The organism is Evtepia sp., from assembly GCF_056797215.1.
The window spans coordinates 1-42,705 of sequence record NZ_JBQILM010000017.1; the positions used below are offsets into that span (position 1 = coordinate 1).

General features: G+C 59.9%; 37 protein-coding genes and 2 pseudogenes. 28 read left to right on the forward strand and 11 right to left on the reverse strand.

Features of this window, described 5'->3' with window-relative positions; genetic code table 11:
• The 4 genes and pseudogenes from ACTOZL_RS05200 to ACTOZL_RS05215 form a co-directional block, all read left to right on the forward strand.
• A pseudogene (locus tag ACTOZL_RS05200) lies at positions 1 to 330 on the forward strand (TetR/AcrR family transcriptional regulator); the annotation flags it as partial.
• Between the two features lie 77 nt (positions 331 to 407).
• Entirely contained in the window at positions 408 to 1,127 is a 720-nt protein-coding gene (locus ACTOZL_RS05205; RefSeq protein ID WP_482477085.1) for an ABC transporter ATP-binding protein, read from the forward strand.
• Positions 1,114 to 1,830 carry an ABC transporter permease gene (locus tag ACTOZL_RS05210; protein ID WP_482477086.1) on the forward strand — a complete coding sequence of 239 codons (717 nt, stop codon included), beginning with the start codon at positions 1,114 to 1,116 and terminating at the stop codon, positions 1,828 to 1,830. Before ACTOZL_RS05205 ends, ACTOZL_RS05210 begins: the two co-directional genes overlap by 14 nt.
• 2 nt (positions 1,831 to 1,832) lie before the next feature.
• Entirely contained in the window at positions 1,833 to 3,089 is a 1,257-nt protein-coding gene (locus ACTOZL_RS05215; protein ID WP_482477088.1) for an MFS transporter, read from the forward strand.
• Positions 3,090 to 3,131: 42 nt separating this feature from the next.
• On the opposite strand, the gene ACTOZL_RS05220 is transcribed toward ACTOZL_RS05215, so the two are convergent.
• Positions 3,132 to 3,641 carry a DUF4830 domain-containing protein gene (locus ACTOZL_RS05220; protein ID WP_482477089.1) on the reverse strand — a complete coding sequence of 170 codons (510 nt, stop codon included), beginning with the start codon at positions 3,639 to 3,641 and terminating at the stop codon, positions 3,132 to 3,134.
• A 125-nt stretch (positions 3,642 to 3,766) separates the two neighbouring features.
• On the opposite strand from ACTOZL_RS05220, the gene ACTOZL_RS05225 reads away from it, so the two are divergent.
• From ACTOZL_RS05225 to ACTOZL_RS05305, 17 genes are all read left to right on the forward strand, one after another.
• Entirely contained in the window at positions 3,767 to 4,477 is a 711-nt protein-coding gene (locus tag ACTOZL_RS05225) for a pseudouridine synthase (protein ID WP_482477091.1), read from the forward strand.
• Between the two features lie 306 nt (positions 4,478 to 4,783).
• Positions 4,784 to 5,875 carry a PucR family transcriptional regulator gene (locus tag ACTOZL_RS05230; RefSeq protein ID WP_482477127.1) on the forward strand — a complete coding sequence of 364 codons (1,092 nt, stop codon included), beginning with the start codon at positions 4,784 to 4,786 and terminating at the stop codon, positions 5,873 to 5,875.
• A gap of 29 nt (positions 5,876 to 5,904) precedes the next feature.
• A complete protein-coding gene (locus ACTOZL_RS05235; protein ID WP_482477092.1) occupies positions 5,905 to 6,591 on the forward strand; it encodes a cell division ATP-binding protein FtsE in 687 nt (228 codons plus the stop codon).
• Complete coding sequence (gene ftsX / locus ACTOZL_RS05240; RefSeq protein ID WP_482477093.1) at positions 6,581 to 7,471, forward strand: permease-like cell division protein FtsX; 891 nt, start codon at positions 6,581 to 6,583, stop codon at positions 7,469 to 7,471. The genes ACTOZL_RS05235 and ftsX overlap by 11 nt, the downstream gene beginning before the upstream one ends.
• A gap of 195 nt (positions 7,472 to 7,666) precedes the next feature.
• Positions 7,667 to 8,845: a S41 family peptidase gene (locus tag ACTOZL_RS05245; protein WP_482477094.1), complete on the forward strand. Its 1,179-nt coding sequence runs from the start codon at positions 7,667 to 7,669 to the stop codon at positions 8,843 to 8,845.
• 215 nt (positions 8,846 to 9,060) lie between these two features.
• The gene (greA, locus tag ACTOZL_RS05250) at positions 9,061 to 9,540 is read left to right on the forward strand and encodes a transcription elongation factor GreA (RefSeq protein WP_482477128.1); all 480 of its coding nucleotides are present in this window, start codon (positions 9,061 to 9,063) and stop codon (positions 9,538 to 9,540) included.
• A 20-nt stretch (positions 9,541 to 9,560) separates the two neighbouring features.
• Entirely contained in the window at positions 9,561 to 11,054 is a 1,494-nt protein-coding gene (gene lysS / locus ACTOZL_RS05255) for a lysine--tRNA ligase (protein ID WP_482477096.1), read from the forward strand.
• Positions 11,055 to 11,158: 104 nt separating this feature from the next.
• A complete protein-coding gene (locus tag ACTOZL_RS05260) occupies positions 11,159 to 12,502 on the forward strand; it encodes a TrkH family potassium uptake protein (protein WP_482477097.1) in 1,344 nt (447 codons plus the stop codon).
• A 23-nt stretch (positions 12,503 to 12,525) separates the two neighbouring features.
• Entirely contained in the window at positions 12,526 to 13,179 is a 654-nt protein-coding gene (locus tag ACTOZL_RS05265) for a potassium channel family protein (RefSeq protein ID WP_482477098.1), read from the forward strand.
• A 2-nt stretch (positions 13,180 to 13,181) separates the two neighbouring features.
• Positions 13,182 to 13,964 carry a TrmH family RNA methyltransferase gene (locus ACTOZL_RS05270; protein WP_482477099.1) on the forward strand — a complete coding sequence of 261 codons (783 nt, stop codon included), beginning with the start codon at positions 13,182 to 13,184 and terminating at the stop codon, positions 13,962 to 13,964.
• Entirely contained in the window at positions 13,957 to 15,204 is a 1,248-nt protein-coding gene (gene dprA / locus ACTOZL_RS05275; RefSeq protein WP_482477100.1) for a DNA-processing protein DprA, read from the forward strand. Before ACTOZL_RS05270 ends, dprA begins: the two co-directional genes overlap by 8 nt.
• A 77-nt stretch (positions 15,205 to 15,281) precedes the next feature.
• Complete coding sequence (gene topA, locus ACTOZL_RS05280; RefSeq protein WP_482477102.1) at positions 15,282 to 17,648, forward strand: type I DNA topoisomerase; 2,367 nt, start codon at positions 15,282 to 15,284, stop codon at positions 17,646 to 17,648.
• Positions 17,645 to 18,952 carry a methylenetetrahydrofolate--tRNA-(uracil(54)-C(5))-methyltransferase (FADH(2)-oxidizing) TrmFO gene (gene trmFO / locus ACTOZL_RS05285; RefSeq protein ID WP_482477103.1) on the forward strand — a complete coding sequence of 436 codons (1,308 nt, stop codon included), beginning with the start codon at positions 17,645 to 17,647 and terminating at the stop codon, positions 18,950 to 18,952. The genes topA and trmFO overlap by 4 nt, the downstream gene beginning before the upstream one ends.
• Before the next feature lie 15 nt (positions 18,953 to 18,967).
• On the forward strand, positions 18,968 to 20,002 hold the full coding sequence (gene plsX / locus ACTOZL_RS05290) for a phosphate acyltransferase PlsX (protein WP_482477104.1): 1,035 nt from the start codon (positions 18,968 to 18,970) through the stop codon (positions 20,000 to 20,002).
• 124 nt (positions 20,003 to 20,126) lie between these two features.
• Positions 20,127 to 20,360: an acyl carrier protein gene (gene acpP / locus ACTOZL_RS05295; protein WP_482477105.1), complete on the forward strand. Its 234-nt coding sequence runs from the start codon at positions 20,127 to 20,129 to the stop codon at positions 20,358 to 20,360.
• Between the two features lie 40 nt (positions 20,361 to 20,400).
• A complete protein-coding gene (rnc, locus tag ACTOZL_RS05300) occupies positions 20,401 to 21,081 on the forward strand; it encodes a ribonuclease III (protein WP_482477107.1) in 681 nt (226 codons plus the stop codon).
• Positions 21,078 to 21,239 (forward strand): hypothetical protein, encoded by a 162-nt coding sequence (locus tag ACTOZL_RS05305; RefSeq protein WP_482477108.1) that lies wholly within the window; start codon positions 21,078 to 21,080, stop codon positions 21,237 to 21,239. The genes rnc and ACTOZL_RS05305 overlap by 4 nt, the downstream gene beginning before the upstream one ends.
• A 103-nt stretch (positions 21,240 to 21,342) precedes the next feature.
• Here the strand turns inward: ACTOZL_RS05305 and ACTOZL_RS05310 are convergent, their stop codons facing one another.
• The 3 genes from ACTOZL_RS05310 to ACTOZL_RS05320 are packed head-to-tail and all read right to left on the reverse strand — an operon-like array spanning position 21,343 to position 24,265.
• Positions 21,343 to 22,494, reverse strand: coding sequence for a transglutaminase domain-containing protein (locus ACTOZL_RS05310; protein ID WP_482477110.1), 1,152 nt, complete (start codon positions 22,492 to 22,494; stop codon positions 21,343 to 21,345).
• Positions 22,495 to 22,498: 4 nt separating this feature from the next.
• Positions 22,499 to 23,446 carry a transketolase family protein gene (locus tag ACTOZL_RS05315; protein WP_482477111.1) on the reverse strand — a complete coding sequence of 316 codons (948 nt, stop codon included), beginning with the start codon at positions 23,444 to 23,446 and terminating at the stop codon, positions 22,499 to 22,501.
• Positions 23,447 to 23,458: 12 nt separating this feature from the next.
• Positions 23,459 to 24,265, reverse strand: a complete 807-nt coding sequence (locus ACTOZL_RS05320) for a transketolase (protein ID WP_482477113.1) — start codon at positions 24,263 to 24,265, stop codon at positions 23,459 to 23,461.
• A gap of 156 nt (positions 24,266 to 24,421) precedes the next feature.
• Here ACTOZL_RS05320 and ACTOZL_RS05325 point away from each other — a divergent pair, with 156 nt between their 5' ends.
• The 3 genes from ACTOZL_RS05325 to ACTOZL_RS05335 are packed head-to-tail and all read left to right on the forward strand — an operon-like array spanning position 24,422 to position 27,311.
• Positions 24,422 to 26,737, forward strand: a complete 2,316-nt coding sequence (locus ACTOZL_RS05325; RefSeq protein WP_482477114.1) for a cation:proton antiporter domain-containing protein — start codon at positions 24,422 to 24,424, stop codon at positions 26,735 to 26,737.
• Between the two features lie 53 nt (positions 26,738 to 26,790).
• Positions 26,791 to 27,117: a hypothetical protein gene (locus tag ACTOZL_RS05330; protein ID WP_482477115.1), complete on the forward strand. Its 327-nt coding sequence runs from the start codon at positions 26,791 to 26,793 to the stop codon at positions 27,115 to 27,117.
• The gene (locus ACTOZL_RS05335) at positions 27,114 to 27,311 is read left to right on the forward strand and encodes a hypothetical protein (RefSeq protein WP_482477117.1); all 198 of its coding nucleotides are present in this window, start codon (positions 27,114 to 27,116) and stop codon (positions 27,309 to 27,311) included. The genes ACTOZL_RS05330 and ACTOZL_RS05335 overlap by 4 nt, the downstream gene beginning before the upstream one ends.
• 119 nt (positions 27,312 to 27,430) lie before the next feature.
• Here the strand turns inward: ACTOZL_RS05335 and ACTOZL_RS05340 are convergent, their stop codons facing one another.
• From ACTOZL_RS05340 to ACTOZL_RS05350, 3 genes are all read right to left on the reverse strand, one after another.
• Positions 27,431 to 30,022 carry an NYN domain-containing protein gene (locus ACTOZL_RS05340; RefSeq protein ID WP_482477118.1) on the reverse strand — a complete coding sequence of 864 codons (2,592 nt, stop codon included), beginning with the start codon at positions 30,020 to 30,022 and terminating at the stop codon, positions 27,431 to 27,433.
• A gap of 139 nt (positions 30,023 to 30,161) precedes the next feature.
• Complete coding sequence (locus tag ACTOZL_RS05345) at positions 30,162 to 31,538, reverse strand: Na+/H+ antiporter NhaC family protein (RefSeq protein ID WP_482477119.1); 1,377 nt, start codon at positions 31,536 to 31,538, stop codon at positions 30,162 to 30,164.
• A 94-nt stretch (positions 31,539 to 31,632) separates the two neighbouring features.
• Positions 31,633 to 32,406, reverse strand: a complete 774-nt coding sequence (locus tag ACTOZL_RS05350; RefSeq protein ID WP_482477120.1) for a helix-turn-helix transcriptional regulator — start codon at positions 32,404 to 32,406, stop codon at positions 31,633 to 31,635.
• 365 nt (positions 32,407 to 32,771) lie between these two features.
• On the opposite strand from ACTOZL_RS05350, the gene ACTOZL_RS05355 reads away from it, so the two are divergent.
• A complete protein-coding gene (locus ACTOZL_RS05355) occupies positions 32,772 to 34,157 on the forward strand; it encodes an aminotransferase class III-fold pyridoxal phosphate-dependent enzyme (protein WP_482477121.1) in 1,386 nt (461 codons plus the stop codon).
• A gap of 108 nt (positions 34,158 to 34,265) precedes the next feature.
• A complete protein-coding gene (locus ACTOZL_RS05360) occupies positions 34,266 to 35,747 on the forward strand; it encodes an aldehyde dehydrogenase family protein (RefSeq protein ID WP_482477122.1) in 1,482 nt (493 codons plus the stop codon).
• Between the two features lie 153 nt (positions 35,748 to 35,900).
• Here the strand turns inward: ACTOZL_RS05360 and ACTOZL_RS05365 are convergent, their stop codons facing one another.
• Together ACTOZL_RS05365 and ACTOZL_RS05370 are read right to left on the reverse strand one after the other, a co-directional pair.
• Positions 35,901 to 37,082 carry a hypothetical protein gene (locus ACTOZL_RS05365; protein ID WP_482477123.1) on the reverse strand — a complete coding sequence of 394 codons (1,182 nt, stop codon included), beginning with the start codon at positions 37,080 to 37,082 and terminating at the stop codon, positions 35,901 to 35,903.
• A gap of 178 nt (positions 37,083 to 37,260) precedes the next feature.
• Positions 37,261 to 38,589 (reverse strand): MATE family efflux transporter, encoded by a 1,329-nt coding sequence (locus ACTOZL_RS05370; protein ID WP_482477124.1) that lies wholly within the window; start codon positions 38,587 to 38,589, stop codon positions 37,261 to 37,263.
• 82 nt (positions 38,590 to 38,671) lie between these two features.
• Between ACTOZL_RS05370 and ACTOZL_RS05375 the strand changes: the two genes are divergently transcribed.
• On the forward strand, positions 38,672 to 39,505 hold the full coding sequence (locus ACTOZL_RS05375; protein WP_482477125.1) for a MerR family transcriptional regulator: 834 nt from the start codon (positions 38,672 to 38,674) through the stop codon (positions 39,503 to 39,505).
• Between the two features lie 107 nt (positions 39,506 to 39,612).
• Positions 39,613 to 40,965: a sodium-dependent transporter gene (locus ACTOZL_RS05380; RefSeq protein ID WP_482477126.1), complete on the forward strand. Its 1,353-nt coding sequence runs from the start codon at positions 39,613 to 39,615 to the stop codon at positions 40,963 to 40,965.
• A 66-nt stretch (positions 40,966 to 41,031) separates the two neighbouring features.
• Here the strand turns inward: ACTOZL_RS05380 and ACTOZL_RS05385 are convergent, their stop codons facing one another.
• A complete protein-coding gene (locus ACTOZL_RS05385; protein ID WP_482477129.1) occupies positions 41,032 to 42,516 on the reverse strand; it encodes a MucBP domain-containing protein in 1,485 nt (494 codons plus the stop codon).
• A 42-nt stretch (positions 42,517 to 42,558) separates the two neighbouring features.
• Positions 42,559 to 42,705, reverse strand: a pseudogene (locus ACTOZL_RS05390) (InlB B-repeat-containing protein); the annotation flags it as partial.

Genomic DNA, 42,705 nt, shown 5'->3' on the forward strand with positions numbered 1-42,705 from the left:
CCCAATTTCCGCAACAACGCCAAGCTGCTCTTTGGACTCCTCCACGACACCATAGAGGAGGCGGCCCCCAACTACGTGGTGCCCATTATCCAGCAGGGCATTGCTGACGGCTCCATCCAGACGGAGTACCCCAAAGCCCTGGCGGAGCTGATTCTCTTGACGGCCAATGTGTGGATGAACCCTATGATCTTCGACAGCACTCAGGAGGAGACCTGGCAAAAGTTCATGGTGTTCACCCAGATGATGGAGGGCTTCGGGCTGGATATTATGGACCAGGAACTGCTGGAACGGATCCAGACCCTCACCGCCCTGTACCAACAGAACAAATGAAATATACCTGCCCGGAAAAACGGGCAGCTATATTTTAGAATAATACATACCGCTCGACGGTATGGAAAGAGGTAGAAATGGAAACGATCCTACAAGTGAATGCCGTGAAAAAACACTACGGCCCGGTGCGGGTGCTCCGGCAGTGCAGCCTGGAAATCCAGGCGGGGGAAATCTATGGCCTGCTGGGGATAAACGGCGCAGGTAAGACCACCTTGATGAAGCTGGTTCTGGGGCTGCAAAAGCTGGATGGAGGGAGCATTTTTGTCCTGGGCAGGGAGATCCGGGATAGCTCCGCTTATTTGGCCCAGGTGGGCAGCATCATCGAGACCCCCAGCTTTTATGAGCACTTGACTGCCCAGGCCCTGTTGACCATGCACCAGGCCTACCTGGGGCGGGAGGGGGACATTGTCGGGACCTTACAGCGGGTAGGCCTGGGGGGAGAGACGCGACCCATTGGGCAATTTTCCTTAGGGATGAAACAGCGCTTGGGGTTGGCTCGTGCCATCCTCCACCGACCCCGCTTACTGCTGCTGGATGAGCCCCTCAACGGCCTGGACCCGGTGGCCATTTTGGAGATGCGGACACTGTTGGGGGAGCTGGCCGGGGAGGGGATGGCCATCCTCCTGTCCAGCCATATCATAGGAGAACTCCGGCACAGCGCTGGGCGCATTGGTGTCCTGGCCGGAGGCGTCATCTGCCAGGAATTTTCCACGGCAGAGAAGATAGTGGAGTATGGGGATGGCTTTGAGGACTATGTGGTGGGACTGATGAGGGGGAGGCAACATGAGGTATTATAAACTGGAACAACAGAAGCTGCGGCCTGCCACTTACCGCTGGGCGGTGCTGGGTATCTACCTCTCGGTTCAATTGATGGGGATGTTCTTCCTGTTCATTCCCAAGCTAGAGGGGCTTCCTGCTGGACAGATGGGGGATGCCATGTTTTCCACTTGGAGTGGCCTGCTGGGCCTGACCACTGCCTTACACTTTGCCTGCTTCAGCGTCTTTGCGGCGACCCTGGCGGCGAAGCTGGTTGTAAAGGAATACTGCGGGGCGGGGGTGGAGGTCTTGTTGAGTTACCCTGTAGCGCGGCGGCGAATCTTGAAGGCAAAATGCGCGGTGTTTTGTACCATGACCGTGGCGGCAGCGGCCCTAAGCAACAGCGCGACCATGGGAGGGATGTACCTGGGCTCCCGGCTGTTCCAGGCCCCGCCCCAGATGGATGTAGTAGGATTCCCCCTGGTGGTGCTGATGGTGAGCTTGCTTATGGGGGTGCTGTCCGCCGTGGCGGGACTGGTGGCTGCTGTGGTGGGGTGGAAAAAACGCTCCCCTGTGGCTGCCGTGGTGGGGGCCCTGCTGCTGGTGTGCTGTACCGCCAACGGGATCCCCTGTGCTCCCCGGTATATCCTCTGGGTGATGCTGGGGATGGCCTGTGTGTTCCTCCTGGCTGCCGCCCTGCTGTATCGGGTTCTGGCCCGGTGGATTGAAGGAATGGAGGTTTAAGTGTGAAGAAGAAGCTGTTTTCCAGGGATTTTACCCTGGTGGTCATCGGCCAAATTGTCTCCCTCTTCGGCAACGCCACAGTGCGCTTCGCCCTGCCCCTGTACCTGCTGAACCAGACCGGTTCCGCCGCCCTCTTCGGCGGGGTGACCGCCTGTGCCTTCCTCCCTATGATCCTGCTCTCCCCCATCGGGGGGATTGTGGCAGACCGGGTGAACAAACGCAACATCATGGTCCTGCTGGATTTCGTCACGGCCCTGCTGCTTCTGGGCTTTGCCCTGCTGCTGCGGGGGGAGTGGCTCATCCCGCTGGTGACGGTGACGCTGATGCTTCTCTATGGTATCGCGGGGGCCTATCAACCGGCGGTGCAGGCCAGCATCCCCGCCCTGGTGCCCCAGGAACGGATTGTGGAGGCCAACTCCGTGGTTAATGTCATAAGCTCCTTGGCAGCCCTGGCGGGGCCGGCTTTGGGGGGGATTGTCTACAGTGTCTATGGCCTGAAACCAGTGCTGTGGGTATGTGTGGTTTGCTTTCTGCTGTCAGCGGGAATGGAGCTGTGGATTAGGATACCCCACCAGAAACGGCCCAGAGAACCCCTGTGGGCTATGGTTCAAGGGGATTTTCGGGAGAGCCTCCGCCTGATCTGGCGGGAGAAGCCCGCCCTGGGTCAAGTGCTGCTGGTGCTGTGCGCCCTGAATTTGTTCCTCTCTGCCATGCTGGTGGTGGGACTGCCCTACATGATTACCGAAGTGCTGCCCCTGGAAGAGGCCTTGGCGGACCGGCTGTATGGCTTCGCCCAGGGGGCGATGGCGGCCGGGGGGCTGGTGGGGGGCATCCTGGCTGGGGTGCTGGCCCAGCGGCTGTCGTTGGACAAGGCGGGGCATTTGCTCACTGCCTGCGCCCTGCTGGTGCTCCCCATGGGCCTGGGCTGTGGCTTTATCTCCTCGGGGCTGGTGAATGACGGCATCCTCACCGCTGGCTGTTTTGGTATCATGGTCTGTGCCACCCTGCTTACGGTGCAGTTGATGGCCCTGATCCAGCGGGAGACCCCTCAGGACTGCATGGGCAAGGTGATCTCCGTGGTGCTCACAGTGGCCATGTGTGCCCAGCCCCTGGGCACGGCCTTTTACGGCTTCCTGTTCAACCAGTGCAAGGGCTTTGAATTTGTGGTGATCCTCTTTGCGGGCTGTGTATCTCTGGTGATTGCCCGCTTTGCGGGGGTGGCGTTACGACAACTGACGTTGGAGGAGACAAAACAATGAAAAGGCGGGACACTTCCTTACCGAAGTGCCCCGCCATTTTGATTATGTCCCCTGTTCTCCGGAAGCCTTTGCGGGATAGGCCAAGCTCTGCATAAACCCGTCCCCCTGGTTGCAGAACACCTCTCCGCCGACGACCTCCTTCTTATACACCAGCAGGCTGGCCCAGATGTCCTTTTGCAGGCCAGGGTAGTTGTTCACCTGGTAGGTGTAGCGCTTCACCGTTTTGCCTGCATAGGCGGTGAGGTCGAAGCCCTGCTCCTTTTGCAGGGCCAGGTATTCGTCATAGGAGGTATCGAAGGTCTCGGGGATTAGGACGTCCTCAATGCTGGCGGCCTCTGGGGCCACCAGCCAGCCGCAGCTTTCCAGGAAGGAAATCCGGTCCTCGTTGGTCTTGACGCCTTTGGCGTCCATCTGGGTGACGGAAAGGGCCTCCGTCTCCCGGATGTCCCGCACCAGGCCCAGGCCGGCTCCCACAAAGCCGATGGTCAAGACCAGCATGATGAATCCGGCCACCAGCCGGGCGCGGTGGATCTTTTTCGTGATGATAATCATAGCAAGCAGCTCCTCTCGCTTCCGGCTGATGGCGAGCCGCCGGAAATCTTCCCCACAACCCTATGTCCTTTCTCCGAAAAGTATGCTATACTAACAGCCAAAAAGTATAGGAAGGAGAACGCACCATGGAACGCTTGGACAAACGCATTGCCGCCACTGGCCGCTGGTCCCGCAAAGAGGCCAAGGCCCTCATCAAAAGCGGCCGGGTGAAGGTGGACGGCCAGCAGGCCACCAGCCCGGAGGAAAAAATCCCCGAGAATGCCACCCTCCTGGTGGACGGCCACTTGGTTTCATCGCAGCGCTATACTTACCTCATGCTCCATAAGCCCCAGGGGGTGGTCTCCTCCACCGAGGACCCCAGGGAGCCCACCGTGCTGGGGCTCCTGCCGCCCCACCTGCGCAAGCTGGGGCTGTTCCCTGTGGGGCGGTTGGACAAGGATGCCGAGGGCTTGCTGCTGCTCACCAACGACGGCCCCCTAGCCCACCGCCTTCTGTCCCCCGGCAAGCATGTGGATAAGCGTTACTACGTGGAAGTGACGGGGGAACTGGACGAGACAGACCGGAAGGCTCTGGCAGAGGGAATCCAGCTCAAGGACGGCACCCGCTGCCTTCCTGCGTCCTTGGAGCTGCTCCCGGAAACAGGCCAGGCCCTGGTGACCATCCAGGAGGGGAAGTACCACCAGGTGAAACGGATGCTGGCGGCCCGGGGGAAGCCTGTGAGTTATTTGAAACGGCTGGCCATGGGCCCCCTAGCGCTGGACCCAGCCCTGCCGCCAGGGGCCTGGCGGCCCTTGCAGGCGGAGGAATTGGCAGCCCTGGAAGCCCTGTGGAAATAAATTCGGCAATTTCCACAAAGATTCAGGAGAAAGGGATTGAAATCACCTGGAAAATCAGGTATAATAGCTCCCAAGAATCATGATCGTGCAGCAGCGGCTGTCCCATGTGTGGAGAAATCACGCCCTATGGGGAACGAGTCCAGGGCCGAACCCTCCTACCGGCGAACTCCAATTTATCCCAGAAACCACTGGATGGAAGAAAAATTGGCGCTATGTGGGAGGGGGCGACCCTACCCGTATGCGCGGACCATGGCAGGCAAACAGCCTGGGGACAATATTGAGAGCCGGAAAGAGGAGGAGACGACCATGTCCAGCAGAATATTCCAAAGCATTGTACTCCAAATGAAAGAATGTACGGACCGTGTCATCGGCGTCATTGATGACCAGGGGACCGTGGTTTCCTGCAACCACTTAGCCTGGATTGGGGAAAAATGGGAGGGCGCCGCCTCCGCTTTGAACAGCATTGAGTCCACGGCGGTGACCTATGGGGACAAGACCTTTAAGCCCCTGGCCAACCGCAGCGCCCGCTTCGACTATGCCGCCTTTGCCCAGGGCAGCGACGAGCAAGCCAAGCTGATCTGCTCCATGGTGACGGTGGCCCTGAACAGTGCCAAGGCATATTATGAGGAAAAGCACGACAAAACTGCCTTTGTCAAGAGCATCATCTCCGACAATATCCTCCTGGGGGATATCTATGTCCGGGCCAAGGAGCTGCACTTTGCCTCCGAGGCCCAGCGGGCGGTGTTCCTGGTGCGGCAAATGGGCTCGGCAGAGATCGCCGCGGTGGACGTAGTACAGAACATGTTCTCCGAGAGCCAGGAGGATTTTGTCATCTCCATCAGCGAGAGCGACATTGTGGTGATTAAGATGCTGGGGGAGAACGCCGACAGCAAGGAGATTTACCGCATCGCCAAGAGCATTGAGAGCAACCTAGCCCAGGCCCTGAAGATCAAGACCACCATTGGCATCGGCACCGTGGTGGGCCACATCCGGGACCTGGCCCGGGCCTATAAGGAGGCCGGGGTGGCCATCGACGTGGGCAAGGTGTTCGACACGGAAAAGACCATCATCAACTATGAGAACTTGGGCATTGGCCGTCTGATCTATCAGCTCCCCACGGTGATGTGCGAGATGTTCCTTCAGGAGGTCTTTAAGAAGAACCCCATCGACGCCTTGGACCAGGAGACCTTGTTCACCATCAACAAGTTCTTTGAGAACAACTTGAACGTCTCCGAGACGGCCCGGAAGCTCTTCGTCCACCGCAACACCCTGGTGTACCGCTTGGAGAAGATCAAAAAGCTTACAGGCTTAGACCTGCGGGAGTTTGACGATGCCATCACCTTCAAGGTGGCCCTGATGGTGAAGAAGTACCTGGTCTCCCGTGGCATTGAGTCCTGAGAGAAACGTCTTATAAGGAGTGTTACCTTTTGATTCGCCTGACAGATGTATATAAACAATATGAAAATGGGACGAAAGCCCTGAAAGGGGTGCGGCTGGAAATCGCCGACGGTGATTTCGTCTTTTTGGTGGGCCGCTCCGGTTCGGGCAAGTCCACCATCGTCAAGCTCATCACTGGGGAGATCCAGGCCACCGCCGGGCGGCTGATGGTCAACGGCTATAACCTGCGGGATATCAGCCAAAAACAGATCCCCCTGATGCGCCGCACCCTGGGGGTGGTGTTCCAGGATTTCCGCCTCATTGAGAAAAAGACCGTCAGCGAGAACCTAGAGGTGGTCATGCGGGCTGTGGGGGCTACCCCCAAGGAAATCCAGCGCCGCATCCCCTATATCCTGGGCTTGGTGGACCTGAGCGAAAAGGGCCACCGCTACCCCAACCAGCTCTCCGGCGGGGAGCAGCAGCGTGTGGCCATTGCCCGTGCCCTGGCAAATAATCCCAGCGTTATCATTGCCGACGAGCCTACGGGGAACCTGGACCCGGCCCGTTCCCTGGAAATCATGTCACTGTTGGTGAAGATCAACAGCATGGGCACCACCGTCCTGGTGGTGACCCACGAACGGGAGCTGGTCAACCGTTTCGACAAGCGTGTGGTGGCCATTGAAAATGGCCGAATCATCAGCGATGCTGCGGGAGGGTATTACAACAATGGGCGATAATCAATTTTGGTATCATTTTAAGGATGGCTTCCGGAGCATCTTTGCCCATGGGCTGATGTCCTTTGCCTCGGTGTGTATGATCCTGGCCTGCCTTCTCATCATGGGCTCCTTCTCCCTGGTGGCGGTGAACCTGAACCACATGTTCCGGGAGCTGGAGGATGAGAACCAGTTTTTGGCCTACGTGGATGAGAATTACGACGACCAGTCGGCCCGGGCGCTCCAACCCCGGTTGGAGGGCATCAGCAATGTGGCCAGTGTCACCTTTGTGAGCCGGTCTGAGGCCATGGCCAACTTCAAGGAGACCTTGGAGGGGCGGCAGGACCTCTTCCGGGACGCGCCAGACAGCGTCCTGCGGGACCGCTTCATCATCCATGTGGTGGACATTGAGGCCATGAGTGAGACCGTGGAGCAGGTGGAGCAGGTCACCGGCATTGCCGATATCCAGGCATCCCTGGAAGTGGCCGACGGCTTTCTGATGATCCGCAACGTGGCCGGTGGTGTGGCCATCATCCTGGTGGCGATGCTGGTGCTGGTGTCTGTGTTCATCATCTCCAACACCATCAAGATTGCGACCTTCACCCGGCGGGAAGAAATTGCCGTGCTGCGTATGTGCGGTGCAAGCAACTGGTTCATCCGCTGGCCCTTTCTGGTGGAGGGTGTGCTATTGGGGCTTGTGGGCGCTGTGCTGGCCTATTTGGCAGAGTGGGGCATCTACGGGCTGATCCAGCGGGCCATGGAGAATAGTGGAATCCTCTCCATCATTACCACCGTGCCCTTCTCCCAACTGGCGTATATTGTCATGCTGGTGTTCCTGGTGGTGGGTTTTGCCATCGGTGCCGGGGGTTCGGCCTTGGCGATCCGGAAATTCCTGAAAGTGTAAGGGGGCGGATGAGATGAGCGGAAAGAAAGGACGGGACCCTATGCGCTTCCAGAAGCGTGTAGCTGCCGTAGTGGCGGTGATCCTGTGCCTCTCCCTGGTGCTGAGCCTAGTGGCAGGGATGCTTGCCTATTAACCAAATGAGAGCAGCGGCACGGAGACGGGCCGCTGCTTTTTCATCAAGACAGGAGGAATGGTATGGACAAGAAAGAGAGACGCAACCGCATCCTGGATATCCTAGGGGTGTTCGCGGGGGGCGCATTGGTAGGGATGATATGGATGCTGGTTATGGCTGTGATCATCATCGGCCAGGACGGCCTATCCCTGCTCCAAGCCAAGGACGCCATTGAGCACCGTTTTGTGGGGGAGTATGACCGGGAGGCCCAGATGGACGCCATGCTGGAAGCCATGGTGGACTCCCTGGGGGACGAGTGGTCCTACTACATGACCGAGGAGGAGTTCCAGGCCAGCCGCATCCGCTCCCAGGGGCGCTATGTGGGCATTGGCATCACCATAAACCGGGAGCAGAAAGACGGCATCCACATTGACTCCGTCAGCTCCGATGGCCCTGCCCAGGCGGCGGGGGTCCAGGCGGGGGAGATCATCCGCTCCGTGGCGGGGGAATCGGTGACCCCGGAGACCTGGCAGGCCTGTGTGGAGGCCATCAAAGGGGAAGCGGGCAACAGCCTGACCCTAGAGGTCCAGGGGGAGGACGGCAGCCTGCGCCAGGTGGAGCTGGTGCGCGAGAGCATCCAAAGCCGTCTGGTCAGCACCCAAATGCTGCCGGATCAGATAGGCTTACTCAGCATCACAAGATTTTCCCAGGGGGCGTCTGAGCAACTGCGCCAGGGGTTGGAGGAGCTGACCCAGGCAGGGGCCCAGGGGCTGATTTTGGACCTTCGCTACAATCCCGGGGGACAGGTGGACGAGATGGCCGCGGTGCTGGACCAGTTCCTGCCGGAAGGGCCTATCTTCATTTCCAGGGACGCCAAGGGGCGTGAGAAGGTCAAAAACGCCGACGCCGACTGTATACAACTACCCTTGGTGGTGCTGGTGAACCGGGAGAGCTACAGCGCGGCGGAATTCACAGCGGCCATGCTCCAAGAGAGTGGCCGGGCTACGGTAGTGGGCGTCCAGACCTACGGGAAGGGCTATGCCCAGCAGAGCTTGAAACTCCTCAACGACAGCGCCATACACATTTCCACCTCTTGCTATTACCTGCCCAGCGGCCGGTCCCTGGCGGGGACGGGGCTGACCCCGGATGTGGTGCGTCCCCTCAGCCAGGAGGACGAAAAACGGCTCCTGATTGGGGCGCTGCCCCAGGAGGAGGACGCACAGCTCCAAGCGGCCCTGTCGGCCCTGTTGGACGGGATGTGAAAAAAGAAGGACGCTCTGGACCGGGAAAATCCCTGGGCCAGGGCGTTTTTTCCGGGAAAAACCAGGGGAGAAGGGTCGAAGGGCCGATTCCTGTACTTGACAGACCGGAACAAAATACCTATAATACTTAAACGTGTAATTAGATTTTTCAGTTTTATTTTTATATGTGTAAATGGAAACTGGCGGGGCGGAAGGCCCACGACGACGAAAGGTGTGTGACCATGGCAAAGGAATACCGGCTCAGCCCCGAGCGGCTGGAAGAACTGAAAGAGGAACAGGTCTACCTAAAGACCGTGCGAGAAAAGGAAGTGGCGGACCTGATTAAGGAGGCCCGCTCCTTCGGCGACCTGTCGGAGAACAGCGAGTACGACGAGGCCAAGAACGAACAGGGTAAGCTCTACTCCCGCATTGCGGAGCTGGACGAAATCTTGTCCAACTATGTCCTCATCACCGACGAGGAAAAGAACATGGACATCGTCCACGTGGGCAATACCGTCACCGTGGAGGACTTGGAGTTTGACGAGAAGCTCACCTATCAGGTGGTGGGCTCCCAGGAGGCAGACCCCATGAACGGGCGCATTTCGGAGGAATCCCCCTTCGGCAAGGCCCTCCTGGGCCGGAAAGCCGGGGAGGACGTGGTGGTGGAAGCCCCGGAGGGCAGCATCCATTATAAGATCTTGGAGATCCACAGATAATAGAGAAACGGGGAAGAAGCATGGAAAAGAATAAGAACGAAGCCGTGGAGCAGGACCTGTCTGAAATTTTGAAGGTCCGCCGGGAAAAGCTGGCAAACCTCCAGGAGGCTGGTCAGGACCCCTTTGAACAGACCAAGTTTCAGGTGTCCATCCACGCCCAGGAGGTCAAGGACCGCTTCGACGCATTGGAGGGCCAGGCAGTGCGCATTGCCGGCCGGCTCATGTCCAAGCGGGGCATGGGCAAGGTGAGCTTTTGCGACTTGCAGGACAAGAGCGGCCGCATCCAGCTCTATGCCCGCCGGGACGAGATGGACGAGGCGGTGTATAACGCCTTTAAGAAGTACGACATTGGGGACATCGTGGGCGTGGATGGCGAGGTGTTCCGCACCCAGCGGGGGGAGATGAGTGTCCGCTGCAAGGACATTACCCTGCTGTCTAAGTCCCTGCGTCCCCTGCCGGAGAAATTCCACGGCCTCACCGACAAGGAGCTGCGCTATCGCCAGCGCTATGTGGACCTGATCGTCAACCCGGACTCCCGGCGCAACTTTGAAATCCGCAGCCGCTTTGTCAGCTACCTGCGCAGCTTCCTGGATGGCCGGGGCTATATGGAGGTGGAGACCCCGGTGCTCAACACCATCTCCGGCGGTGCCACGGCCCGGCCTTTCATCACCCACCACAATACCCTGGACATCGACATGTATATGCGCATCGCCACAGAGCTGCACCTAAAGCGGCTCATCGTGGGGGGATTGGAACGGGTCTATGAGATTGGCCGCATCTTCCGCAACGAGGGCATGGACACCAAGCACAACCCGGAATTCACCACTGTGGAGCTCTATGAGGCCTATGCCGACTTCAACGACATGATGGACCTCTTCGAGGACTTCCTCTCCTCCGCCGCCCAGGAGATTTTGGGGACCTACCAGGTCCAGTGGCAGGGGGAGGACATCGACCTGAGCCCCGGTTGGCGCCGCCTGACCATGGCGGAAGCGGTGAAGGAGTATGTGGGGGTGGACTTCATGGCCATCTCCGACCACGCCGAGGCAGTGGCTGCTGCCAAAGCCGCTGGGGTGGACATGGACGGCGTGGAACCCACCTGGGGCCATGCCCTGTACGAGTGCTTTGACCAGAAGGTGGAAGGGAAACTGATTCAGCCCACCTTCATCACCATGCACCCGGTGGACGTGTCCCCCCTGGCCAAGCGCTCCCCCAAGGACCACCGGCTCACCGAGCGCTTTGAGCTCTTCATCTGCCGCAGCGAGATGGGCAACGCCTTCTCCGAGCTCAACGACCCCATCGACCAGAAGGAGCGCTTCCAGAAGCAAGTGGAGCTCCGGGCCGGCGGCGACGAGGAGGCCGGCATGATGGACGAGGACTATATCAACGCATTGGAGTACGGCTTGCCCCCCACAGGTGGACTGGGCATTGGCGTGGACCGCTGCGTCATGCTGCTCACTGGCGCGGATTCCATCCGGGACGTGATTTTGTTCCCCACGATGAAGCCCATGGAATAATGTTTGACGGCAGCATACCGGCAGAAAAACGCTGCCGGTATGCTGCCGTGCTTGTATCAAAAACCACAACCACCAGAGCATGGAAGGACACAAGGAGGTGGGGCATGAAGCTGGGAAGACGAAGACGGCGCTGGGGCGCCGGGCGGGGGATGCATCCCACCCGGGCGGTGGCCGTTTCCTTCGGGGCGATGATTGCCCTGGGGACCCTGGCGCTGTTGCTGCCGGTGATGTCCCGGCGCGGCGGCGGCTTTTTCCTCAGCCTGTTCACCGCCACCTCTGCCACCTGCGTCACAGGCTTCACCCTGGTGGACACCCTGGAGCAATGGACCCTGGGGGGACAGGCGGTGATCCTGCTCCTGGTGCAGCTTGGGGCCCTGGGCTTCATGATGGCATACAGCCTGGTGCTGCTCCTGCTGCGCCGGGAGATCATCTTTTCCCAAAAGGTGGTACTGGCTTCGGCCCTGGGGCTGAAGAACACCGGAGGCGTGCTGCGCCTGGTGCACCACGGGCTGTTGGGTACCCTGCTGTTCGAGGCGGTGGGTACCTTGTTGCTGGCCCTGCGCTTCGTGCCCCGCTTCGGCATTGGACGGGGGCTGTGGTACAGCCTCTTCCATGCGGTGTCCGCCTTTTGCAACGGGGGCTTCGCCCTGGTGGATATGGAGGACTACGTGGGGGACCCCTATGTGCTGCTGATCCACATGGGCCTTGCCATCACCGGTGGGCTGGGCTTCATCGTCTGGGAGGATATCCTCCGGGCCAAGAGCTGGCGGAAGCTGAGCCTGTATAGCCGCCTGGCCATCGGGGGCACGGCGGTGCTGCTGGTGCTGGGCTGGGTCTACTTCACTGCCATGGAGTGGGACAACCCCGGCACCCTGGGGGCGCTGCCCCCGGCGCAACGGGTCCTGGCGGGGCTGTTCCAGTCCGCCAACCTGCGCACGGCGGGCTTCGCCGTGTTCCCCCAGGGGGAGATGACAGAGAGCGCCCAGGTGGTGAGTATGCTCTTTATGCTGGTGGGCGGGTGCAGCGGGTCTACGGCCTGCGGCATCAAGGTGGTGACGGTGGTGGTCCTGGGGGCCGCCCTGGTCAGCGGCCTGCAGGGCCGGGAAGAAGTGGTGGTGGGTGGCCGGACCATCCCCCAGCGCCAGGTGCGCAACGCCATGACCTTGACCATGGTGGTGATCTTCACCGCCCTCATCGCCGCCCTAGTGATGGCCCACATTGAGGGGGGCAGCTTCCTCCCCCTGTTTTTTGAGAGCGTGGCGGCCATCGGAACGGTGGGCCTGAGCACAGGCATCACCGATGGGCTGAGCTTTGCCAGCCACTGCGTCCTCCTGGCCCTGATGTATCTGGGCAGGGTGGGCATTTTGGCCTTTTCCCTGGCCTTTTTGACCAAGAAAACTGTGGGGAATAAGATCAAATACCCCAGCTGTGAATTGCTGATCGGATGATCCCCTGAGAGAGGAGCACAGCCATGGAGAGCTTTGTGGTAATCGGGCTGGGCCGGTTCGGCTCAGCGGTGGCGGAAAAACTGTGCCAGTCAGGGCACCAGGTCCTGGCGGTGGACACAGACGAGAAGGTGGTCCAGCAGATGGCGGACCACGTGACCCAGGCGGTGGCAGGGGACTGCCAGGACCTGGACGTCCTCCGGGCGCTGGGGGTCAAGGACATGAGCTGTGCCGTGGTGGCGTTCAGCAACGACATTGGCCGGAGCATCCTTGTGACATTGAACCTCAAGGAGCTGGGGGTGCCCCGGATTATCTGCAAGGCCCGCACCGCCACCCACGAGGAGCTATTGCGGCGCATCGGGGCGGACCAAGTGGTGTTCCCCGAGCGGGAGAGCGGCTGGAACTTGGCCCAGGCCCTGTCCAACCGGGAGATTTTGAACTACATCACCCTCACTGAGGGCTACGGGATTGTCAAGCTGGAAGTCCCCCTGGCCTGGGTGGGGAAGACCATCGGGGAGCTGGATATCCGGCGGCACTACCAGGTGAACATCATTGCCACCCAGCGCAACGGGGAGAACATCCATCCCAACCCGGATAAGAATTACTGCTTCCAAAGAGGAGACCTGATTTACAGCCTGGGCAGTACAGAAACCAACGACCACATTCTGGATTTGGAGTAATCATGGAACATATTACAAGCAGAGCCAACCCCCTCATGACCCACGTGCGCAAGCTGGTCAAGGACCGGAAGTTTCGCCGGGCCGAGAACCAAATGGTGGGAGAGGGACCTAAAATGTTGGAGGAGGCCCTCCGTTGGGGGGCAAAGCTGGATACCGTCTTTTGGGCCACAGGGACAGTGCAGATGGACTGCCCCGACGACGTGCGCCAGGTGGAGATACCAAGATCACTGTTGAGAGACATTTCCTCCACCCAAACGCCCCAGGGGGTGCTGTTCCTCTGCACCCTACCCACTGAGCCCCTCCCGGAGGCTCTCCCCGGCAGCCGCTACTTGGTGCTGGACGGCCTTCAGGACCCCGGCAACGTGGGGACCCTCTGGCGCACGGCGGATGCCTTCGGGGCGGACGGCATCCTCCTCCTCCCCGGCTGCGCCGACCCCTGGAACCCCAAAACCCTCCGGGCCTCTATGGGGGCCTGCTTCCGCCTGCCCCTGTGGGAGACGGAGCTGGAGCCCCTCACCGGGGCCCTGGCCAGGGGGAGGATCCCCCTGTATGCCACAGCCCTGGGGGAGACTGCGGTGGATATCCAGTCCTGCTCCCTCTGTCCCGCCGCCGTGGTCATCGGCAGCGAGGGGCAGGGGGTGTCGCGCCGGGTGCTGACCCAGTGCGAGGAGACCTTGCGCATCCCTATGCGCCCCCGCTGTGAATCCCTGAACGCCGCCGCCGCCGGGGCGGTGGTATTATGGGAGATGGGCCGGCAGAGTGAGGGGGGGCTTGCTGGTGGGTAATATCCGCCACTGGCTATGGCTGACCACCCGGGGCAAGTCCCCGGGGATGTATGCCGCCCGCATCCTGGAGCATTTCGGCTCTCCGGAGGCGGCCTACTTTGCCGGCGACCAGGAGTATGACCAACTGCCCTTCCTGCCCCAGGAAGTACGGGAAGCGCTGAAACACAAGAGCCTGTCTGAGGCGGAGCGGATTTTGGAGGCGTGCGAGAGCGGCAACGTGCAGCTTTTGACCATCCAGGATGCCGCGTATCCAGAACGTCTGCGACAGTTGAACACGGCCCCCTGCGTCCTCTACATCCGGGGCCGTCTGCCCCGGATGGATGAGGAGGCCGCTGTGGCCATCGTGGGGGCCCGGAACGCCAGCCCCTACGGGGTGATGGCGGCGGGGAAGCTGGCCTTGGAGCTGTCCCGCCAGGGGGCGCTGGTGGTCAGCGGCAGCGCCCGGGGCGTGGACTCCGCCGCCCTTCGCGGGGCCCTGCGGGGAGGCGGCCAGGTGGTCTCGGTGCTGGGCAACGGGGTGGATGTGACCTACCCGGCGGAGAACCGCGCCCTGTATGAGGACATCGCCGCCGCCGGGGCCTTGGTGTCGGAATATCCCCCCAAAACCCCGCCTCTGGGCCCTCACTTCCCTGTGCGCAACCGGATCATTGCCGGGCTGTGCCTGGGGGTGATTGTGGCGGAGGGGACCCAACGCAGCGGTTCCCTCATCACCGCCCGTTGGGCCTTGGAACAGAACCGGGACGTATTTGCCGTGCCGGGGAACATCGACAGCACCATGAGCCAGGGGCCCAACCGCCTCATCCGCCAGGGGGAGGCCAAGCTGGTCCAAGATGCCTGGGATGTGTTAGAGGAATATGAGGCCCTTTATCCGGCAAAGATTCATCCGAGGGTTTCCCTGCCGCCCCAGGTGGAGCGGGAGCGCCTGCGTCCGCCCAAGGGGCAGCGCCGGCACACAGCGGAGCTACAGGCTGCTCCCCCGCCCGAGGTATCCCAGCAGGCCCCGGCGGAGGAACGCCTTGTCATCGACCTGGGACAGGACAAGGAGGCCCTCACCGACGACGAGGCAGCGTTGCTCCGGGCCCTGCAGGGGGACCTGTCCCTGACGGTGGACGACCTGACGGAAAAGACTGCCATCCCCGCCCGGCGGGTGCTCTCGGCCCTGACCATGCTTCAGGTTCGGGCCCTGATCCAGGAGGGCACCGGCAAGCGGTTTTCCACCAAGGTGCTGCTGAAAGATTGAGTGATACGGACGGCCCCAGGGACGCAGACTGCGTCCCCGGCCTACCTTTATGATATGGAAGAAAGAGGTTTTGCGCAGTGGCTAAGACGAATCTGGTGATCGTGGAATCACCGGCAAAAGCGAAGACCATTGGAAAATATTTGGGCCCCAACTATCAGGTCCTGGCCTCTATGGGTCATGTACGGGACCTGCCCAAGAGCAAAATGGGCGTGGACCTGGACAACGACTTTACCCCCAACTACCAGCCCATCAAGGGCAAGGAGGAGACGATTGAGCAGTTGAAGGCTGCGGCGGACGCCAGCGAGCACGTGTTCCTGGCCACGGACCCGGACCGGGAAGGGGAAGCCATCTCCTGGCACCTGCAGGAGCTGCTGGACCTGCCCCGGGGAAAAGCCAACCGGGTGACCTTCAACGAGATCACCAAGAAGGTGGTCAGCGAGAGCATCGCCGCCCCTCGGATGATCGACCAGAACCTGGTGGACGCCCAGCAGGCCCGGCGGATTCTGGACCGGATTGTGGGCTATCAGCTCTCCCCCCTGCTGTGGAAGAAAATCCGCCGGGGGCTGTCTGCGGGGCGGGTACAGTCTGTGGCCACCCGCCTGGTGGCGGAACGGGAGGAAGAAATCCGGGCGTTTGTGCCGGAGGAGTACTGGACCTTGGAGGTCCAGCTAGACCGCATCGCACCAAACCTGGGCAGCTTCAAGGCCCAGTTCCACGGCCGGGAGAAGAAGATGGAGCTCAAGAGCCAGGAGCAGGTGGAGGAGGTCTTGGCGGCCATCCAGGCTGCCCCCTTCGCGGTGAGCAACATCAAGCGCCAGGATAAGCATCGCTCCCCGGCGCCCCCCTTCATCACCAGTTCCCTGCAACAGGAGGCCTCCCGGAAACTAAACATGCCCCCCCGGCGGACCATGTCCATCGCCCAACAGCTCTATGAGGGCGTGGATATCCAGGGGGAGGGCACGGTAGGCCTGATTACCTATATGCGTACCGACTCCCTGCGGATCTCCGAAGAGGCCATCGCCGCAGCCCGGGGCTTTGCCACCGCCCGCTATGGGGAAAAATATCTCCCCGATACCCCGAGACGCTATAAGACCAAAGCTGGTGCCCAGGACGCCCACGAGGCCATCCGGCCATCCAACGTGGAGCTCACCCCGGAGAGTGTGCGCAAGGACCTGACCCCAGAGCAGTACCGCCTTTATAAGCTGATTTGGAGCCGCTTCCTGGCCAGTCAGATGGCCTCTGCCGTCTACGACAGCGTGAGCATTGAGGTCACCAGCGCCGGGTACGTGTTCCGGGCCAGCCGGTCTGAGGTGAAGTTCCCCGGTTTCCTGGCGGTATATGAGGAGGGGAAGGACGAGGAGAGCAATGAGATTCAAAGCCCCTTGCCCAACCTGACAGAGGGGGAGGCCCTCCACTGCGCCGGCACCAAGCCGGAGCAGAAGTTTACCCAGCCTCCCACCCGCTACACCGAGGCCACCTTGATCCGGGCCTTGGAGGAAAAGGGCATCGGCCGCCCCTCCACCTACGCCCCCACCATCACCACCATCCTCAGCCGGGAATATGTGGTGAAGGACGGCAAACACCTCCACACCACCCCCCTGGGGGAGGTGGTCACAGGGCTGATGAAGGATAAGTTCCAGGATATTGTGGACTATGACTTCACCGCCACCATGGAGGGCCGCCTGGACCAGGTGGAGAGCGGGGAGGAGAACTGGAAAGCCCTCTTGCAGGACTTTTACCAGGGTTTCCACCAGGAGATGGACCAGGCGGAAAAGGACCTGGACGGCACCCGCATCAAGGTCCCTGACGAGCTCTCCGACGAGGTGTGCGATGTGTGCGGCAAACAGATGGTGGTGAAGTCCGGGCGCTTTGGCCGCTTCCTGGCCTGCCCTGGTTTCCCAGACTGCACCTTTACGAAACCCCTGGTGATCCAGATGCCGGGGCACTGCCCCAAGTGTGGCAGCCGCATCCTCAAGCGTACCTCCCGCAATGGCTACACCTACTATGCCTGCGAGCATTTGGGGGATAAGCTGGGCCGGGCCTGCGACTTTATGACCTGGGACGTGCCGGTGAAGGACAACTGCCCCGCCTGTGGCTGGACCATGTTCAAAAAGTCCGGCCGGGGGGCGAAAAAGCCCTTCTGCATCAATGAGGGCTGCGAGAACTTTGTCCCAGAGGAGAAGCGGGGGGGATACCGGAAGAAGAAGCCCGAGGAGGCCGCCCAGGAACAGGAGAAAGCGGCGGAGGCCCCGGAGCTTGCCGAGGCAACGGCGGAGGAAAAGGCCGAGGAGAAGCCCAAGAAAACCACAGCCAAAAAGACTGCCGCCCAAAAGGCCAGCGAGAAGAAGCCGGCAGAGAAGAAAGCCGCTGAGAAAAAGACCACAAAGAAAAGCAGTAGCAAGAAGGCGGCTTCCCAAGAGGAAGCGCCGGAGGAACAGGCATGAGCGCCCCGGTGACCGTCCTGGGGGGCGGCCTGGCGGGGTGTGAGGCCGCTTGGCAGTTGGCCAAGCGGGGCATCCCTGTGGTGCTGCGGGAGATGAAGCCGGAGAAGATGACCCCTGCCCACCATAGCCCCCTGTTGGGGGAGCTGGTGTGCTCCAACTCCCTGCGCTCTGATCAGTTGGAAAACGCTGTGGGGCTGCTCAAAGAGGAGCTGCGGCGGCTGGACTCCCTGATCTTGGCTTGTGCCGACCGGCACCGGGTGGCTGCCGGGGGTGCCCTGGCGGTGGACCGCTTGGGCTTTGCCCAGGCCATCACCGATGCCATCCGCGGCAACCCCCTCATCACCGTGGTGGAGGGGGAGGTGACGGCCCTGCCAGAGGAGGGAGAGGTCATTGTGGCCACCGGGCCCTTGACCTCCGACGCGTTGGCCCAGGCCATTGCCCAAAAGCTGCCAGAGGAGGCGTACCTGCACTTCTACGATGCTGCCGCCCCCCTGGTGACCTATGAGAGCTTGGACATGGACCACGCCTTTTTTGCCTCCCGTTACGACAAGGGGACGGCGGACTACATCAACTGCGCCCTGAGCCAGGAGGAGTATTTGCACTTCTGGAAGGAGCTGTGTGCCGCCCAGGAGGCCCCCATCCACGGCTTTGAGGACAAGAACGTGTTCGAGGGCTGTATGCCTGTGGAGGTCATGGCCCGGAGAGGGGAGCAGACCTTGTGCTATGGGCCCCTGAAGCCCCGGGGCCTCCGGGACCCCAGGACAGGGAAGGAGCCCTACGCCGTGGTGCAGCTGCGCCGGGACAACGCTGAGGGGAGCATTTACAACCTGGTGGGCTTCCAGACCCACCTGACCTTCCCAGAGCAAAAGCGGGTGTTCTCCCTGATCCCCGCCCTGGCCCAGGCGGAGTTTGTGCGCTACGGGGTGATGCACCGTAACACCTACCTCAACGCCCCTGGTATCCTGGACCGTTACTACCGGCTGAAACGTGAGCCCAGACTTTGCTTTGCCGGGCAGATCACCGGGGTGGAGGGCTATGTGGAGTCCACTGCCTCCGGCTGCCTGGCGGCGGTGGAGCTGGCCCGTCGGCTTCAAGGACGGCCGCCGGTGGATTTCCCTCAGGAGACGGCCTTGGGGGCCCTGGCTCTGTATGTGAGCAATGAGACCGTGCAAAATTTCCAGCCAATGAACATCAACTTCGGCATTATGCCCCCCCTGGGCTACCGGGTGAAGGGCAAGCGCAACAAGAACGCCGCCCTGTCCCAGCGGGCGCTGGCGTGCCTGGATGAGCTGGATTTTGCTTGATAGAAAGGAAACAATATGAAAATCATTATTGATGCCATGGGCGGCGACCAGGCGCCCCTGGCTCCTGTGGAAGGGGGCCTGCGTGCGGTGCAAGAGCTGGGGGTGGAGGTGATCTTCACCGGCCAGGAGGTGGCCATCCGGGACAGCTTGAAGCGCCTGGGCCATCAGGATATCCCCAAAGGGGTAGAGCTGGTCCCTGCCAGTGAGGTCATCACCATGGAGGACAACCCTGCCCGGGCCTTTAAGGACAAGAAGGACTCCTCCATGACTGTGGGGCTGAACCTGCTCAAGGAGGGGCGCGGGGATGCTTTTGTCTCCGCCGGCAGCACCGGGGCCCTGCTCTCCGGGGCCACGCTGGTGATCAAACGCATCCGGGGAATCCGCCGGGCGGCATTGGCCCCAGTGGTCCCCACTGCGATAGGGAACACTGTGGTCATCGACAGCGGCGCCACGGCGGAGGGCAGCCCGGAATATCTGCTGCAGTTTGCCTTTATGGGCTCTTACTATGCCAAGCGCTTTTTGGGGGTCCAGGAGCCCCGGGTGGGCTTGTTGAACATCGGTGCGGAGCCCAGTAAGGGCCTGGACCTTCAGCGGGCCGCCTATGGCCTGCTCCAACAGGCGGACAAGGAGGGGCGCATCCGCTTTGTGGGCAACATTGAGGGCCGGGAGGCGATGTGCCAGGGCGTGGACGTGCTGGTGTGCGACGGCTTCACCGGAAATATCTTCCTCAAGACCATCGAGGGCACCGCCCTGTTTATGAGCCAGTGCATGAAGGAGATGTTCCTCAGCAGCGGCAAAAGCAAGCTCTGCGCCCTGGCCATGAAGAACGAGGTGGGGGCCCTGAAAAAGCGCTTCGACGCCGCGGAGATCGGAGGCACCGCCCTGCTGGGCATTTCCAAGCCCGTGATCAAGGCCCACGGCTCTTCCAGCGCTTACGCGTTCCTGAATGCGGCCCGGCAGGCCAGAGAAGTGGCGTCGTCAGGGATCATCCAGGACATCACCGCCAACGTGGAATACATGCGCCTTCCCGATCCTGGGGAGGCAAAGTGAGGATTTTGATAAATTGCCTCTTGACAGAGCGGAAAATAGTCCCTATATTAAGTAAAGAAATCTTAACGACCGGTTTCGCGTACTGTGCCATGCAGGGCGGGGGCCGGAAAGGAGTGGAAGAACTGTGATTTTTGAGAAGCTGAAAAGTCTGATCGTGGATCAGATGGGTGTGCCGGAAGCCGCCGTTACCCTGGACGCCAGCTTTGAAGAGGATCTGGGGGCGGACTCTCTGGATACCTTTGAGCTTATCATGGGGCTGGAAGAGGCCTTTGATATTGAGATCCCGGAAGAGGACCTGGTGGACATGAAGACTGTGGGCGACGTGGTGAACTACCTCCAGCGGAAGCTGGACCTGTAAACCAGAGACCGGCTGCCACCGACGGAAGGAGGGGGACAAGTTGAAGAGTTTAGAAGAGCGGATCGGCTACCAGTTCCAGGACCAGAGCCTGTTGGAGAATGCCTTGACCCACAGCTCCTATGCCAATGAGCACCGAGGCGAGGGGATGCCCAGCAATGAACGGCTGGAATTTCTGGGGGACTCCATCCTGGGCTTGATCGTGGCGGATCATCTCTACCGCAGCCGCCCCGACCTTCCCGAGGGGGACTTGACCCGCATCCGGGCGGCCCTGGTGTGTGAGGGCAGCCTGGTGGAGGTGGCCAAGGCCCTGGACCTGGGGAGCTATCTCCGGCTAGGCAAGGGGGAGGAGGCCGGCGGTGGCCGCCACCGGCCGTCTATCCAGGCCGACGCGGTGGAGGCCATGTTGGCCGCCGTCTACCTGGACGGGGGCATCGGCCAGGTCCGCAAGCTGGTCCATAGCTTGATCCTGGAACAGGAGCAGGAGCGCACCAACCTGGGCAGGGACTACAAGACCACCCTTCAGGAACTGGTCCAACGGGAGAGCGGCCAGGTGCTGGCCTATCAGCTCCTGGGGGAGCGGGGCCCAGACCACGCCAAGACCTTCTCCATGGAGGTGTGCCTCAACGGGCAGCCCATCGGCAGCGGCGAGGGCCGGAGCAAGAAGGAGGCCGAGCAGGCCGCAGCCAAGGCGGCGGTGGCCAAGCTGGAAGGGACGCCATGAGGAACCTACGCAACATCATCATTGCGGTGCTCCTGCTGATCTTCCTGCTGGTGACCCCCTTCTGGGGCAGCATCAAGGAGGCCCTGGGGCTAGCGGACACCGACGGTGAAACGGGGGCAACGCCGGAGACTGCCGGGTGCTTAGTGGAGAAAACCTGAGTAAAATCAAAGCCTGTCAAGTGAAAATGCTTGACAGGCTTTTTGCTGTTTTCGTATGGATTTGACAGGCTTCCCTGTAAAGGGAAAATGCTTGACAAAGGGTTTAGCGGTAGGGGATGGTCAGGGTGAGGGTACCCATGTCGTCGTTGCGGGTGTACCAGAGCTGGCCCCGCCAATCCAACTGCTCCGCCTGGCCGGCAGGGGTCTGGTGGAAGAGGTCGTGGAGCTCCCCCTTGGTGAAAAGATGGTCGCAGGCATTCCAATAGGCCCCGGTGGAGAAGCGCAGGGAGATGTAGGGGGACCCGTTGTCCACTGCCCTCTGGATGGCATCGGCTAGGGCGTCAGGCTGGTAGTTCTCAAAATATAGGCCGTGGTAGCGGAAGTAGTTGTAATCCTCCACGGTACAGTCGGGGACAGGGACGGTGTCGTCGATGCTGTGGGTCCGCAGTAGGTCCCGGGTGGTGATGCAGAAGTAGTCGTAGGAGGGGCTATCGTTGGCATTGCCCCCCTCAAATACGGGGTCCCCCCAGGTGGTGTCCAGCCAGCAGGGGTTCCCGTCCAGCCAGACCAGGTTCCAAGCGTGGCTCTCCCCGTTGGCCTGGCCGCTGATGTAGGCGCAGGGGATGCCCAGCTGGTTGAGGAGGTATTGGGTGGTCTGGGCATAGCAGCCGCATAGCCCTGCCCCATAGACCATAATGTTGAGGATGGAATTGCTCTCTACGTTCTGGTAGTCGGCGTGGTCGATGATGTAGCGGTAGACCCCCAGGACCTTGTCATAGTCTGAGGCACCGTCGGGGAGGGTGGCGAAACAGTCCGCCGCCCACTGGTCAATCTGGGCTTGGAGGCCGGGGCGCTCTTGGGCGGAGACCACGTACACCGGGCGGTAAAGGGCCTCGGTGGGGGTTTCTCCCAGGTAGGTGGTCTCAATCTCCCCGGAGCCGGAGAACCAGAACAGCTCGGGGTAGTCCCGGCCCAGGGCCTGGGCAGCACTGCGGATCATATCCACGTCGGGGTAGAGCCCGGGAATCTCCTCCTCCTGGTTCCGGATCCCCTCCAGGAGCTGGTCGTAAATATATTGGGCCTGAGGGGGCAGGCAGCTTTTCAGATAGCGGAAGCCGTCCTCCTGGGCCACGTAGTCTGCCGGGGGCGGCCCCTGGGAGAGGAAGCGCTGGGTGATGGCGCTGAGGCCGGAACAGCCTCCCAGAAGGAGCACCAGGGAGAGGATCGCCAGGGTGGAGCTTATGTTGCGTCTCATTCCGTCACCCCTTTCGGGCCAACACCCGACCCACCGCAGCCAGGATGCCCTTGGCATTGAGGCCGTAGTGCGCCATGAGGGCCTCTGGGGGGCCGCTCTGGCCAAAGCAGTTGGGGACGGACACGGACTCCATGGGCACCGGGCACTGCTGCGCCACCACCTCCGCCACAGCGCTGAACAGCCCTCCGTGGAGCTGGTGCTCTTCGGCGGTGACGATGGCCCCACAGGTCTCCGCAGCGGCCCGGATGGCCTCCTGGTCGATGGGCTTGATGGTGTGCAGGTCCACCACTTGCAGGGACACCCCCTCCTGGGCCAGGGTTACGGCGGCCTCCATGGCCTCATAGACCATGGCTCCGCAGGCGAACACGGCGCAGTCCGTCCCTGGCCGCACCAGCCGGGCCTTGCCCAGCTGGAAGGGGGTCTGGGCGTCGGTGACCACCGGCACCGCCTCCCGGCCAAAGCGGAAGTATACCGGGCCGTCTACGTCCACCGTGGCAATCACGGCCTTGCGGGTTTCTTCACTGTCGCAGGGGGCAATGACGGTCATGTTGGGCAGCACCCGGGCCAGGGCGAGGTCCTCTAGGGCCTGGTGGGTGGCCCCGTCGGGGCCCACGGAAATCCCCGCGTGGGCGCCGCCGAAGCGGACTTTCAAGTTGTTGTAACACACGGTGGTGCGCATCTGGTCAAAGGCACGGCCGGAGAGGAACACCCCGTAGGTGGATATGTAGGGGATTAGCCCCCCCAGGGCCATCCCGGCGGCGGTGCCTACCAGGTCCTGTTCGCTGATGCCTAAGTTATAAAAGTCCTCTGGGTATTGGTCCCGGACCCAGTTGGTGCGGGTGGAGGCGGCCACGTCGGCGTCCAATACCACCACGTCCCGGCGCTGGGCGCACAGCTCCAATAAGCCCTGGCCGTAGCCGTCCCGCTGGGGGATATAGTCCAGTAATTTCATGGGGTTCCCTCCTTATACAAGCTGGGCCAGGGCGGCGGCCAGTTCTTCCCGGCTGGGGGCCTTGCCGTGCCAGGCACATTGGTTTTCCATAAAGGAGACCCCCTTGCCCTTGACGCACTGGGCCAGGAGGACGGTGGGCCTCCCCTTGGTCTCCGCTGCCTCCTGGAAGGCCAGGGCTAGGTCCTCCACATTGTGGCCGTCCACAGGGAGCACCTGCCAGCCGAAGGCGGCGAACTTGTCCCCCAGGGGTTCCACATTCATGATCTGGGCGGTGGGGCCGTCCAACTGGACGCCGTTGTCGTCCACAATGGCGCAGACGTTGTCCAGCTTGTAGTGGGCGGCGGACATGGCGGCCTCCCACACCTGCCCCTCCTGTACCTCCCCGTCTCCCAGAAGACAGTAGCTGCGGTAGGGCTTTCCCTGGCGCTTGGCGGCCAGGGCTAAGCCATTGGCAATGGAGAGGCCTTGGCCCAGGGAACCGGAAGAGCAGTCCAGCCCCGGCAGGCGTTCCTGGTGGGGGTGCCCCTGAAGGGGGGAACCCAATTGCCGCAGGGTGGGCAGGAGCTTAGGGTCAAAATACCCCCGCCGGGCCAGGACGCTGTACAGCGCCGGGGCAGCGTGGCCCTTGGAGAGGAGGAAACGGTCCCGCTCTGGATCGTCAGGCTGGGCGGGGTCGATGTGCATCACCTCATAATAGAGCACGGCCAGAATCTCCACACAGGAGAGGGAGCCGCCGGGATGGCCGGAACCGGCGGCGCAGATCATTTCCAAAATATCCTGCCGGAGCTGCCGGCAGATGGGACGAAGGTCGTTGCGCATAGGAAACCTCCCAAGTTATTCATTGTTCATGTAATAACCGTACCACACAGGCGGGAGAATGTCAACGAAGGGGGCAATCAGCCATTGAAAAAAAGTGCCCCCGGCGATATAATATGTATATCCTATCAAATCCGACAAATACCGAGGAGGTACCCTATGGAGTCCATCCCGTCCCTGATCCTAGACCTGACCATCATCCTGTGTATCGCAGCGCTCACCACCTTGCTGTGCAAAAAGCTCAACCTGCCCTCTGTGCTGGGATATATCCTGGCGGGGTTTTTGGTGGGGCCGGTGGTGGGCTTCCTCCCCACCATTGACGACATGGCCAGCATTGAGGTCTGGTCGGACATCGGCGTGATCTTCCTGATGCTGGGCCTAGGGTTGGAGTTCTCCGTCCATAAGATGGCGGAGGTGGGGGCGCCGGGCTTCCTCTCCGCCGGGGTCCAGGCGGTGGCCATGTGGGCCGTGGGCTTCTTCCTGGGGGAGCTGTTGGGCTGGGGCAACACCAACAGCATCTTCCTGGGGGTGATGCTGGCCATGTCCTCCACCATGATTACCATGAAAAGCATTGAGGACATGGGCCAAAAAAAAGAGCCCTTCGCCGCCCTGGCCATGGGTACCCTGGTGATTGAGGATATCTTGGCCATTTTCGCCATGGTTATTTTGGCCACCATCTCTGTGTCCCAGAACATCAGCGGGATTGCCTTGGCGGAACGGATGGGCCTGCTGCTGCTGTACTTGGCCCTGTGGCTGATCTTGGGCATCTACCTGGTCCCCACCATGATGAAGAAGCTGGTGGTGCTGATGAACGATGAGGTGCTTTTGATCTTCTCTCTGGCCCTGTGCTGCTTCATGGCCGTGCTGGCCCAGCATATTGGGCTCTCCACGGAGCTGGGGGCCTTTTTGGCGGGCTCCCTGCTGGCGGGGACGGTCCATGCGGAACGGGTGGAGCACTTGGTCACCCCCTGTAAGAACCTCTTTGGGGCGGTGTTCTTCGTCTCCGTGGGCTTTATGGTCCAACCGGCTATGATTGTACAATATATCTGGCCCATCCTGTTGCTGTCTGTGGTGGCCATCGTGGGCAAGCTGGTGTCCCTGACCCTGGGGGGACTGGCGGCAGGCCAGGGGTTGGAGACCTCTCTCCGGGCCGGGGCAGCCCAGACCCAGGTGGGGGAGTTCTCCTTCATCATTGCGGGGCTGGGCCAGTCCCTATCGGTGACAGGGGCGTTCCTGTACCCCATCATTGTGGCGGTGTCGGTGGTCACTACCTTTACCACTCCCCTGGCATTGAAGTTTGCTACGCCCCTGTGCCGTTGGCTGGAACGGGTACTGCCAGAGCGTTGGGTGGAGGGCCTAGAGCACTATGCCCAGGCCCGGCAGCGGAAGAAGCCGGGGACAGACAAGGATTGGACCCTCTTTCTGCGCAACTATGGCCGAACCTTCGGCCTTTTTGGGGTGCTGTCTGTGGGGGCTATCCTCTTGGGGGTGCGTACCCTGCGGCCCTTCTTGGAGGAGATCGGGCTGGATGGCCCCCTTCCGGCGGAGACGGTAAGCTGTCTGGCGATCTACGCAGTGCTGGCCTTCCTGATCCCGGCCATGCTGCGCACGAAAAAGCGCTTCTTCACCGCCCTGTGGCTGGACCGGACCTCCAACCGGGTGCTGCTGACCATCCTGGTGATCTTCCGCATGGCGGTGGCGGTGTTATTGGCGGTGCTGCCGGCGTTCCTGCTGTTCCAGATCAATCCCCTGTGGATGTCCCTGATGGCCCTGCCGGTGATCCTGCTGGCAAGCCGCTCCAACAAGCTGGCGGGACACTACCTTCAGGTGGAGGCCCAGTTCCTGGCCAACCTCAACCAGCGGAAGCTGGTGGATAAGTTTGGCGAGGGGGGCAATACCCACCAATGGCTCACAGAACAGTTGTACGTGATTACCCTTACCTGCCCCAGGGAGGCGTATGCCCAGGACGGGGTTTCCCTACAGGAGCTGGACTGGGGCAAGCTGGACGGGGTGAAGGTCATCAAGCTCCTTCGGGACCGGGAACAGATCAATATTCCCGAGGGGGATGTGAAGCTGCGCCATGGGGACCGGATGGTCATCATGGGGGCCAAACGGGCGGTGGAAAATTTCTGCCGCAAGCAGGAAGAATTCAATGTGCTGCCCTGGCCGGGGGAAAAGCTGCGCAGCTTGAAGGAGTACATCGAGACCCAGGACGGGGTAAGCCAGGCAAACCAGCTCCTGTGCTGTGGCGTTACCCTGGATAAGCTGGGGTACTTGCAGGGCAGGAGCATCCGGGACAGCGGAATCAAGGAGGATTGGAGTGCCTTTTTGATCGGCTTGGAGCGGGACTTCCTGCCCATCCCCAACCCGGACCCCAACCTGAACCTGAAAACAGGGGACCTGATCTGGGTCATGGGCTCCCAGGAGATGGCAGGGAAGCTCATGGGCCTGGGGCTGTTGGATTATGACGAGTAAGGCGATTCATACGAAAGAGCAGGAGGGGTAAGCGATGACAGCACAAGAGAAAAATGCAAGTGATGGAGGAATGGCTCTCCCACCCTCAGGAACTGGGGAAGAAGCCCGCGAAACTGGAATTGGCGGGGACCTTTGAGCTACATGAACTGCGGTATTACATCTTCAAGTTTAAGAAATCCCTTTTAGGTGGTTGGAAGGTGGCCGTCTGCGGCGGCTATGAGGGGGATGGTGTGGGCCACTGCGGCCATATTTTCAGCGAGATGGAGCCCTATGACCCCGCCACCGCCCAGGAGAAGTGCGTGGCTATGGTGGAGAAAATCCGCTGGAGAGTAAGGTCCCCAATGGAGAGGCGGAGTATTGGGCCAACAGCAACTTTATGACCAGGGAACAGTCCGTGGCCGCGGCCCAGAACCATCAGGCCCACCTGCTGGTGGCGGTGCTGGGGAGAGACGCTGCCCCCTTGGAGGCGGGGAAGCTGTTTGTCAAAATGGCCGCTACCTGCCTGAAAGCTCCCAACGCCTTGGGCATCTATGACTGTGGTACAGTATACGGGGGCAACTACCTGGAATGGTAGTTGCCCCCGTACATCGTTCGAGAGGTGTGGCCCCACTTGGCGGTTTCTGTATAGCTGCCGGTGAATGCTGTTAAGTTCATATTTTCCATGTCAACAAACGAAGTCGGTGTGGTGTTTGCTCAAGGGTTGACCCTGCCGTGTTTGTTCCACTGCTCCACGGCGTCGTCAATTTGCCGCCCAACCCATTCCACTTCCTGCCACAGTTCTGCGGCGGAGATGCGCAGGACGCCGGAGCGCAGGGCGGAGAGCTGGATGAGTCCGTCGGAGGTGGCCACCCGGACGGCGTAGTTGCGGCCGATCTCGTTGACCAGTTTTTCGATGAACATGTCTCCGGTCTCCCCCTCCTTGGTGTAGACGACATGGATGTGGTGGTGGTCAAAGCGGCTGCCCTGGCCGCCCTTCACCTTGTAGGCGTCAAAGACCAGCACCAGGCGGCAGCCCTTGTAGGCGGCGAAATTGCTGAGCATGTCCATGAGCTGGGTGCGGGCGGCGTCCAGGTCCTCCCGGGCCAGGCTGTTCAAGGCGTCCCAGGCGAAGATCATGTTGTAGCCGTCCACGATAAGGTATTGCTGCTTGGGCGGGGCGATGGTGCGCTGGGGCGTTTCCCCAGGCTGCTGGCGGAGGAATTGATACTCCCGGTGCTTCTCTGGGCCGAACTCCCGGAGGAAGATGGCCTCCAATTCTTTTTCGTCGATGTCCAGGTTTTTGGTATAAACCCTGGGGACCAAGGGGGCGTCTGGGGGACGCTCCGGCTTGAGGCAGCTTTCCAGGTGCATATACTGGGGCACCTGGTTCCATTTCACGTTGAACCCCGCCCCCCGGGCAAAGAAGATGGAGTCCGGTGGGTTGTCTAAATCCCGCTCCGGTTCGTAGCCGATCTCCTTCACCACCTGGGCTTCCTGGCGGCAGGGGGCGTAGCCGTGAAGGGAACAGGAGATGCGTCCCCGGCCACGGGTGTAGGCGGCCACTTCCAGGGGATAGTCCGCCATGGCGGACACCGGGGCGGTACCGGTGAGAAGGGAGAAGTCCTCCCGTTGCTCTGGGGAGGAGAAGGTGCCGCCCATGTTCTGTAAATCACTGATGGCCCGACCCAACTGCTCTGTGGGGACTTCCAGGCGGAAGGCATACCAGGGCTCTAGCAAGACACTTTTCGCCTGCATCAACCCCTGGCGCACAGCCCGGTAGGCGGCCTGGCGGAAATCTGCTCCCTCGCTGTGTTTCAAATGGGCCCGTCCAGACATGAGGGTGATGCGTAGGTCTGTGATGGGGGCACCGGTGAGCACCCCCAGGTGGGGCTTCTCCGCCAGGTGGGTGAGAATAAGGCGCTGCCAGCCCCGGTCCAACAGTTCGTCGGGACAGCGGCTGTCCAGCACCAGCCCCGCCCCCTGTTCCAGGGGTTCCAGGAGCAAATGCACCTCGGCGTAGTGCCGCAGGGGTTCGTAGTGGCCTACCCCCTCCACCGGGGCGGCAATGGTCTCCTTATATAAAATACGGCCGGCGTCTAGCGCAACCTCCACGTCGAAGCGCTGGGCGATGAGGCTTTTTAACACCTCGATCTGCACCTGGCCCATGAGCCGGGTGTGGATTTCCCCAGACCGCTCCTCCCAGAGGATGTGGAGCTGGGGATCCTCCTCTTCCAACTGCCGGAGCTTGGGCAGGAGGACTTGAGGGGAGCAGTCTGGGGGGAGGATGAGGCGGTAGGTGAGCACCGGTTCCAGCAGCGGCGGCGGAGCGGGGGGCTCTATCCCCAGGCCCTGGCCGGGGTAGGTGGCGGAGAAGCCCAGCAGGGCACAGACTTGCCCCGCCTCCACCACCTCCGCTGTCTGGAATTTCTCCCCGGAGTAGCGGCGCAGCTGGGTGACTTTTTCCGTCAGGGCATCCCCTTGGAGGGGCAGATAGGTCACGGCCTCCCGGACCTTCAACTGCCCACCGGTGAGCTTCAAAAAAGTCATGCGGTTTCCCTGGGGGTCCCGGGCAATCTTGTACACCCGTGCCCCAAATTCTGTGGGGTAGGTGGGGGCCTCGGTGAAGCTGGACAGGCCCTGCAAGAAAGCGTCGATGCCCTCCATGCGCAGGGCCGCGCCGAAGAAACAGGGGAATACCTTGCCCAGGCGGATCAGGCCGGAGACATCCCCTTGGGAGAGGTGGCCCCTGTCCAGATATTTCTCCAACAAGGCCTCGTCCCCCAGGGCCACCGTCTCTGCCCAGGTCTCGTCCTGGGTGGTGAAGTCGATGCAGCCCTCGTCCAAGCGCTGCCGCAGCTCGTCCATAAGGGCGGCGGGGCCGGGGGAGGGGAGGTCCATCTTGGTGACGAACACGAAGGTGGGGATTTGGCTGCGCCGGAGCAGCCGCCATAAGGTCTCCGTGTGGGCCTGGACAGCATCGGTGGCGGAGATCACCAGGATGGCATAGTCCAGCACCTGCAGGGTCCGCTCCATCTCCGCGGAGAAGTCCACGTGGCCTGGGGTATCCAGGAGGGTGACCTCCAACTCCGGGGTGGAAAACTCCGCCTGTTTGGAAAAGATGGTGATGCCCCGGCTGCGTTCTAGGCTGTGGGTGTCCAGGAAGGAATCCCGGTGGTCCACTCGGCCCAAGGTCTGGATGGCCCCGGCAGCATAGAGCAGGGCCTCAGAGAGGGTGGTTTTTCCCGCGTCCACATGGGCCAACAGACCGATACAGAGGCGCTTTTTTTGTTTGTTCACTTTGCCCATGGTATCACTTCCAGATGGGAAATATAGTTTGATTATACCATAGGAGGGTATTCCCGTCGAGAGAAAAGATAGAAACGCAAGGAAAGCCCCGCTCCACAAGAAAGGGAGCGGGGCATGTTTGCTTTCTATTGGGGCTGCCTTATCCCAGGCATGCAAAGCCGTAGATGAGATAGGCGATGCAGGTGAGGACCCCGGCCACCAGGGCGAAGGGCATCTGGGTTTTTACGTGGTCCATGGGGAGAATGTTGGTGGCCTGGGAAATCAGGATGGCGTTGTCGGAATAGAAGCACAGCTGGGTGCCAAATACGGAGCCAGAGAAGATGGCCGACACGGCCACGGCGATGTTAGCGTCCATGGTCTGGGCCAGGGAGACGATCAGGGGTACCATGATGGCGGACACACCCCAGGCGTTGGCCAGGGCGAAGGTCATCAGGGTGGCCACCAGGAACACCACGAAGGGCAGGAGCTGGCCTGCCATCAGGGGGGCAACCTTGCCAATGATGTAATCGGACATGCCCAGGTTTTCGCAGGAGGCCTTGAACAGGAAGGCAATCAGCAGCAGGGCCAGGATGGACACCATGGTGGAGCAGCCCTCCCAGACGGAATCCACATATTCCGAGAGGGACATGAGCTTTCGAGCTATGTACATCACACCGGTGAACACCAGGGCCACAATCAGGCCGCTGAGCACGTCCACGTCAAAGACGATGGTAGCGGCCAACAGGACGATGAGGGGGAGGAGGAAGTCAATGACACCGCCGCTTTTCCCTTTGGCATCTCCGCTGTCCTCCTGGTCTTCACTCTCTTCATTGGGCCGCACGTCCATAAAGAGGTTGCCAGTTTCCTCGGCCTGCCGTTGGTACTTTTTGATGGGGCCGAAGAGGGGAATGACCCCGGCGAGCACCAACAGCAGAACCAGCAGGCAGAACATGGGGTAGAACATAAAGGGGATGGACTGCATGTAAACCCCTACGGCGCTGCCGCCTTCCGGGACAATGCCGGTGCTGTCCAGGAGGCTGGCATAGTAGATGGACCAGGAGGAGAGGGGCACCAGCACCACCATGGGTGCCGAGGTGGAGCCGATGATGTAAGCGGTCATGGAGCGGTGGACCCGGTGGGGGTCGTTGAGCCGCTTGGCAATGGAGCCGGTGGTGAGGATGTTCAGGTAGTCGTCCACAAACAGCAGGACGCTCAGGGCCCACTCTGCCAATAGGGAGCGTTTTCGGGTGGTGGCGAACTTGGCCAATAGGCCAGAAAAGCCCATGGCCGCCTTGGATTTCTCTAAAACGCCCACCATACCCCCCAGCAGGGCCACCACCAGCAGGACCCAGATATCGTTGGCGGCGACCTCTTGGAGCTGTTCAATGAGTGCGGTGAACCAGTCGCCTTTGAAGCCGATGATCAGGGCCAACAGGGTGGCCAGGAAGAGGGACTCAAAGGTGCGCTTTGTGATGAAGGCGGCTACAATCAGGACAATGACGGGGATGATACTGATGATGCCATAGTTTGCATCCATAGGGGTTCGGCCTCCCTTCTGCCTTCCCCCAGAGGCGGGGAAGGATGTGGAGAACAGCCCTGGGCTGTTCCTATGCCAATTCTCTCTCTAAAATTTAGTTTCGTGGATCACCTTCTAAAAGCAAGCGCATAATCCCCCAGCGGGAAGTTACGCCGAACTTGCGGAAGATATTTTGGAAGTGCTTTTGCAGGGTGGACTCCTGGACGTGGAGGGCTTCTGCGATCTCCCGGTTGTCTCGGAAGCGGGTGAGCAGCTCCAAAAGCTGGGTTTCCCGGGCGGTGAGGCCATAGCGGGTGGCGATGGCGGGGATATCATAGCCCGAGGCGGGGCCTTGGTGGTACATACGGTTGAGCAGGATGCCCATCTGCTGGTTGAGGTGGATGCCCACGGAGCTGAGTAGGAACAGCTCGTCGTCGGTAAAGGGGCCGTCCCCCCGGCTGCAGAACAGGCTCAAAGCGCCCAAGGGCTTGCCATTGTGGACGATGCCATATTGCAGGGAATCATACACGTCGAACTTCTGATAGCACTTTTGATAGATGGTGGAGCGTAACCGCTGCTGTTCCCCCAGAAGGTCGCTCTCCCGGAAGATGGTGGATTCCCGGCAGCAGTTCAGCCAGGCGGTGTAGTCGTCGTCAGCATAGCGCATATAGTTGCGCTCTGCCTCTTCAAACTCCGCCGGGACGCATAGGGGGTCCACTAGGCGGATGCGGCTCTCGTCGGCCTCCCGGCGCATGATGCTGGCGTAGCGGAAGGGGATAAGCATCCGCAGGATGGGGAGGAAGTACTCCCCGAGGTCAGCATACGTCCGGCAGCGGTATAGCTCACAGACTACATTGTTGAAGATTAAAAATATGTTTTTCTTTACCACATTACCTCCCCGCTTCCTGGTTAAATTCCTGTTTTTCGTAATTATATCAGAAATTAAAATGAAAAAATATACCTTTAATTGTGCATGGCATACTTGTTTTATGGTATGAACTAATCGAATAAAAGAATTTCAAAAATTTGCAAAACCGCTTAGAATAAGAAGCACACAGGGGATCAACCCCAAAAAACAAGAAGATTTACCATCGAAATGGAAAAAGTAACAGAAGAATCGGGGCGCGGAAAACGCCCGTCGCTGCTCCACACATGTTTTTTAGAACAGACAGGGGCTGGACCCAGCCCAGTGCGACGCTCCAAGCCAGAAGACGAGGACAAAATCAAACGCAATTTTATCAAGGAGGATCAACAATGTACAACTATGAGAAAAACAGAGATCAGATCGTGAAGGACTTAGACCGAGTGATTAAGCTCATTCACATGAAAGCGGACGAGATTCCCCCTGAAGAGAAGGCCCAGATGGTCAAGGAGACCGTGGAGCACTTCAACACCTGCGTGAGCCCCGGCTGGATCAACTACAGAAAGTGTGTCTCCTCCGAGACCGAAGGCAACGCCGTTCTGGAATGGGAAGACGGCGGCTCCTACTTCCGCGGCCTGTATGAAGACGAGAAGTTCCTGGACGCCATGGGCGGTTTTGGCATCTATGTCGCCGGCCACAGCGAGGACCTGATCATCGACACCGTGAAGGCTCAGCTGAGCCGACAGGGCCTGCACTCCCAGGAGCTGATCGACCCCCTGCGCGGCTACCTGGCAAAGGCCATGGCCGACTGCACCCCCGGCGACCTGCAGCAGTGCTTCTTCACCAACTGCGGCACCGAGGCGGTTGAAATCGCCATGAAGCTGGCCCGGTTCAAGAGCAAGGGCAAGTGGTTCATCGCCACCACCCACGCCTTCCACGGCAAGACCGGCGGCTCCCTGTCCCTGACCGCAAAGGGCATCTACCGCCAGCCCTATCTGCCCCTGCTCCAACAGGTGCAGCACGTGGAGTACGGCAACGCAGCCGCCATCCGCACCGCCATTGAGAACCTGCGGGAAGTGGGCGAGTCCATCGCCGCGGTGGTTTTGGAGCCCATCCAGGGCGAAGCTGGCGTTATCATCCCGCCCGCTGGCTACCTGAAGGAGGTCCGTGCCATCTGCGACGAGCTGGACGTGGTTCTCATCTTCGACGAAATCCAGACCGGCATGGGCCGCACTGGCACCCTGTGGCGCTGCGATGCCGAGGAGGTTGTCCCCGACATCATGACCTTTGGCAAGGCCTTCGGCGGTGGCGTGATGCCCATCACCGGCCTCATCTGCCGTCCCTCCATGTGGAGCGAAGAATTGATTGAGAACCCCTATCTGCTGGGCTCCACCACCTTCGGCGGCAACCCCGTCTGCTGTGCCGCCGCCATCGCCGCCCTGGACTTCCAGCTGAAGAACGACATCCCCGGCCAGGCCCGGGATAAGGGCGCCAAGATCAAGGCCGGCCTGGAAGCCATTCAGGCGAAGTATCCCACCGTCATCCAGGAAGTCCGCGGCATCGGCCTGATGATGGCCGTGGAGTTCTTCTCCGACGAGTATGGCTATGAGTTCTCCAAGGAGATGTATAACCAGCACGTCATCATCTCCGGCACCCTGAACAACTCCAAGACCATCCGATATGAGCCCCCCGCATCCCTGACCGACGAGGAGATCGCCAAGATTCTGGATGCCTCCGAGAAAGCAGCCGCCAAGGCAAAGGAGATCTTCGGCCTCTAAGCCGTGTTTGGGCAGAGAATATTTCATGATGTACATCTCCCATCCAGAGGGTTCCGGCGCTCTGGGTGGGAAGCCCTTTCCGCTCTGTAACAGATAGGAGATTTTTCTATGAAGATTTGCAAAAACTACATCAACGGCGCGTGGGTTGAGAGTGTCAGCGGCAAGACCGCGCCTACCTATAACCCTGCCAACAGCGAGATTCTGGCTGAGGTGGTTCAGTCCAACCTAGAGGACGTGGAGCTGGCCGTGGCTGCCGCCAAGAAGTCCTTCTATGAGACCCGCGACTGGCGGGACATGGACAGCCAGACCAGAGGCGACATCCTGCTGAAGATTGCCGACCTGATCGACAAGAACCGGGACGAGCTGGCTCGCATCGAGTCCATGGACATGGGCAAGCCCCTCCGGGAGGCCGAGGGCGACGTGGACGACGCCCTGCACTGCTATCGCTACTATGCCGGCCTCATCAAGGCCCCCTACGGCGGCGTCTATGACGTGAACGAGGGCTTTGGCAAGATGCACTCCTTCACCATCCATGAGCCCGTGGGCGTGGTGGCCCTCATCAGCGCCTGGAACTTCCCCTTCGTCATGGGGTCCTGGAAGATCGCCCCGGCGCTGGCCGCCGGCAACAGCATCATCTTCAAGCCCGCGTCCAACGCCGTGATGTCCAACGTGAAGATGTTCGAGCTCCTGGAAGAGGCCGGTGTGCCCAAGGGTGCTGCCAACCTGATTCTGGGGCCGGGCGGCTCCGTGGGCGAGGCCCTGGCCTCCCACAAGGACATCGGCATGGTCACCCTCACCGGCTCCACCGCTGTGGGCCAGAGCATCATGCGCTGCGCTGCCAGCAACGTGAAGAAGATTGGCTTGGAGCTGGGCGGCAAGTCCCCCAACATCATCTTCGCCGACGTGGATTTGGAGGCCGCTGTGGAGTGGGCCATGATCGGCATCTTCTTCAACCAGGGCGAGGTCTGCTGCGCCGGCTCCCGCATCATCATTGAGGAGAGCATCCACGACGCTTTCGTCAAGCGCTTTGCCGAGCGGGCCAACGCCATGACCATCGGAAACCCCCTGGATAACCCCGACATGGGCCCCATGGTCAGCGAAGGCCAGCTCAACGACGTGCTGGGCTATGTGAAAAAGGGCATCGAAGAGGGTGCCACCCTGGTCTGCGGCGGCGAACGCTACACCGAGGGCGACTGTGCCAAGGGCTATTACATGCGTCCCACCATTTTTGACAACTGTACCCCCGCCATGACCATCGTCCGGGAAGAAATCTTCGGTCCTGTGGTCACCATCCAGACCTTCAAGACCGAGGAAGAGGCCATTGCTTTGGCCAACGACACCGATTACGGTCTGGCCGGCGGCGTGTTCACCCATCAGTTGGAGAGAGCGCTCCGGGTGGTCAAGGAAGTCCGTGCCGGTATCACCTGGGTCAACGCCTTCAACCCCACCTTCAATGAGGCTCCCTGGGGCGGCTACAAGATGTCCGGTATCGGCCGTGAGCTGGGCGTCCATGGCTTGGAGGAGTATCAGGAGATCAAGCAGGTGAACATCAACCTCACACCGGGCCCTGCGGGCTGGTATGAGCACTAATGTGCGTCTGAGATAGGCGATTGTGCTGGCTGAGCAGATAGAACCCAACAAATATAAACCTAGAGTTTCGTTTGGAGGACACTTCGTAAAGAAGTGTCCTCCAAACATAGAAGGGGCTGCCTCTAAACGAGACAGCCCCTTTGTATATGGTTTTTAAGATTCTTCCTGTTCCTCTGCTGATGAAAGGTAAAGGCCTTCCCCGTCGAAGGCCAACTCCAACCGTTGGTTATATATGCGGCTGACGGTCTCAATGCTCTCTATGAATGGAACGACCGTGCTATCCTGGGTTCTGGTAAACTTCCGCATGGATTGCTCGATTTTCTTTCCCTCCACGTTTCCCAACCAATTTCCGGTTCCAGCAAAACCCTTTTCAAGCGGCTCTACTTTGATAACTGGAACCTTTCCTACCGCTTTTCCCAGTTTCTTAGTGGAACTGGACAGTCCCTTCAGTAGCTGCGACTGGATGGACTTTTCCCAGCTCCGTTCCAGTTGATTATAGCACTCAGTATAGAACTCACGGTAGCGCAAGCCCTGTTCTCGAATTTTCTGGACTACCCCAGCCAAGAACGCTGCGTCAAAGTTTTCCAGGAGCATTACATCTAGGAACGAGGAAAAGGCATACAAATAAACAGCGATTTGGTATTCTCCAAACAATCCCTTTAGGTTTTCTGACCGTTTCTTTACGGCCTGGTCTGCGTGCAGCAATGCCGTTTTTCCATTTTGTTTCGCAATTTGTTCCCGCAAAAAGAAGATTTGATTCTCCGCCCACTGTTTGATATCCAGCACTTTGATATGATTGTTGGTTTTATATTTCTCGTTGTTCCAGTTGTATTTATAGTTGTTCAACACATCGGACAAAAAGGCCAAGTTCCCCTTACGCTCCGCTTTGTCCTTTTCCCTTAGATAGCTCAAAATTTCCTGTTGTGTTCTCTCTATCCCGTCGAGCTTTTGGGTGATACCCAGCAATGCCATCGACATAAAAAGGGTTGAGATCATAGCAGGTGCAACTGCAAAAGATGTCAGTCTGGCTTGCCCCATGATGGTGTTATTTGCATCACTCAAAACGGTGCCTAACAAGCCGCTTCCATCTCGAAAAGGTGCCAGATGCCCACCTCCAGGAACTGTCACCCGATAAATCCCACTGGAAGCACCATTGGAAAATATGGATTGAAATGCTGTGACAATTGGCTCAAACCCTGTCCCAAGGGCGGCAATTTTTGTAAAGGAGAGTTTAGTTGCCGATGTGATATCCTCATCTTCTTCCAGAATGGATAAATCAAGCTGTATCGACGCCAATTCTTTCAGACCTTGCGTCTCCACTGGTAAGTTTTCCATTTATAACTCCTCCGCAAAACAAGTTGGTAAAAATCTTGTGTTTATTTTACCAAAAACGACACCCGCTGTCCACAGGATGCAAATGTTTTCCATCCCAAGAAAATGAAATTTGTGCCTGTTGGAGACTTTTCCAGCAGGCACAGTGTATATATTTTTTTTCAGGCTCTGGTTTTTGCGCCTAATAATGGTAACGCGTTCGGTATTTCAGGAACATCGCCGCACCCAATACCAGAGCCATCCCCTCCGCCACCGGGGTAGCCAGCCATATCCCCGTCACCCCCAGAAGAGCGGGGAGCACCAGCATGGTGATGAGCATGAACACGAAGGAGCGGGAGAAGGCCAGAATGGCGGAGACGATGCCGTTGGACAGGGCGGTGAACAGCCCGCTGGCGAAGATGTTGAAGCCAATGAAGCACAGGGCCAGGGAGCATACGCTATTCCCGGAGACTGCCAGGGCAAATACCGGGTCTTCCGGTTGGGCGAATATGGATACCAGGGGTTTTGTGGCGGCCAGAGAGGCTACCACTGTGACCAGGGAGATCACGGCGATGATCTTTAGGCTGAGGGATACCAGTTGTTTCAGCTTATGGTGGTCTTGGGCACCGTAGCTGTAGCTGAGCATGGGGGCCACGCCGTAGGAATAGCCCGTATAAAGGGAGCTGGCGAACATCAACACGTACATGATGATGGTGATTGCGGCTACACCGTGCTCCCCAACGTAACGGAGCATGGTCCAGTTGAACATTAGGGTGATGATGCCAGTGACCAGGGCAGTGGCCATCTCCGAGCAGCCGTTGGTGGCGGCATTGGCCAGGACACGAAAGCGTGGGACAGGCTTCGTAAAGTGGAGCAGGCTGCTTTTACGGCCAAAGACGAAGAGCCCAGCCACGGCGGTGACGGAATAGCCCAATCCCGTGGCAAGGGCCGCGCCGCTGATGCCCAGATCAAAAATGGCGATGAACACATAGTCTAGCACCATGTTCAGTACCCCGCCGGTGACAGAGCAGATTAGGGAGAGGGTGGCCTTTTCTGAGGCGATCATATATAAGGTGAAGTTGTTCATCAGGAGGATGGGGATGGTGAAGAGCAGATAGCGGCTCAAATAATCTACACAGTAGCCCGAAACCTCCGGGGACAGGCCGTTGTCAAAGAGCCGTCCGGTGAGCAGATAGCCCACCACGCTCATCACCAGCCCCACTGCCACGTTTACCAGGATGAGAAAAGTAAAGTCCTGCCGGGCTTCCGTCTCCTTTTTTTCACCCATCTTCCTCATAATCACCGCGCTGCCGCCGGTGGCCAGCATGGTGGAGACGGCGGTAACCAGCTGGATCACCGGGGCGGTGAGGTTGATGGCGGAGAGGGCCTGGGTGCCGATGAGGTTGGCCACGAAAAGTCCGTCTACCATGGTGTAAAAGGACATGAAGAGGGACATGACGATGGTGGGGAGGGCAAAGGCCAGAACATTTTTCAAGCGCACGGGCTTGCTGTATGCGGTTTGTGTTTCCATAGTGTTGTTCTCCTTGCTTTTTGTGGCGCCATGGGATATCATAAACCATACAGTAACTGTACGGTCAAGAGGGAATTTGCGTATGGAAAAGAAGGACAAGCTGCTTACCATTGGCCAGTTTGCCGCGCTGCATGGGATCAACAAAAAGACCTTAATGTGGTACGATGAAATTGGCCTGTTCCGGCCTACGCTGGTCCACCCGGAGAACGGCTATCGCTACTATAGCTACCACCAAAGTGCTGTGTTGGAGACCATCCTGCTGCTGCGGGAGCTGGATGTATCCATCGAGGAGATTCGAGGATTCATGGAGCAACGCTCCGCTGCCAGCTTGCAGAGGCTGTTGGAGGAAAAGATGGCGGAGCTGGACCAGAGGATCAGCCACTTGCAGGGGCTGCGTAAGACCCTGGCCCATCACCACCGGCATACCACCGCCCTGTTGACCATGGACCTGTCCAGGCTCAGCGTGGTGGAGAAGCCAGCGCGGCATCTGGTGACGGTGGACATTGACAGCTCCACTTCTTTTGAAAAGCAGGTGGAGCTGATCATCGCCCAGACCCAAAAGTACCAGCTCCGCCGTCTCCACGACGCGGCCTACGGTACCATGATCCCCGTGGAGGCCCTGGCCCGGGGGGACTTTGACGGCTATACAAAGCTGTTCATTGAGCCCCCCTTTCCCATCCCGAAGCGGGGGCTGCATGTCCAGCCCAAGGGGCGGTACATCCGGGCCTTTTACAGAGGGCCCTGGGATCAATTGCCGGAGAAATACGGGGAGATTTTCGCCTTTGCCCGGGCCCAGGGCTTGGAGCCTGAGGGATATGCCTATGAGGTGGGCATCAATGAGACTGTGGTGGACCGGATCGAGGACTATATCGTCCAGATCGAGGTGCCGGTGGGGGAGGGGAAACCGGAGGCATAGATGGGGCAAAAATTTGACACAAATCACATCTCTGCGAGGGAAAGTATTGACTTTCCTGGCGGGCTCCGATATGATAGGAAACGATTGAGAAAGAGAGGTAGATTCCAATGAATCGGGAAGGATTTCAATCCCGGCTGGGCTTTCTGCTGGTGAGTGCCGGCTGCGCAGTGGGGATCGGGAACGTGTGGAAGTTCCCCTATGTGACAGGCCAGAACGGCGGCGGTGTGTTCGTGCTGTTCTACCTGCTGTTTTTGGTTATCATGGGCGTGCCTGTGTTGACCATGGAACTGGCTGTAGGCCGGGCCAGCCGCAAGAGTGCGGTGCTGGGCTACAAGGCCCTAGAGCCGAAAAAGAGTAAGTGGCACATCCACGGCTGGTTCTGTGTGGCCGGCTGCTGCTTGCTGATGATGTATTACACCACCGTATCCGGCTGGATGCTGGGCTACTTCTTCAAGTTCGCCGCCGGGAGCTTTGACGGCTTAGAGGGCGAGGCGGTGGACGGGGTGTTCGGCGCCATGCTGGCCAGCCCCGGGGAGATGGGGGCCTGGATGGCCATCACCGTGTTGGTGGGCTTTTTTGTGTGCAGCTTTGGCCTGCAAAAGGGCTTGGAGCGGATCACCAAGGTGATGATGCTGGGCTTGCTGGCTCTGATTGCCGTGTTGGCTATCCACAGCCTGACCCTGGAAGGGGGCTTGGAGGGCGTGAAGTTCTACCTGCTGCCGAACCTTCAGCGGGCGGCAGAGGCCGGGATAGGCAATGTGATCACCGCGGCCATGAATCAGGCCTTCTTTACCCTGAGTTTGGGCATCGCCGCGATGGAGGTCTTTGGCAGCTACATGACCCGGGAGCACAGCTTGGCCAGCGAAGCGGTGCGGATCTGCTCTCTGGACACCTTTGTGGCCCTGATGGCGGGGCTTATCATCTTCCCTGCCTGCTTCTCCTTTGGGGTGCAGCCGGACTCCGGCCCGTCCCTGATCTTCATCACCCTGCCCAAGGTGTTCTTGGACATGAGCGGCGGGCGGCTTTGGGGGACGCTGTTCTTCCTGTTTATGACCTTCGCCAGCTTCTCCACGGTCATTGCCGTGTTTGAGAACCTCCAAGCCAACTGCATCGACAACTTTGGCTGGACCCGGAAAAAAGCGGCGGTGCTGAACTGCGTGTTCATCCTGGTGGCCAGCTTGCCCTGTGTGCTGGGCTACAACCTTTGGAGTGATTTGCATTTCCTGGGAGGCCGGGACGTGCTGGACTTTGAGGACTTCCTGGTGAGCAACCTGCTGCTGCCCCTGGGCTCCCTGGTGTACCTGCTGTTCTGCGTGAGCAAGTGGGGCTGGGGCTATGACAACTATTTGGCGGAGGCCAACGCCGGGAAGGGGCTAAAGCTGCCCCGGTGGATGAAGCCCTATTTCCAGTTTATCCTGCCGGTGCTGGTGCTGGTGATTTTGGTACAGGGCTTGCGCTGAACAAGTTCATAGAGACACAAAAAAGGACGCGGCCCGATTTGGGCCGCGTCTTTGCGTTGGGATCGTTTACTTGGCGTTGTCCCGGCGCTTCTTATCGTCCAGAAGGAGATAGGTCAGGCCTGCGCCAGAGAGCAGGAGCAGGGCAGCCCAGAGACCGCTGTTGTCACCGGTCTGGGGGACTTCTGCCAGGGGGACGTCCTCATCGGGAATCTCCGTCTGCTGGGTCTTTTGGGGTTTCTGAGGTTGCTGGGGCTTGGGCTTCTGGGGTGTGCTGGTGAGGGGCACATCCGGGTCGGGGAGCTCCACCAGAGGCGGCTGTGCTTCCGGGATGTCCACCAGAGGCGGCTGCTCTTCCGGGATATCCACCAAGGGCGGGTCCTCGTCGGGAACGTCCACAGCAGGCGGCTCCTCAGTGGGCGGCACCATGGGTACGTCGGGATCGGGGACTTCCACAGGAGGCTCCGGGTCTACCGGTGGGTTGGGATCTACCGGCGGGTTGGGATCTACCGGCGGCTTGGGGTCAACAGGCGGCTTGGGGTCCACCGGAGGCTTGGGGTCTGGGTCCGGTCTGGAACTGCTGCCGCCAGAATTTTTGCTGAAGTACAGCTTCAAAACGGTGCTGCCGTCCTCCGCCAAGGCAGCCTGCAAAACATTGCGGCTGTCGCCCGGTACGAAGGTGTAGCCACTGATCACCTTGTCGCTGTCGGTTGCGCTGACAGTGCTGCCAGCTTCGCCGGTACGGGTTTGGGCGGCTTTGATGGGATTGCCGTTGGTGTCATACCACGCCACCTTGTAGGTGGCATCCTTCGGTTCGGGAGGTGTGACAGGGTTCTTGGTGAAGTACAGCTTTAAGATTGCGCCGGCTTTATCCAGAGTAGCGGACAATACGTTGCCCTCGTAATCTGAGATAAAGGTATACCCATCGAGTGTTTTGTCAGCATTCTTAACGGAAACCTCTTCGTTGACAGTGCCGTCCTTGCGCTCCTCAAACTTGATTTCGGTTGCATTCTCTACGCTGTCTGTCACAGCATCCAACACATACCAGATGACCTTATACACGATTGTTTCAGGCGTACCAGGACCGGGGCCAGGGTCCTCACCTCCGCCGCTAGTGGGCTTCCACTGGGCCGTGATGGTGATGTTGCCATCTTCGTCGGTTACGGGCTCACCCCAACCGGTGAACTCATAGCCATCGCGGGTGGGGTCTGTGGGATACAATTTGCTGTAATCTCCACCTCTGTCAATGGTCTCGGTCTTGATGGGGGTTTCCGTGTAGCCGTCTTTCCAAGTTACGGTGATCGTATCCGGCACGTCGGGGCCAGGAGTCTCGTTCTTGGTGAAGTACAGCCGTAACACGGTGCCGCTGGAAGCTAACGTGTCAGAGAGGATATTGCCGGGGTTGTTTTCGTCAAAGGTGTAGCCCGGGATCGTCTTATCTTCGGCGGTGACAAAGACAGTTTCGCCGACTTTGCCTAGACGGGTTTCGGGTTCCTTGAGGGCCTCTCCCTCGGTGTTGTACCATTTTACTGTGTAATTAGCAGTTTCGGGCACGGGGGGAGGAGTGACTTCCGTCTTTTTCCACACGGCGTAAAGGGTGGTGTTTTCGTTGATAGTAAATTGATCACCGGGAGAAAAGTCAGGCCCAGTGGCATTCGGATTGGTGTTCCAACCTAGAAATTCGTAGCCGGGGCGTTCGTTGTCACATCCAATGACAGTTACAGTCGAGCCCTTGTCGTAACT

What these genes read in the sequence shown, in the direction of transcription:
- ACTOZL_RS05205 (WP_482477085.1), top strand. Translation starts at nt 408, where the DNA reads ATGGAAACGATCCTACAAGTGAATGCCGTGAAAAAACACTACGGCCCG.
- ACTOZL_RS05210 (WP_482477086.1), top strand. Translation starts at nt 1,114, where the DNA reads ATGAGGTATTATAAACTGGAACAACAGAAGCTGCGGCCTGCCACTTAC.
- ACTOZL_RS05220 (WP_482477089.1), bottom strand. Translation starts at nt 3,641, where the DNA reads ATGATTATCATCACGAAAAAGATCCACCGCGCCCGGCTGGTGGCCGGA.
- ACTOZL_RS05225 (WP_482477091.1), top strand. Translation starts at nt 3,767, where the DNA reads ATGGAACGCTTGGACAAACGCATTGCCGCCACTGGCCGCTGGTCCCGC.
- ACTOZL_RS05230 (WP_482477127.1), top strand. Translation starts at nt 4,784, where the DNA reads ATGTCCAGCAGAATATTCCAAAGCATTGTACTCCAAATGAAAGAATGT.
- ftsX (WP_482477093.1), top strand. Translation starts at nt 6,581, where the DNA reads ATGGGCGATAATCAATTTTGGTATCATTTTAAGGATGGCTTCCGGAGC.
- ACTOZL_RS05245 (WP_482477094.1), top strand. Translation starts at nt 7,667, where the DNA reads ATGGACAAGAAAGAGAGACGCAACCGCATCCTGGATATCCTAGGGGTG.
- lysS (WP_482477096.1), top strand. Translation starts at nt 9,561, where the DNA reads ATGGAAAAGAATAAGAACGAAGCCGTGGAGCAGGACCTGTCTGAAATT.
- ACTOZL_RS05260 (WP_482477097.1), top strand. Translation starts at nt 11,159, where the DNA reads ATGAAGCTGGGAAGACGAAGACGGCGCTGGGGCGCCGGGCGGGGGATG.
- ACTOZL_RS05265 (WP_482477098.1), top strand. Translation starts at nt 12,526, where the DNA reads ATGGAGAGCTTTGTGGTAATCGGGCTGGGCCGGTTCGGCTCAGCGGTG.
- ACTOZL_RS05270 (WP_482477099.1), top strand. Translation starts at nt 13,182, where the DNA reads ATGGAACATATTACAAGCAGAGCCAACCCCCTCATGACCCACGTGCGC.
- trmFO (WP_482477103.1), top strand. Translation starts at nt 17,645, where the DNA reads ATGAGCGCCCCGGTGACCGTCCTGGGGGGCGGCCTGGCGGGGTGTGAG.
- plsX (WP_482477104.1), top strand. Translation starts at nt 18,968, where the DNA reads ATGAAAATCATTATTGATGCCATGGGCGGCGACCAGGCGCCCCTGGCT.
- ACTOZL_RS05305 (WP_482477108.1), top strand. Translation starts at nt 21,078, where the DNA reads ATGAGGAACCTACGCAACATCATCATTGCGGTGCTCCTGCTGATCTTC.
- ACTOZL_RS05310 (WP_482477110.1), bottom strand. Translation starts at nt 22,494, where the DNA reads ATGAGACGCAACATAAGCTCCACCCTGGCGATCCTCTCCCTGGTGCTC.
- ACTOZL_RS05315 (WP_482477111.1), bottom strand. Translation starts at nt 23,446, where the DNA reads ATGAAATTACTGGACTATATCCCCCAGCGGGACGGCTACGGCCAGGGC.
- ACTOZL_RS05320 (WP_482477113.1), bottom strand. Translation starts at nt 24,265, where the DNA reads ATGCGCAACGACCTTCGTCCCATCTGCCGGCAGCTCCGGCAGGATATT.
- ACTOZL_RS05325 (WP_482477114.1), top strand. Translation starts at nt 24,422, where the DNA reads ATGGAGTCCATCCCGTCCCTGATCCTAGACCTGACCATCATCCTGTGT.
- ACTOZL_RS05330 (WP_482477115.1), top strand. Translation starts at nt 26,791, where the DNA reads ATGCAAGTGATGGAGGAATGGCTCTCCCACCCTCAGGAACTGGGGAAG.
- ACTOZL_RS05335 (WP_482477117.1), top strand. Translation starts at nt 27,114, where the DNA reads ATGACCAGGGAACAGTCCGTGGCCGCGGCCCAGAACCATCAGGCCCAC.
- ACTOZL_RS05340 (WP_482477118.1), bottom strand. Translation starts at nt 30,022, where the DNA reads ATGGGCAAAGTGAACAAACAAAAAAAGCGCCTCTGTATCGGTCTGTTG.
- ACTOZL_RS05345 (WP_482477119.1), bottom strand. Translation starts at nt 31,538, where the DNA reads ATGGATGCAAACTATGGCATCATCAGTATCATCCCCGTCATTGTCCTG.
- ACTOZL_RS05355 (WP_482477121.1), top strand. Translation starts at nt 32,772, where the DNA reads ATGTACAACTATGAGAAAAACAGAGATCAGATCGTGAAGGACTTAGAC.
- ACTOZL_RS05360 (WP_482477122.1), top strand. Translation starts at nt 34,266, where the DNA reads ATGAAGATTTGCAAAAACTACATCAACGGCGCGTGGGTTGAGAGTGTC.
- ACTOZL_RS05365 (WP_482477123.1), bottom strand. Translation starts at nt 37,082, where the DNA reads ATGGAAAACTTACCAGTGGAGACGCAAGGTCTGAAAGAATTGGCGTCG.
- ACTOZL_RS05370 (WP_482477124.1), bottom strand. Translation starts at nt 38,589, where the DNA reads ATGGAAACACAAACCGCATACAGCAAGCCCGTGCGCTTGAAAAATGTT.
- ACTOZL_RS05375 (WP_482477125.1), top strand. Translation starts at nt 38,672, where the DNA reads ATGGAAAAGAAGGACAAGCTGCTTACCATTGGCCAGTTTGCCGCGCTG.
- ACTOZL_RS05380 (WP_482477126.1), top strand. Translation starts at nt 39,613, where the DNA reads ATGAATCGGGAAGGATTTCAATCCCGGCTGGGCTTTCTGCTGGTGAGT.